The following is a 55,471-nucleotide window of genomic DNA, read 5'->3' as shown; positions in this document are numbered from 1 at the left end:
GCGCACCACCGGGCCGATCACCGCCACGAACGCCATCATCGCCATGGTGCCGACCCACGCGGCGAAGACCAGAGCCGGCAAGCCGGATACCACGGGAATTGAACGCATGCATCACCACGACCGATCAGGAATGGACACGCACCGCGCGAAGGCGGGCGTTCGATTGATTCGGCTTCGTCGATTCAAGGACCGGCGTGGCTATCGTTTCAAATGATAACAGCTCGCATTTAGGTTTGCGCGATCAATGATTCCGGTGTTCATGATGCGGATCAACGCCGTCTTCCGCCGGCCCGACTAAGCTGCTCGCAACGTTCCACGGACATTCCCCCATGGCGTCACCTCCCCTGCCCGCGCTGCTTGCCAACGCACAGGGCTTCTCGCTGCAGATCCTCAGCCTGGCCGGTGAACTGTGGAACGGCGAGGTGCGCGAGGTGAGCATGCCGGGGAGCAATGGCCGCTTCGGGGTGATGGCCCGGCACGCACCGCTGCTGGGCACGCTGCGCGAAGGCATGGTGTCGGTGTATCCGCTCACGGCCGAACCGCCGCTGCACGTGTACGTGTCCGGTGGCTACGTGGAAGTGCAACCCGGCAAGGTGATCGTGATGGCCGACCTCGCCCTGCGCAGCGATGATCTCGACGAAGCACGCGCGCGGGTGGCCGCAGAGGCCGCACGCTCACCGATGGCACAGGCCTTCACCGACGAGGACTACGTGCGCCTGCACGCCGAGCTGATGCACCAGCGCGCCCTGCAGCTGCGCGGGCTGCCCTGGAAATAGCAACTCCGCCTTCACGCGAGCCCCACATAGACGTGCTCATGCTGAACAGGCGGTAGTGATAGATGACGCATACAAGATGTTGCATGGATACAGCGGCCTTTGGACCGGAGGATTCGGTCCCTCGCTGATCCTGGTACGACGTTGTGGTGCTACGGGGGTCGTGCGGTCCACCCAGTTCCGTTTCGGAGTCCAGTCATGACAGCCATTACCCCATGCGGCCCGCGCCGCATGCTCGTTACGGCCATCGCCGTGACGCTCGCGACCCTGCCCCTTGCTGCAGCAGCAGGCACGCTCACCGGCCCCGGCAGCACGCACACCATCCAGCCCGGCGACCTTCGTGAGGACTGGACCGTGTCCGACGGCGCCGAACTCACCATTGCCGCCGGTGGCCTGGCAGGCCCTACCCAGGTCGACAACGCGAGCGTGATCGGCACCGACGTGGACATCAGCGGGGTGTTCGGGATCCGCGTTGCCAACGGCGGCAGCGCCGACATCAACGGCGGCACGATGACCTTCACCTCTCCCTTCGCCGACGCTGGCGGGGTCTCGTCCGGCAGCACCATGGGCATCAACGCGGTCACCGTCACTTCCGCCGGGCGCGGCTTCAGCGCCACCGGCGACGGCAGCGAACTCACGTTGACCAACACGACCATTGCCGCCGGCGGCGAAGCGCTGCAGGTGGACGATGGTGCACTGCTGGTGCTGGACAACGTACAGGCCAGCTCGGATGGCAGCGCCAGCGGCGCCCTCGGCTACGGGCTGGACATGGCCGGTGGCACCGCCCGCGTCAGCAACAGCACGCTGTCGGGCTCGCTGGCCGGGGTGGCCATGACCGGCGGCGAGCTGGTCATGGACGCCTCGACGATCACGTCCAGCGGCACCGCGCTGTCGATGGTCGGCACCGGCACGGCCGGGCCTGCCGCAACGCTGTCGGGCTCCGAGGTAGCCGGCACCACCGGCGCCACCGTCACGCGCGGCGCCAGCCTGACCCTGGCGGGCAGCCAGGTGCGTGGCACGGCGGGCAGCGGCAGCGGCGCCAATAACGGCGTGGGCGTGGCGCTCAACAATGCCACGCTGGTCGTGTCGCAGGGCAGCACCCTGGAGGGCAGCAACAGTGCCCTGTCGATCACCGGCAGCGCGGCCGGCACCAGCACCGTGGTGGTGGACCAGTCGCGCCTTGTCTCGACCAACGGCCCGGCGATTGTCATGCCGCAGTCCGGCAATGCCGATCTCCGCATCGCCAACGGCTCCACCGTCGAGGCCGGCAACGGCGTGATCCTGCAGGTGGGGTCAGGCGCTACGGCCAACCTGGAGGTAGTGGCCTCCGCGCTGGTCGGCGACATCATCGGGCAGACCCGCGGGACCAGCAGCGCCGAGGTCAACATTGCGCTGGCCGAAGGCGCATCGCTGACCGGCGCGATCGTCAACGGCAACACGGTGGCACTGGCCGACGCTCAATGGCGACTGACCGGCAACAGCACGGTGCAGGACCTGTCGTTGAGCGGGGCTTCGCTGCTGGCGCTGGGTGACGGCACCACCTTCAACACCCTGCAGGTCGCCGGCAATTACGTCGGCGACGGCGGCACGCTGCTGTTCAACACGGTGCTGGCCGGCGACGACGCGTCATCCGACCGGCTGCTGATCGAGGGTGATACCAGCGGCCAGACCAACGTACGGGTCAACAACGTGGGCGGCGCCGGGGCGCAGACCAGCCAGGGCATCAGCCTGATCGAGATCGGCGGGGCATCCAATGGCACCTTCGACCTTGCCGGGCGCGCGGTGGGCGGCCAGTACGAGTACTTCCTGTTCAAGAGCGCTGCCGATGGCAACTGGTACCTGCGCTCGGAACTGCCCGACCCGTGCGACGCCGACCCGACCCAGCCCGGCTGTGTCGATCCCGAACCCGACCCCTGCCTGATCGATCCGACAGCGCCGGGCTGCGTGGATCCGGAACCGGACCCGTGCGCGATCGATCCCACCCTGCCCGAGTGCGTGGACCCCGAGCCGGTGCCGGTGCTGCGGCCGGAACCGGGCGCGTACCTGGCCAACCTGCAGGCTGCCGAAGGCATGTTCCGGCTCGGCTATCACGAGCGCCACGCGGGCCAGAACAGCGGGCGTGCCTGGGTGCGCGTGGACGGCGCGCGTTCGCGCTTCGATGCCGACAGTTCCCAGCTTGATGTACATGGCAGCAGCCAGGCGCTGAGCGTGGGTACCGACCTGCTGCGCAATGCCCAGGGCAGCGCGTTCGGGGTGATGCTGTCGAGCGGCAATGCCTCCAGCACCTCGACCAGCACGCTGACCGGGTACTACGCGCGCGGCAAGGTACGTGGGGCCGCATTGGGCGTGTATGCCACATGGCGCGCCGCCGCCGATGCCGATCCCTACACCGGTTTCTACCTGGACGGCTCGCTGCAGCACGCGCGCTTCTCCAACCGGGTGGAAGGCGCCGCGCTGGCCACCGAACGCTACGACACCCGCGCCTGGCAGGGCGCGCTGGAAGCCGGCCACGCGTTCCGCCTCGGCCGCGGCGAACACGGCGGCGTGTTCATCGAGCCGCAACTGCAGGTGGGCTACACGCGCTGGAACGATGTGCGCCATCTTGAACAGAACGGCACCCTGGTCACCACCGAGGACGCCAACGGCACGTTCGGCCGCGTGGGTGTCCGCCTTTCCGGCGTGACCCGGTGGGACGGCCTGGCGGCCAGCGTGCAGCCGTACATCGCCGCACACTGGATCCGCACCGGCGCGGACGCGCGCGTGCGCATGGATGATGAGCGGGTGGATGCACGCATTCCGCGCAACCGCGGCGAATTCAGTGCTGGTGCCTCGCTGGTGTTCGCCAACGGGTTTGGCGCGTGGGGCGGGTTGTCGCTGCAGCAGGGCCAGGGCTATTTCCAGCGCAGCGCGCAGCTGGGACTCAGCTATCGGTGGTGAGCCGTGTGGACAACAGGCCACGCCGCTTGAACCACCCTTCCAGCGGCAGCGTCACCAGCGGCGGCACCGCTGCCAGCAGCGCCAGGCCGGCGGCCCACCACGGCCAGCGCAGCTTCACTGCCGCCAGCACGGTGACCACCACGTAGACCATGAAGGCCACGCCATGCACCGGCCCGAACAGCGCCACGCCGGCGGTGGTCGGCTCGGCGGCGTGGTACTTCAGGTACATGCCGACCAGCAGCCCGGCCCAGGTAAACGCCTCGAACAAGGCGACAACGGCAAACACACGGCCCATCGGGTGCATCGGTACGGAAGCGCGCAAGACAGTCTCTGCAGGGGCGACAAGGCCGCCCATCATACCGTCTTGCGCGAATGCGACGCTTTCGCACTCAGACGAACATGCCGCCCGACGCTTCCACGCGCTGCGCGTTGATCCACGCCGTACGCGGCGACAGCAGCGCGGCGACGACCGGCCCGATATCGTCCGGCTGCCCTGCGCGACCCAGCGCGGTGTTGCCGGCCACCATCGCATTGATGTCGGCGTTGTCACGCACGTGCCCGCCGCCGAAGTCGGTTTCGATCGCGCCCGGTGCCAGCGTGTTGGCGCTGATGCCGCGCGCGCCCAGTTCCTTGGCCAGGTACCGGCTGAAGACTTCGATGCCGCCCTTCATCATCGCGTAGGCCGAACTGCCCGGCAGCGAGAAGCGGGCCAGGCCACTGGACACGTTGAGGATGCGGCCACCATCGGCGATCAGCGGCAGCAACGCCTGGGTCAGGAAGTACGGCCCTTTCAGGTGCACGGCAACCAGCTCGTCGAACTGGGCCGGCGTGGTGTCGGCGAAACCGGCATACAGGCCTTCGCCGGCGTTGTTGAACAGCCCCTGCAGGCCAGTCTCGCCCCAGGCCTGCAATTGCGCCTGCACGGCCGCGGCGAAGCCGGCAAAACCGGCGCTGTCGGCCATGTCCAGCGGCAGCGCGGCGGCACGTCGGCCCAGCGCCTGGATCTGGGCGACCACGGCGTCGGCCGCATCGGCCCGGCTGCGGTAGGTCAGCAGGATGTCGGCACCGTCGGCCGCCAGCGCCAGGGCGGCATTGCGGCCGAGGCCGCGGCTGCCGCCGGTGATCAGGACAACGCGTGAGGGGGAGTGGGACATGGGGTGCTCCTGGGTGAGGTGTGACGCCAGACTATTGGCATTGCGCCATCACATAAACCGCGCGATCCTGATTTGACTGTCCAGCCAAAGCGAACAATCCATGGACCGCCTCGACCACCTGCGCAGTTTCCTGCGTGTTGCCGAACTGGGCTCGTTCACCGCCGCTGCCGAGCAGCTGGGCCTGCCCAAGGCCAGCGTTTCGCTGGCCGTGCAGCGGCTGGAAGCGGAAGTGGGCGTGCAGCTGCTGCACCGGACCACCCGCCGGGTGCGGCTGACGGCCGACGGCGCGCAGTTCCAGCAGCGCGCCCGCGACCTGCTGGACGACATGGAGGATCTGCAAGGCATGTTCCGCCGTGACACCCAGCTCAAGGGCCGGCTGCGGGTGGACATGTCCAGCGGGCTGGCCCGGCAGCTGGTGATTCCCCACCTGCCGGACTTCCTGGCCCGGCACCCGGGACTGGAGATCGAGCTGAGCGGCACCGACCGCCGCGTCGACCTGGTCCGCGAAGGCTTCGACTGCGTGGTCCGGGTCGGCCCATTGGACGACAACACGCTGGTGGCGCGCCCGCTGGGGGTGATGCACATCGTCAACTGCGCCAGCCCGGCCTATCTCGCCGAACGCGGCGTCCCGCGCGCGGTGACGGACCTGGCGGCGCATGCGCTGGTGCATTACGTGGGCACGCTCGGCCAGCGTTCGCCCGGCTTCGAGTACCACGACGGCCAGGACTACCGCAGCCTGCCGATGGGCGGCGCCATCACCGTCAACAGCGGCGAGGCCTACAGCGCGGCGGCACTGGCCGGGCTGGGCATCATCCAGGTCCCGCGGCTGGGCGCCCGCGCGGCACTGGCGGCCGGAACCTTGGTGGAAGTGCTGCCGGACTGTGTGGCCGAGCCGATGCCGGTGACCCTGCTGTATGCCCAGCGACGGCACCTGCCGCGCCGGGTTTCAGCATTCATGGACTGGTTGGCGGCCCTGCTCACGCCCGAGCTGCTGCGGACGTCGTGAACCGCAGAACTTGCAGGTAAGCTGGGCGCCCTCGTGTAATCGTTTCCAGCACCATGCAGGCATCGCCCGACGTTCTGACTGCCCCCCGCCAGCGCGCCGAACAGCACGCCACCCGCGCCGCGTTTTTCCTGCCCGGCTTCGCCACCGCCGCCTGGGCGCCCCTGGTGCCATTCGCCAAGAGCCGCACCGGACTGGATGAAGGATCGCTGGGCCTGGTGCTGTTGTGTCTGGGCGCCGGTTCGCTGCTGGCGATGCCATTGGCCGGCATCCTGGCCGCCCGCCATGGCTGCCGCGCGGTGATGATCGCCACCCTGCTGATGGTGATGGCCAGCCTGCCGCTGCTGGCCGTCGCGCCCTCGCCGTGGACACTGGGCTTGGCCCTGTTCGTGTTCGGCGCCGGTGTGGGCGCCTGCGATTGCACCATGAACATCCAGGCGGTGATGGTGGAGCGCGACAGCGGGCGGCCGATGATGTCCGGCTTCCACGCCTTCTACAGCATCGGCGGTGCGGTGGGGGCCGCGGCGATGACCGCGCTGCTCGCGCTGCGGCTGCCACCGCTGTGGGTGTGCGTGCTCGCCTCGATAGCGATGGTGGTGGTGCTGGCGGTTTCAGTGCCGTACTGGCGGCGTGACCGCGCGCCGAGCGGCGCGCCGGTGTTTGCGATCCCGCATGGCGTGGTGCTGGCGATCGGCGTGCTCTGTTTCGTCGCGTTCCTTGCCGAAGGCGCCATGCTCGACTGGAGCGCGGTGTTCCTGCATGAAGTGCAGCAGGTGCCGCCGGACCGCGCCGGCCTGGGCTTCATGACCTTCGCCATCGCCATGACCCTCACCCGCCTGGTCGGCGACGGCATCGTGGCGAAACTTGGTCGCCTGCGCGCGATCCTGCTGGGCAGCATCGTGGCCGCGGCAGGTTTCGTCATCGCCACCTTTGCCGGCGCCCTGCTGCCGGCCCTGCTCGGCTACGCACTGATCGGCCTGGGCTGCGCCAATATCGTGCCGGCGCTGTTCTCCATGGCCGGCAACCAGAACACCATGCCCGAAAGCCTGGCCATCCCCGCCATCACCACCCTGGGCTACGCCGGCGTGCTGGCCGGCCCGGCCCTGATCGGCTTCGTCGCCCAGGCCAGCAGCCTGGTAACGGCCTTCTGCCTGGTGGCCGCTGCCCTGCTGCTGGTCGGCATCACCGCACGCTGGGTGAAGGCGTAGGGACACGCCCCGCGTGCCTGCAACGCTCAATCAATGGGCTAGCGCGTAATCGATTGCCGCGCACACCGCCGCCACCTGTGCATCGTTGCACTGCTGCGGGGTCGCACGCGGACTGTCCGGATAGACCTCGGTGGTGGTGGTGAAGCGCGCCCCGGTGATGCTGGCGCACAGCCCCAGCTTCTTCAGCGGATATTCGATCACGCCCGGCGCCACCACCGGCGAACCGATGATTTCATTCTTGTCGTCGGCCGGGGCGATATGGGTCACCTTCTCCACCGCCGCGTTGACCGCCTGCTGGAACGCCGGCTGCGGGTTTTCGGTGTCGTCCACCAGGTAGAAGCCATCGGGAATCAGCCCCGGGGCGAACGGCTTGCCATCGCGCGCGGCCAGCGCCGGGCGGAACTCGCTTTCGTCGCTGTCGGTGGTTTCGTGCAGGTCGATGTGCAGCACCATGCCGTCACGCAGGGGTGCCACCAGCGCCATCAGCGCCGCCGATTCCTGCGCCGGGCTGTCGGCCACGAACGAGCGGTTCGGGTCGGTCGCATCGGCATTCCAGCGCTGGAAGCGCTCGTAGCCCCACGGGCTCACGCACGGCGCCACCAGCACATTGGCACGCCCGGCGTAGTCGGCGGCACGCGTGGCCAGGAACTGCAGCGCGCCTTCCACGCCGCTGGTTTCGTAGCCGTGCACGCCACCGGTGACCAGCACCGACGGCAGCGCCGGGTTCCAGTCGCGGCTGCGCACGGCAAACAGCGGGTAGCGGTCCGGTGCGTACTCCAGGGTGCCGTACTGGACCACCTCGAACCCGGCGCGCAGCCGTTCCAGCACCGGCAGCACATCGTCGGCATAGCGCCGCACCGGCAACTGCCGCGCCCGCCACTCCGCCTTCTCTGCAGCGCCCCAGGGCTGGCCGGGGGTACCGATGGGATAGAAGCGGGTGTCATTCATGGCGGGGCTCGCGGTTGTCACGGAAGAACCGTGATTTTAGCCTGCACCCCACGCCCCTACCAATCGCCGTGGCTCCCCGCCATCATGGGCTGGCATGACCGTCATGCGCCTCCGCTGCCCTCATGGCCCGCGAAAACTTCAACGATCTGCAGGTCTTCGTGACCGTGGCGCGCGAGCGCAGCTTCACCCGCGCTGCGGCGCAACTGGGTGTTTCGCAGTCCGCGCTGAGCCATACCGTGCGCGCACTGGAGGAACGACTCGGGGTGCGGCTGTTGACCCGCACCACCCGCAATGTGTCGATGACCGAGGCCGGCGAGCGTCTTTACCTGAGCGTGGCACCGCGGCTGGAGGAAATCGAAGCTGAAATTGCGGCGGTGGCGGAATACCGTGACCATCCCGCCGGCACCATCCGCATCACCGCGTCCGAACACGTGGCCAACACGGTGGTGTGGCCCCGCCTGGCCGATGTACTGCCCCGCTACCCTGACCTGAAGGTGGAACTGACCATCGACTACGGCCTGGCCGATATCGTCGAACAGCGCTACGACATCGGCATCCGGCTCGGTGAACGGGTCGCGCAGGGCATGATCGCCGTGCCGGTCACCGGCCCGCAGCGGATGGCGATCGTCGGCAGTCCCGCGTACTTCAGGACCCACGCCGCACCGCAACGGCCGGGCGACCTGGCCGCGCATGACTGCATCGGCCTGCGCCTGCCCACCCATGGCGGCTTGATGGTGTGGGACCTGCGCAAGGACGAGCAGAACGTCAACGTGCGCGTACAGGGCCAGTGGACCTTCAACAGCAGCATCGCCATGCACCGCGCCGCGCTGGCCGGCGCCGGGTTGGCCTACCTGCTGGAAGACATGGTGCTGGAGGACATCGCGGCCGGGCGCCTGCAACGGGTGATGCAGGACTGGTGCGATGTGTTCGACGGCTTCCATGCCTACTACCCCAGCCGCCGGCAGTCCTCCAGCGCACTGCGCGTGGTGATCGACGCGCTGCGCGTGTAACGCCACGCCGTCACGGGCGCAGCAGCACCTTGCCGTTGCGGCCCGGTTCGAGGCTGGCTTTCGCCGCTTCGGCTACCTGGTCCAGCCCAAACACGGCGTCTACAGGCAGGCTCAACCCGCCCGTGGCGGCCAGCTTCAGCAGCTCGCCCACCAGCGCACGTTTCTTTTCCGGGGCCATGTTCTGGCTCACCTTGCTGCCCCAGAAGCCCTTCACCACGGCCTGCTTGAAGATCACATCACCCGAGCCCAGCTGCATCGGCTCGCCGGTCATCGAGCCGAACGACACCAGCGTACCGCCCTCGCCCAGCAGCCCCAGCAACTCGCCGCTGGCACGCCCGCCGACCGAATCGACCGCCGCCGCCGCACCCTCGCCTACCCGCGCCTGCACCTGCGCCAGCCAGTCCGCCTGCGTGGTGGAGATCGTGTCGTCGATGCCCAGCGCCGCCATTTCGGCCACACCCGCATCACGCCGCACCAGGTTCACGCAGTGCACGCCGCGCGCCTTGGCCAGCATCGCCAACGCCTTGCCGACCGCACCGTTGGCCGCGTTCTGCACGATCCACTGGCCGGCGTCTACCTGCAGGAATTCCAGCAGCATCAACGCGCTGAGCGGCATCGCGATCAGCTGCGCGGCCGTTTCATCGTTGATGCTGTCCGGCATCGGAATCACCATCCGCGCCGGCGCAATGAACTGTTCGGCCCAGGTGCCATGCACCGACGCCGCACTGACCCGCTGCCCGACCTGCAGGCCGGTCACGCCCTCGCCCAGGGCGTCGATCACGCCGGTGCCTTCGCTGCCGCCGATGGCAGGCAGCTCGGGCTTGTAACCGTACTGGCCGCGCACGGTCCACAGGTCATGGTTGTGGATCGGCGCCAGCACGGTGCGGATGCGCACCTCGCCCGCACCGGGTTCAGGCGTGGCGGCCTCACCGCCATGCAGGACGACGGTCGGGTCACCAAACTGTTCATGCAATGCAGCGCGCATGCGGATCTCCTGTATCAACGACGATGGCGGTGTGCGGCGACCACGCCCACGCGCGGTGCGCGCCAGGCCCGGGTGCGCAGCAGCAGGGTCTGCAGCACCAGCAGCGCGGCCACGGCCAGCGCCAGCACCGCAACGGTATCGGCACCCGGCAGGCGCCAGTCGGATTGCTTGATGTACACGCCCACCAGCGCCCAGATCACCGCCGCCGGGTAGGCGAAGTGCCCACGCAGGCGGTAATTCATCACCCACGCGAGCAGCGTGGCCAGCGCCAGCAGCACTACGCTCCACGACAGCATGTCGCCGGTCGGCAGCCACTGGTAGGCCACGATCACCTGGGCGGTGTTGAGGAAGGCGGCCATGGTCAGCCAGCCCGCGTGCAGCGCCAGCGGATAGGCGGCGAAGGCGCGCTGGCCGGCACTGGCGGTGGCCGGCGCCGCGCGTACCGCGGCAACCAGCAGGCACACCAGCGCCAGCCAGATGATGGCCAGCGCCGGCAGGAACGCCTGGTTGGAGAACACCGGCATCCACGCCGCCGTCAGCGCGAACCCGGCGGCGGCCCAGCCGCGCGCGCCGGCGTTGTCATCGGGCCGGCGCTGGCGCAGCTGCCACAGCCCGAAGGCCACGTCCCACAGGAAGATCAGGCCCCAGATCGAAAACGCATAGCCGGCCGCGACCAGCAACGTGGGATAGCGGTCGGAGATCGCACCGTTGGTCGGGCCGAACTGACCGGTCTGGGACAACCACGCCACCAATGGCATGGCCAAGGCGGCCAACAACACGATCCAGCGCATGCATCCACTCCAGCTCAAAGAGCACCGACCATACGCGCATTGCGGTTAAGAAGATGCCATCAACTCAATGCCGGATGCTCGTGACCGTGCTGCAACGCCTTCAAGGCGCCGGTGCCGCCTACGAAATGGCGCACGATCGGCGCGTGCTCGTTGCGGTGCAGCGCCCTGACCTTCTCCTGCAGGGTCCGGTCTTCAGCCGTGACCCGCTCATGCTGGCGCAGGTGCTCGATCCAGGACGGGGTCACGAAATATTCCAGGTGGATGCCCGGCGTGGCCACGTCCTCGGCCACGCCCCAGATCACCGCGCCATCGCGGCGGCGGGTACGGCCGAGCTCACCCAGCAACGCATGGAACGCGGCGCGGTCGGCATCATCGATGTGGTACTCCACCGTCACCAGCACCGGGCCGCGGTCGTGGGTGACCGGGACGGCCAGCTCGGGCGCGGGCCAATGCCCGGCCGGACGCAGGTCCAGTTCCTCGCTGCCGGCGATGCGCACCCGCCACACCAGCAACCCGCCAATCACCGCGCCCACCGCCGCGAGGGTCAGCGCCAGCGGAATCGAGGTGCGCTGGGCGATGCTGCCCCAGCTCAGCCCACCGGCAGCCATGCCCAGCGAGAACACCATGATGTACAGCGACAGCGCGCGCGCCCGCACCCACGCCGGCACCGCGGTCTGCGCGGCGATCTGCAGCGAGGACAGCACCGTGATCCAGGCAAACCCGTTCACCAGCATCGCCAGCGGCAGCAACGCCATGTGCCGCAGCCAGGCCAGCCCGAACAGGCTCAGCGCGCAGGCCACCGTGGCCAGCAGCACCAGCAGGTCACGGTCCAGCCGCGCGCGCAGGCTCGGCAGCACCAGTGCGCCGCTTACCGCACCGATGCCGATGCAGCCCAGCAGCAGCCCGTACGTGCCTGCCCCACCGTGCAGTTCGCTGCGTACCACCAGCGGCAGCAGCGCGGTCACCGCGCTGGCGAAGAAGAAGAACCCGGCCGACTTGATCAATACCGCCTGCAGGCGGCCGGCGCGCAACGCGTAGCGCACGCCGGCGCGCAGCCCCGCTCCGAAGCCTTCCGGCGGCAGGTTGGATGCCGCCGCTTCCTGCTTCCAGTTGGAGAGCACCCACAGCATGGCCGCGAAACTCAGCGCGTTCAGGCCGAACGCCCAGCCCGCGCCCAGCTGCGCCACGATCAGGCCGCCGATGGCCGGGCCGAGCGAGCGCGCGATGTTGATGCCGATCGAATTCAAGGCCACCGCCGAGGCCAGCATCGGCCGCGGCACCAGCTCGGACACGATGGCGGCCTGTGCCGGCATCGCCATGGCCGCGCCACAGCCCATCGCGAAGGTCAGCAGGACCAGCAGCGGGGGCGTGAGCATGCCCAGTGCCGTCAGGGTCGCCAACGTGGCGGCCACCAGCAGCATCCAGCCCTGGGTGAACAGCAGGTAGCGCCGGCGGTCGACGATGTCGGCCAGCGTACCGGCGACCAGTGCCAGCAGCACCACCGGCACCGTGGTGGCCGACTGCACCAGCGCCACCATCAGCGGCGATCCGGTGCGCTCGGCCATCACCCAGGCGGCGGCAACGTCATTGACCCAGGTGCCGACGTTGCTGCCCAGGATGGCCAGCCACATCGCGCGGAACAGCCGGATCTTCAGCGGCGACCACGCGCCGGGGGCCGAGTCTTCGTGTGTGTTTACCATTGCCATGCTCCTACTACCGATGCAAACAGGGTGTCGCGGCCGCCGGCCGCGCGCAGGCCGGGACCGGCCTCGAACCAGGCCAGCTGGCCTTTCCAGGTCCAGTGGTGACTGGCCTCCCAGCTGGTTTCCCACTTGTACTGCTGGCCGATGCGACGCGGCGTGCCGGCCGTGCCCGGCACTGCGGCCAGCGGCGCCGGCGTGGTGTAGACCGCGTCGCTGCGGCGATGCTTCCACGCCAGCTGCCAGCCGATATCGGTGGTCAGGCCGGGGCGCAGGGTCAAGGTCAGCGTCGGCTGCACGTCCATCAGGTTGGCCGGCGCCAGCAGGCTGGCTTCGCTGAAGTACGCCGACTTGGGGTACATCGCATTGAAGGTGTTCAAGCGGCCATCGCCGGGGTCCTGGTCGCCGCTGGCGATGTCCAGCTTGACGCCCAGCCGCGGCTGCCAGCGCCGCGCGGGCCAGCGCAGCCCGCTGTCGGTGGCCAGCGTCCAGGCGCGGATCGCCAGGTTGCCCTGGGCACGCGACAGGGTGCCGCGCTGCGCGACCAGCTCGATGTTGGCGTCCCAGCGTGGCTGCAGCACGAACGCGCGCGTGCCGAGCGAGGTACGGCGTTCGTCGCCGACCGCGCTGGCGAAGCGTGCGCCATCGCGACCGTAGTCGAGCACGTACAGGTCGATGCCGGTGCCCGGCCGCCCAGGCTGCCAGGTGGCGTAGCTGCCAAGCAGGTACTGGCCACGGTCGCCGCGGTCATCGAAGGCGCCGCTGCGGTTGTCGACCGGGCGCAGCGCCATCATGTCGAGTTTCAGCGCGCCCTGTTGCCACCGCCCGCGCACGCCATCGAACGCCAGCCGGATGTTGGGCCCATCGCGCACCGAAAGCAGGCGCGAGCTGCCATAAGCGGCCTCCTGCCGGCCGAGTTGCCACGTTGCATGGTCGCCCTGCCAGCGCACGAAGCCCTGCTGCAGGTCGAGCGCGCCCTGGTCGGTGCCGCCGGGCCCGCCGGCGCGCCCCTGCTCTGCGTGCACGCCAAGCTGCACCAGCCCATCCCAGCGACCACGGTGTGCCGCCACCGACCCCAGCGCGCGCAGCAGGCCGTATCCGTCCTCTCTACCCTGTATGCCGAACCGGGTCGGGTCGTAATACATGCCACGCAGGCGCAGCGAGGCATCCACCTGCACCTCACCGCCGCCGTCCAGCGCGATGCAGCGACCGGTATCGCCAGGCGTGCAGGCAGATGCCAGCGACGGCAGTGCCGTCGCCAACGCCAGGCTCAGAACGCGAAGCACGAACATCCCAGTGCGCCCCAGAACGCAGTGGGCGCGTCGGTCGGCACCGGGTGCGCCGCTGCATGGCCGTGGCCATGGGTGCGGCAGGCGCCGCCGTGGGCGTGCGCATGCGCATGCGCGACCAGGCCGGTGGCGGCGCCGCCCACGTGGTACCCGCCGAAGCGGTTCACCGGCGACCAGTCCGGCATCGCCGGAGGAAGGGTCGGCGCAAGCGGGGCAAAGTCGCCATCGCCGTGCACCACGCGCCCGCCGACCACGGTCAGCACGCTGGTGATATCGGCGATGCCTGCATCGTCCACCGCGAAGAAGTCCGACGAGAGTACGCAGAAGTCGGCCAGCTGGCCGACCGCCAGCGTGCCCTTGCGGCCCTCGTCGCCGGAGAACCAGGCACTGCCCTGGGTCCACAGCCGCAGCGCCTCTTCGCGTTCGAGCAGGTTCTCTTCGCCATACAGCGCCAGTCCGCCGACGGTGCGACCGGTGACCAGCCAGGACAGCGCCACCCACGGGTTGTAGCTGGCCACGCGGGTGGCGTCGGTACCGGCACCGACCGGAACCCCGGCCTGCAGCATGCGCCGTACTGGAGGCGTATGGCGCGCGGCGTCGGCGCCGTAGCGCTGCACGAACGCCTCGCCCTGGTAGGCCATGCGGTGCTGGATCGCCAGGCCACCGCCGAGCGCGCGGATGCGGTCGATGTTGCGCGGGGTGATGGTTTCGGCGTGGTCGATGAACCAGTGCAGGCCATCGAACGGGATCTCGCGGTTGACCTGCTCGTACACATCCAGGATGCGGTCGATGCTCTCGTCATAGGTGGCATGGATGCGGAACGGCCAGCGCTTTTCCACCAGCAGCTTGACCACTTCCTCCAGTTCCGGCTCCATGCCCGGCGGCAGTTCCGGTCGCGGCTCGTTGAACAGTTCGAAATCGGCCGCGGAAAACACCAGCATCTCGCCCGCACCGTTGTGGCGCAGCAGGTCGTCCCCTTGGCGCGGGGCCAGGATCTCGCTCCAGTGCTGGAAGTCCTGCGCTTCCTTGCCCTTGTTCTGGGTGAACAGGTTGTAGGCGATGCGCACCGTCAGTTCACCGTCGCGATGCAGCTGCTCGATGACCTGGTAGTCCTCGGGGTAATTCTGGAAGCCGCCGCCGGCGTCGATCACCGAGGTGATCCCCAGCCGGTTCAGCTCGCGCATGAAGTGCCGGGTCGAATTGGCCTGGTATTCGATCGGCAGGCGCGGCCCCTTGGCCAGGGTCGCGTAGAGGATCAGTGCGTTGGGCTTGGCCAGCAGCAGCCCGGTCGGATTGCCCAGGCTGTCGCGCACGATCTGCCCGCCCGGCGGGTCCGGCGTGGTCTTGTCGTAGCCGCAGGCGCGCAGCGCGGCGCGGTTGAGCAGCGCGCGGTCGTACAGGTGCAGCAGGAACACCGGCGTATCCGGCGCGATGGCGTTGAGCTCGGCCAGGGTCGGCAGGCGTTTCTCCACGAACTGCTCGGCGGTGAATCCGCCCACCACCCGCACCCACTGCGGAGCCGGCGTGATGTCGACCTGCGCCTTGAGCATGGCCATGGCGTCGGCCAGCGAGCGCAGCCCGTCCCAGCGCAGTTCCAGGTTGTAGTTGAGCCCACCACGGATCAGGTGCGTGTGGCTGTCGTTGAGCCCGGGCACCAGGCGGCGGCCGCCCGCGTCGATCACGGTTGCCTCGGCCAGTCCGGCGCGCACCTCGGCTTCGGTGCCGATCGCGGCGATGCGCCCGTCCACCACCGCCAATGCGTCGGCCTGCGGCACGCGCGGGTCCAGCGTGGTGATGCGGGCATTGCGGATGAGCAGCGTGGTCATGGTTTTCTCCGGGTGCGTGGCGAAGGCGCGGCCGGCCAAGCCCAGCGCCATCGCGGCGCCGGCGCCGAGCAGCAGGTCGCGGCGTGCAGGAAGGGGCGGATCAGGGGACATGGGGACACTCCGCTCACGTCGAATGCAGCGCAAGGGCGCCGGGGCCAGCCAGGGCAATGGCCGATAGGGCCAGTGTCCAGAACAACGGATACTCGATCCCGCCACGCATCCAGAACCAGCCCTTGGGCAGGGCCAGCACGGCGGTGATGCCCAGGAACAGCGCACCCACCGTGGCGGCCGGGCGGGCCTGCCAGCCGATCAGCACGGCCAGGCCGGAAAGCACCTGTACCACCGCCAGAAGCAGTGGCACCGGTGCCGGCGCCGGCAGGTGGTACCCGCGCAGTTCCTCGGCAAAACCGGCCAGCCCGGGACCCCCGAACCAGCCGAACAGCTTGCCCAGCGCGTGCGGCAGCAGGAAACCTCCTGCCGCCAGCCGCAGCACCAGCAGCCCCACATCCAGGCCGGTGGCGCCGCCCATGCTCAGTGGCCGCCTTCCTGTGCGCCGAACATGCTCTTGGCGTACTGGATGCCCAGGCCATAGCCGCCGGCGTGTTCGCGGGCGATGCCGGTGGTGAGGTCGTAGGTGGCGCTGCGGCCCCAGTCGCGCTGCAGTTCCAGCAGGTACTGCACCGAGGTAAGCGGCACCGCGCCGGCCTGGACCATGCGGGTGACCGCACGCTCGTGCGCTTCGTCGCTGACATCGCCGCAGGCATCGGTGATCACATACACCTCGAAGCCCTGGTCGATCGCCGACAGCGCCGGCCCGACGATGCAGACGCTGGTCCACAGGCCGGCGATGACCACGCGCTGCTTGCCGATGCGGTTGATCTCATCGATCACCGCCTGGTCTTCCCAGCAGTTCATCGAGGTGCGGTCGAACACCTTCTGGCCGGGGAAAATCGGCGCGATCTCCGGAAACATCGGGCCGGAGAACGACTTCTCGGCCACGGTGGTCAGCACCACCGGCACCTTGAAACCTGCCGCGCCCTTGGCGATCAGCGCGACGTTGTTGCGCAGCGCGGCGACATCGATGGTGCGCGTGGCGAACGCCATCTGCGACTGGAAGTCGATCAGCACCAGGGCGTGATCGGCAGGCGACAGCAGCGAGGCGCCGGGAACGGCGGTGGCGGTGGTCATGGGAAATCCTTGGTGGGCGGGTAAGGCCATGGTGGCGGCCGCGGCCCGGTTGCCCTACCCCCCTTGGGTGGTGAACGCAGCTACTCTTTTGGGGGAGGCGCTCACCCGAAAGAGGGGGCGTGGCCGGCCCCGCGCCTGCGACAATCCTTCCCTGGCGCTGGCGGCGCACCCTGGAGATTCCGCATGACCCCTTCCTCCCCGTCGATCGGCATCCTGGTGGTCGACGACCATCCCCTGCTGCGCGATGGCCTGGCTGCCCTGCTGGACATGCAGCCGGACATGCGCCTGCTCGGGGAAGCCGCCGATGGCGAGGAGGCCGTGGCCCAGTACCTGGCCCTGCACCCGGACGTGGTGCTGATGGACTTGCAGCTGCCCGGCGTGGACGGCGTGGAAGCGATCACCCGCATCCGCCACCATGACCCGCGCGCGCGCATCATCGTGCTCACCACCTACCGCGGCGATGTGCGGGCGGTGCGTGCGCTGCAGGCCGGGGCCAGCGGCTACCTGCTCAAGGACATGCTGCGCCACGAACTGGTGGACACCATCCGCACCGTGCACAGCGGCCGCCGCGCCGGCATTCCGGCCACCCTGGCCGCCAGCATCGCCGCGCACGTGGTGGAGGACAGCCTGTCCCCCCGCGAAACCGAAGTGCTGGGCCACGTCGCCAGCGGTCGCTCGAACAAGGGCATCGGCGAACAGATGCGCATCTCCGAACAGACGGTGAAGGCGCACATGAAGAACATCATGGAAAAGCTCGGGGCCCGCGACCGCACCCACGCGGTCACCCTGGCCCTCAAGCGCGGCATCATCAGCCTGGACGACGCCACCCACGACCGCTAGGGCCGGCAACTGCGGCCTCAGCGCATGCGGACCAGCAGGGCGGCGCCTGCCGACACGGTTGCCAGCGTCGCCACGCCCGCCCACCCGAAGTGCGCCAGCACCACCGCGCCCAGCGCACCACCGGCCGCCATGCCCAGGAATACCCCGGTGAACAGCAGCGCATTGAGCCGGCTGCGCGCTTCCGGCGCCAGCCCATAGACCAGCGTCTGGTGCGAGACCAACGCGGCCTGGAAGCCGAAGTCGAACACCACCGCACTGATGGCCAGCAACGGCACGATGGCCACCCGCGGCAACCACGCGTCCAGCAGCAGCATCGCAAAGCCCAGCAGCGCAATCCCGATCGCGATGCGCGCCACGGCGTGGCTGCCCAGCCGGTCGGCCCAGCGCCCGGCCAGCGGCGCCGCCAGCGCACCGGCTGCACCGGCAATGCCGAAGGCACCGGCCACCGCACTGCCCAGCTGGTAGCGGTCGTGCAGCATGACCGCCAACGTCGACCAGAACGCACTGAAGCCCACCGCCAGCAGCCCCTGCGCGAACACCGCACGGCGCAGCTGCGGCTGTCCACGCCACAGGTGGGCCAGCGAACGCAGCAACGCCGGATACCGCAACGACGTGGTCGGTGCCAGGTGCGGCAGCTCGCGCGCCAGTACCAGCGCCATCACCACCACCGAGCCGGCGGCAATACCGAACATCGCCCGCCAGCCCAGTGCCTCGGCGACCAGCCCGCTGGCCACGCGTGACAGCAGGATGCCCAGCAGCAGCCCGGTCATCACCTTGCCCACCACCGCGCCGCGTTCCGCTTCCGGTGCCAGCATCGCCGCCGAGGGCACCACGTCCTGGGCAACGGTGGCCATCAACCCGATCAGCAGGCTGGCCAGCAGCAGCGTCGGCAGGCTGCCCGACAGCGCGGCGCCGGCCAGCGCGGCGGCCAGCACCAGCGACTTGAGCAGGATCAGCTGGCGGCGGTCGACGCGGTCGCCCAGCGGCGCCAGCAGCAGGATGCCCAACGCGTAACCCAGCTGGGTCAGGGTCGGGACCATGCCCGTGGACTGCGCATCGCTGCCCAGCCCGCTGGCGATGACGCCCAGCATGGGCTGGCTGTAGTAGATCGAGGCCACCGAAAACCCGGCCCCCGCCGCCATCGCGACGATCAGCCGCGACGGCACCGCAGGCCGGGGGACGGCGACCGCCGGAATATGCACGCTGGACATGAGCCACTCCACGCCTTAAGAAAGTGGCGCCAGCATCCTCCTTGAACGAGAAGGCGTGTAGTAGGCTTCGGTACATATCCATCATACGAAGGTTGTATGAGCACCCCCTCCGCGGCACCCGGTGCGGACCGTATCGACCTGCTGGCCACGTTTGTCCGCATCGTCGAAAGCGGCAGCCTGTCTGCCGCCGCCGTACAGCTGGGCACCACCCAGCCCACCGTCAGCCGCCGCCTGCAGACCCTGGAACGGCTGTTCGGCCTGCACCTGATAAAGCGTTCCACCCACCAGATGACGCTGACCGAAGACGGCGAGCGCTGCTATGCGCACGCCCGGGCCCTGGTGGACGACTGGGACGCGATCCAGGCCGACCTGCGTGGTGACGTGGACGTGCCACGCGGGCGCCTGCGGGTGGTGGTGCCACATGCCTTCGGCCAGGCCCAGCTGCTGGAACCGATGCTGCAGTTCATGGCACGCCATCCCCAGGTCACGCTGGAGTGGATGCTGGAAGACCAGCCGGTGGACTTCATTGCCGACGGGATCGACTGCGCCATCCGGGTGGGACGCGTGGAGGAACCACAACTGGTGGCGGTTCCGCTGGCCGAAGTGCCGCGCATCGTCATCGCCGCGCCCTCGCTGCTGGCGGCGGCCGACCCACGCGACCCGACCCTGCTGCCCGGCCTGCCGTGGATCGCCCTGACCACCTTCTACCGCGACCGTTTCACCCTGCTGCCGGCCGATGACGGTCCAGCGCTGCGGGTGGACATCCAGCCGCGCCTGCTCACCGACAACCTGTTCGTGGCGCGCCGCGCGGCGGTGTCCGGACTGGGCGCGGCGGTGGTGTCGGCGTGGCTGGTGGGCGATGACCTGCGCGACGGCCGGCTGGTGCAGCTGGTGCCCGGCTGGGAGGCGCCGCCGTTGCCGGTGCATCTGGTCTACCCGGCCGCGCGCCAGATGCCCTCGCGGCTGCGCGCCTTCATCGATGCCATGAAGGCCAGCCTGCCGCATACCCATGGCATGCGTTCGTGGCCGATGCCATCACCTTGATAACATAGCCTCTGCTATATTCGCTCGCATGAGCGCGGACTCCACCTCCCCGACCACCAGCGCATGGCCGCAGGCCACCGGCGATCGCCCCAGCCTGGGCGAGATGCACGCCAGCGTGGCCGTGCCCAGGGGCGGCCACTGGTGGTTCCGGCTGCTGGCCTTCCTGGGCCCCGGCTACATGGTGTCGGTGGGTTACATGGACCCGGGCAACTGGGCCACCGATATCGCCGGTGGCGCGCAGTTCGGCTACCTGCTGCTGTCGGTGATCCTGCTCTCCAATCTGATGGCCATCGTGCTGCAGGGGCTGTCGGCACGGCTGGGCATCGCCACCGGGCGCGATCTGGCGCAGGCCTGCCGCGACCATTTCTCCAGACCGGTGAACCTGTGCCTGTGGGTGCTGTGCGAGATCGCGATCATCGCCTGCGACCTGGCCGAGGTGATCGGTACCGCCATCGCGCTCAAGCTGCTGTTCGGGCTGCCGCTGATGATGGGGGCGATCATCACCGCCGTGGACGTGGTGCTGGTGCTGTGGCTGATGCACCGTGGCTTCCGCGCGCTGGAAGCGTTCGTGATTGCCCTGCTGCTGGTGATCTTCGCCTGCTTCGCGGTGCAGATCGCGCTGGCCGCGCCGCCGCTGCAGGCGGTGCTGGGCGGGTTCATCCCGCGCGCGGAGGTGGTCACCAACCCGCATGCGCTGTACCTGGCCATCGGCATCATCGGGGCCACGGTGATGCCGCACAACCTGTACCTGCATTCGTCCATCGTGCAGACCCGCGCCTACCCGCGCACCGACAGCGGCCGGCGCAGCGCGCTGCGCTGGGCGGTGACCGACAGCACCATCGCCTTGATGCTGGCATTGTTCATCAATGCCTCGATCCTGATCCTGGCCGCGGCGGTGTTCCATGCCAACGGGCGCACCGATGTGCAGGAGATCGAACAGGCCCATGAGCTGCTGGCGCCGATGCTGGGAGTCGGGCTGGCATCGACCTTGTTCGCGGTGGCGCTGCTCGCCTCGGGCATCAACTCCACGGTGACCGCCACCCTGGCCGGGCAGATCGTGATGGAGGGCTTCCTGCGCCTGCGCATCGCGCCCTGGGCGCGCCGCCTGCTGACCCGTGGCATCGCCATCGTGCCGGTGGTGATCGTCACCGCGATCTATGGCGAACAGGGAACGGCGCGGCTGCTGGTGCTGAGCCAGGTGGTGTTGTCGATGCAGCTGCCGTTCGCGGTGATTCCGCTGGTGATGTTCGTCGGTGACAAGGCACGGATGGGCACGCTGGTCGCGCCGCGCTGGTTGTTGACGCTGGCCTGGGTGATTGCCGCGGTGATCGTGGTGCTCAACGTGAAGCTGTTGGCCGGGACGTTGATGGGGTGATCCGGGGTGATGCGCAGGCCCTGCCCGGCGCTTGACCTCAATCACGGTTGAGGTGGCACAGTGTGCGGAATCCTCCCGGTGTCCCCAACATGCCCCACGCCGCATCCCCGCCTTCGCAGCACGACCTCTGGAACGGCCCGGCCGGCGATGCCTGGGTACAGGCGCAGTCCCTGCTCGACGGCATGTTCGCCGGCTTCGAGCCGGTTCTTGCCGATCCCATTGCCGCCGAGCCCGATGCGCGCGTGCTGGACGTCGGCTGCGGCACCGGGGCGATCTGCCTGGCCATTGCCGATCGGCTGGGTCCGCAGGGCCGCTGCAGCGGGGTGGATATTTCCGCGCCGATGATCGCCGTGGCGCGCGAGCGGGCACTGGCGGCGGGCAAAGCCATCGATTTCGCCGTGGGCGATGCCCAGCAGCATCCCTTTGCCCCCGCCAGCCTGGACCGCATCGTGTCGCGCTTCGGGGTGATGTTCTTCGATGATCCGGTGCGCGCGTTCGGCAACCTGCGGCAGGCGCTTCGGCGTGGTGGCCGCCTGCATGCCATTGCCTGGCGCAGTCCGGCCGATAATCCGTTCATGACCACCGCCGAGCGCGCGGCAGCGTCGCTGCTGACCCTGCCGGCGCGGGCCGAAGGTGGGCCGGGACAGTTTGCGTTTGCCGATGCAGGCGTCGTGCGGAAGATTCTGGATGACAGTAGTTGGGATCACATCGACATCGCCCCGCTCGACGTGGAATGCAGCATCGCCCGCGACGCCTTGCCGACCTACGTGTCGTTGCTGGGACCGGTCGGACAGGCACTGCGCGCCGAAGGGCTGGATCCGGACGTCCGGCAGGGGGTGCTGTCGACCGTGGTCGACGCGTTCGCACCGTTCGTGCGGGGTGATCGGGTGGTGTTCACCGCCGCGTGCTGGTCGATCCGGGCCGCGTGAACGCGAAGCGGCCAAGACCCACGTCACCCCCCGGCCGCCATTCGTCCCGGGTGACCGTCATTCGGCCCCACGCCAATGACAGCAAGGGTTGACGGGCACATGCTGGGTTCATCACCCCTTGCCTGTGACTGCCATGAAACGTCGTGACTGCCTGAAAGCCGGCCTTGCCCTGCCCTTGCTCCCGCTGGTTCAAAAAGCGGCCGCAGGCAATTCAACCGGGTCACGGAATGCACTCGCCCGTGTCCGTCCCGGTACCGCCGGGTGGCCGTCTAGCAGCGAATGGGACCAGCTCTCGAACGCCGTCGGTGGACGGCTGTCGATCCCGGTGTCGCCCTTCCTCGGCGATGCCGCCACCCGCGCCGAGGCACTGGCGCAGATCCAGAACCCGTTCTTCATCGGCGACCAGCCTGCGTTGACCCAGACCAGTGGCTACCACGGGGCCTGGCTGTCGCGGCCCAGCGCGCGGGTGGTAGCCGCCGCCAACAGCGCCGATGTGGCGGCGGCGGTCGATTTCGCGCGGCGGCACCGGCTGCGGCTGGTGGTCAAGGGCGGTGGGCACAGCTACCACGGCACCTCCTGCGCGCCGGATTCGCTGCTGGTCTGGACCCGCGCCATGAACGCGGTGGAACTGCACGATGCCTTCGTCGCGCAGGGCGCGCCCGCCGGTACCGCCGCGCAACCGGCGGTCAGCCTTGGCGCCGGGGCGATGTGGATCGATGCCTACGATGCGGTCACCACGCGCGGCGGCCGCTACGTCCAGGGCGGTGGCTGCACCTCGGTGGGCGTGACCGGGCTGGTCACCGGCGGCGGCTTCGGCAGCTTCTCCAAGGGCTTCGGCACCGCAGCGGCCAGCCTGCTCGAAGCCGAAGTGGTCACTGCCGACGGCCGTGTGCGGGTGGTCAACGCCAGTCAGGATGCGGAACTGTTCTGGGCGCTGAAGGGCGGCTGCGCCGGCAGCTTTGGCGTGGTGACCCGGATCACCCTGCGCACCCATGTACTGCCCGCCACGTTTGGCGGGGCGTCGATGAAGGTACGCGCCGACAGCGACGAAAGCTTCCAGGCGCTGGCCGCCGAAGTACTGCGCTTCTGCCGCGATGCCTTGTGCACGCCGCAGTGGGGCGAACAGCTGCGCTTCGACAGCCATCGCACCTTCGGGGCGTCGATGGTGTTCCAGGGGCTGAGCCAGGAACAGGCCGCCGCGGTGTGGGCGCCGTTTGAAGCGTGGGTGGCCGCGCGTCCGCAATACACCGTGATCGATCCCCTGCAGGCGCTGGCGTTGCCCGCCCAGCACATGTGGGACGCGGACTTCTTCCGCACGCATGCCCCGACGCTGATCGCCGAGGACACCCGCCCGGGCGCCGCGCCTGCCCACATGCTCTGGAAGGGCGACCAGGGCCAGGTGGGCTGGTATCTGCATGGCTATGCGTCGGCGTGGATGCCCTCGGCGCTGCTCGGCGATGCACAGCGCGATGCAGCGGCGGCAGCGATCTGCAGCGCGGCCGCGCACATGCCGGTCGAACTGCACTGCAACAAGGGGCTGTTTGGCGCCCCGGCCGACGCCCTTGCCGCCAGCCGCGACACCGCGACCCATCCGGCGGTGCTGGATGCCTTCGCGCTGGCGCTGATCGGGAATGCCGGTGGCCCGGTGTACGCGGGCAGTGGCGGAACGGTGGATGAGGCCGACGCGAACGAAGGTGCAGCGCGGGTCGGGCGTTCCTACGCCGCCCTGCACGCGGTGCTGCCGAGTGCACCGACCTATGTGTCCGAGTGCGACTTCTTCCAGCGCGACTGGCAGCGGTCGTTCTGGGGCCCGCATTACCCGCGCCTGCTGGCGGCCAAGCGGCGCTATGACCCGGACGGCCTGTTCGTGATCCATCACGGCGTGGGCAGCGAGGACTGGAGCGCCGATGGCTTCGAACGGCGCAGCTGACGCGGCGCCCGCACTGGCTTAGGCTGCGGAGCACCCGCCCGCTGCAGGAGTCCGCCCCGTGCCGTCATTCACGCTCGCCGTCCCCGCCCTGCTCTGCCTCTCCATCGCCACCGCGCTGTTGCCGGTCACCGCCGCCGCACAGGCTGCACCCGCTACTGCAGGTGTGCCGCACGCGCAGAGCTTCAATGCACTGCTCGATGCGCAGACCATGGCCGCGATCAATGCCGATCCCGAACTGAAAACCCTGCTTGGGATCAGCGGCGATGGCGCCGACGACACCTCCGACCGGCTCACCGACGTCTCGCTGGCCCAGCGTGAGGTCAACCGACGCCTGCTGGCCGACAACCTGGCGGCGATAAAAGCCTGGAAGGGCGCGCCGCTGGATCCGCAGCAACAGCTCAGCGATGGGCTGGCACGCTGGTTCTACCAGGCGCAGATCGACCTGATGGCGGTGCCGTGGTCGGCCGCCTGGCTGCCGGTCGGCGGCAGCACCTACGCGGTGGACCAGTTGTTCAGCCTGCCGGTGAACCTGCCGCAGTTCTTCGACAACCAGCATGCCGTGACCGACGTCCGCAGCGCACGCACCTACATCGCGCGCCTGAGCGCGATGGGCACCAAACTTGACCAGGTGCGCGCCAACCTGGACCTGCAGGCCGCGCAGGGCGTGGTGCCGCCGGAGGTGGCCTTGACCGGCGCCGCGAACCAGTTCCGCACCCTGCTGGCACCCGCGCCGAAGGACAGCCTTTGGGTGGCCTCGCTTCGGCGCAAGCTGGACGCGCTGCCCGCCGTTCCCGCTGCCGAGCGCGCGGCACTGATCGAGCAGGCCACGGTGGCGGTGCGCGATTCGGTCAATCCCGGCTACCAGCGCCTGCTCGACCGCGTGCAGGCACTGCAGGCCACGCACCCCGGCAACAAGGGCATGTGGGCCTTGCCGCACGGCGATGCGTACTACGACGCCGCGCTGCGCTGGTACACCAGCACCGACCTGGGCGCCGATGCCATCCACCAGATCGGGCTGGACGAAGTGGCCCGCCTGGAAAAGAGCATGGATGCGCGCCTGCGCGAACTCGGGCTGCGCGAGGGCAGCGTGGCCGAACGCATCACGCAGATGCGCACTGACCCACGCTACCGCTACGCCGACAGCGACGCCGGTCGCAAGGAGCTGCTTGGCGACATCGAACAGCGGCTGCGCGACCTGGATCCGCTGCTGCCCACCTACTTCGGCCACCTGCCGCCACAGAAGCTGGTGGTGCTGCCGGTACCCGCGCACATGCAGGCCACCTCCCCGGGCGGTTACTACTATCCCCCGGCGATGGACGGCTCGCGGCCCGGCACGTTCTACATCAACCTGGGCGACATCGAGTCCAACACGCGCTGGAGCATTCCCACCCTCACCTACCACGAGGGCGCGCCGGGGCATCACTTCCAGATCTCGATCGGCCAGACCCTGACCGACCTGCCGTTGCTGCGCCGCAGCCTCAACCCCAGCGCCTTCTCCGAAGGCTGGGCGTTGTACGCCGAGCAGCTGATGGCCGAGGCCGGCGTATACAAGGACGATCCGGCCGGCGACATCGGCCGCCTGCAGGCCGAGATGTTCCGCTCGGTGCGGCTGGTGCTTGATACCGGCATGCACCGCAAGCGCTGGACCCCCGAACAGGCCATCGCCTACATGCAGCAGAAGACCGGCATGAAGGCCTCGGACGTGCGCATCGAAGTGAACCGCTACCTGGTGCAGCCCGGCCAGGCCTCGTCCTACAAGATGGGCCAGCTGCGCCTGCTGGCGCTGCGCGCCAAGGCGCAGAAGCAGCTCGGCGATCGGTTCGACATCCGCGCCTTCCATGACCTGGTGCTGGGCAACGGCGCGCTGCCGATGACCGTGGTGGAGCAGGCGGTGGATGCATGGGTGGCCAGCGGCGGTGGCGATCCCCGGCGCGCTCCATGAGCGGGGCGCGGCTGCGTAGAAATACCTAGGCCGCCTCGGTGTAACTCCGCTTGTCCGCCCCGGTACGGGTGCGCAGAGTGAGGGCATGGCCACGTGGCCGGTTCCGCCCTACAGGAGAGCACCATGCGTCAGTCACTTGCGTGCCCGCTGCTTGCGCTGCTGTTCGCCGCGCCGCTGCCCTGGCAGTCGGCCAGCGGCGCCCCACCGGCGCCGCGCGCGGCCGCTGCCACGGCTGCTGCCGCCACCGTCGACCCCGAGGCGGTGGCCGCACTGACCCGCATGGGCAAGGCGTTGCGCGCCCTGCCCCACTTCACGCTGGCCGCCACCACGCGTACCGACTACGTGCTCGATGACGGGCAGAAGCTCGCGCTGGCCGGCACGGTGGACTACAAAGTGCTCGGTCCGGACCGTTTCTTCGTCGAAATCCGCAGCGACCACCAGCATCGCCAGCTGTTCTACGACGGTCACACGCTGACCATTCATTCGCCGCGCCAGAAGTACTACGCCACGGTGGAGAACCTGGACCGCAGCAGCCAGGCGCTGCTCAGCGATTCGGCAACGCGGCTGGGCGTTGAGTTCCCGCTGGCGGACCTGTTCCTGTGGGGAACGCCGGGCTTTCCGACCGACGTGATCGAGTCGGCGCTGTTCGTGGGCAGTGAACGCGTGGACGGCGAAGCGACCCGCCATTACGCGTTCCGCCAACCCGGGGTGGACTGGCAGGTCTGGATTTCCGATGCCACCCACCTGCCGCGGCAACTGTTGATCACCAGCCACGCCGATCCCGCCCTGCCCGACTACCAGGCCACGCTGAAGTGGGACACCCGCCGTGCCGTGTCCGCCAACGAGCTGGTGTTCCGCCCCGACGGCGCCACACGGATCGCGTTCGTCCCGGTGGAACAGGCCGGCGATGCCGACGACAAGGGAGGGCTCTGACATGGCTGCCACGACTTCGCTGCGCACCGCGCTGTTTGCTGCGCTGGTCTGCACCACCACTGCCGGCCTGCTGGCCAGCGCCGACGCACAGGCCCGCCCCGGGCTGCGCGGCTTCGCGCATCCGTCCATCGCCAGCCACGGCGGGTTCGGTGGCGGGTTTGCCGGCGGCGGCCACGGCGGTTTCGCGCCGCATCCTGGGCCCGGCCCGCATCCGGGTCCAGCGCCGGGACCGGGACCGGGCCCACACCCGGGACCGGGCCCCCACCCTGGCCCCGGTCCTGGCCCGGGTCCTGGACCGCATCCCGGCCCTGGGCCTGGGCCTGGACCCGGTCCCGGCCCGGGTCCCGGCCCCCATCCTGGACCCGGTCCACACCCCGGGCCCGGCCCGTATCCGCCTCCGCCTCCGCCGCCGCCGCCGCCGCCGCCGTACTGGGACCACCCGTTCTGGGATGCCGCCGCCGTCACCGCCGGGGTCGCGCTGACCGCCGCGGCGATCGGCTCGGTGGTGTACTCGCTGCCGGTCGACTGCAGCACCGTGGTCGTGGACGGCATCGGCTACCAGCAGTGCAGCAATGGCTGGTACCAGCCGCGCTACGTGGGCACCACCGTGCAGTACGTCGTGGTGGACGCGCCACGATGACGCTGCAGCACCCCTGGATCTGGTTCCTGGCCCTGTTCCTGGTGCCGCTGGTGGCCGCGTTGGTGGTGAGCCTGCTGGTGCGCAAGCGCGGCATCACCGCCAACGCAGTGCTGGCCTGGTTCGTGCTGGTGTGCTGGATCGGCGCATTGGCCGTAATCCTGTCGCAGGTGCTGTAACGCCTTCGGCGCTACCGGGATGCGCTACAGCGATTGCCCCAACTCGATGAACACCACCCGGTCGCCGCCTTCGCGCATGCCCAGGCCGAAGATCAGCGGCCCGATCCACGAATCGAAGCCCAGGAACAGGCTGCCGTTCCAGATGCCATCGCTGATCGACATGTCCGAACGGCGCTGCCAGGCATTGCCATACTCCACCGTGCCACCGACCTGCGCGGACCGGCCCAGCACCTTTCCCAGTTCATAGGTGTAGCCGGCAAATCCCAGCGCATAGTCCTGGCCGGTCAGCTGGTTGTGCTGGAACCCGGCCAGCCGCCAGCGCCCGCCCAACCGATAGAGGCTCTGTACCGGTGCGGTGCCCGAGGAGGTCACGTGGTAGCGCAGGCCCAGCTGCACCGCGCTGCGTCCGAACGGAAACGCGCCCACCGCATCCAGGTCGATCTGGCCGAAGCGGGTATCGGCACCCAGGGCCTCCCGCGACTGGTAGGTGCCCAGGTTGACCAGGAAGCCGTCGCGCGGGAAGTACAGGCTGTCGATGTTGTCGTAGGTGACGCTGGCGGTCAGCCCACCGTCGTCGAAATCGGTGCGTGGCACCCGGGGCGAGCCGATGTCCATGCGTGCACTGCCGGTGTATCGCTCGATGCCGGCGCGTACCGACAGCACGTTGGACACGTTGCGCACCAGGTCCACGCCCGCACCGGTGCGGCTGACCCGGTAGCGCGAGGTCTTGTTGCCCGCCGCATCAAACACGTTGAAGCTGCGTGTTTCGTAACCGCCCAGCGCTTCGAACGCGTAGCGGTTGCCCACGTCGAAGGGATGGTAGTAGCTCCCGCGTATCGCCGGTTCGCTGCCCACCTGCAGGGTCACCCTCGCCTCGGCGCCATACGGCGACAGCGGCGCGAACAGCAGGCCGGCGCGCAGGTTGCTTTCGTGGTTGCCATCCAGGTCGTTGCTCAGGGTCCAACCGGCCTCCAGGTAGATCGGGCCGTTGGGCTTCTCATACGCGGTGATCACCACCCCGACCTGGCCGTCGTCGCGGCGGTCCTGTTCATAGCTGATGCTGGCCAGGGTATCCATGCCGTACGCACGCAGCACGCCTTCCTGCATGGCCTTGCTGTCCAGCGGCTTGCCCAGTTCCACCGGCAGGTAGGACAACAGCAGCTCATCGGCATAGCCGGTGTGGTTGCGGACCTCGATGTAGGCGATGGGCGCCGGAGCCGACGGCGCGGCGCGCGTTTCGCGAGTGGCGTACCAGTGCTGGTAGACCGGCGCCGGTTGCGAGAAGGCACGCAGCGCCGGGGCCGCCTGGTCAGCGGCCTCTTGACCGATCGCCAGCGCTTCGGGCGCCTTGTCGAAATCGCCGGTGGCCACCTTGCCGGTAAGCTGGGGTGCAATCAGCAGATCCTGCGGGCCCAGCGTATCCAGTTGGCGCTGGGCATTGCGCGTGGTCAAAAAGCCACTGAGCTGCCCGATCACGTCCACCAGGCTGGCGTCACGGTCGAGCGCGCTGAGCGGCGTGCCCACGTCCACCGCGATCACCCGGTCGGCGCCCATCGCCCGCACCACGTCGATGGGCACCTGGTTGGACACGCCGCCATCAAGCAGCACGCGCCCGTCGATGGTGATGGGCCGGAAGATGCCAGGCAATGACATGCTCGCGCGCATCGCCATCGGCAGGCTGCCGTGGTCCAGGACCACCGCCTCGCCGGTGTTGAGGTCGGTAGCGATCGCACGGAAGGGAATGGACAGGTCGTCGAAATCACCGGTGACCCGGCTGCCGCCGGTGGCGGTCTCGAACAGCGCGATCAGACGCTCTCCCTGCGACACGCCGCCGGAGATCTGCACCCGTTTGCCCTGCCCGCCCAGGCCGATGCCGATCGGCGCCAGCTGCTGGTAGTCGTCGGCCTTGCGCTGCAGCGACCGCTCACGACGCGGCAGGGTGTCACTGAACATCGCCATCCACTGCGTATCCAGCACCACCTGCTCGATCTGCGCCGGCGTTTTGCCGGAGGCATACAGCGCACCGACCAGCGCGCCGGCGCTGGTGCCTGCAATGCAGTCCACTGGAATATGCAGCGCCTCGAGCTGGCGCAGGATGCGTACATGGGCGATGCCGCGTGCGCCGCCACCGCCCAGCGCCACGCCGATGCGGGGACGCGTGTCGCCACTGTCGCGGTGACCGCACTGCGTGCCGTCCAGCGTCGTGGCCGGCCCGGCGGCAAGCGATGCACCCGGCGCCAGCAGGCAGGCCAGCAGCAGGCGCATGCCCGCAGGCGTGGGAATCGCCAAGAGGCACCTCGATGGAAGTGCGCGGCGCCGGACCGGTGGGAGGGATGGGCCCCGGTGCGGCGCCGCGCGGTGAAACGTCGAAGGGTGTCAGCGCATCATTTGGTCGCCGCTGCACTGCCCGGCGGGAACCCGGCAAACAGCTTGTCCAGGCCGGCTTCCACCGCGGCGTTGGTGCGCTCCGGGGTGCTGGGCACCGTGCCGCTGGCCGTGCCGCGCCATACCGCCTGCTTGCTGCGCGCATCGAACATGTCCACCACCAGCGTGCCCACGTCGTAGGTGCGTACCGTGGTGGTGGCGCTGCCCATGCCCATGCCGCCGCCCCAGCCGCCGCCACGCCAGCCCCAACCGCCCATGTTGCTGCCGGTGTAGAACGTGTCCAGGGTCTGCCGCTGGCTGGTCACGATATGCGCGGCCAGGGCCACGTCGCCGTTGGCGGCCTGGGTCCAGCCGCGGGCCGCCAGGCGCGCGTCGATGCCGTCGACGATGCGCTGGCTGACCAGCGGCGATGCGCCCTGCGGCTTCATCGCCCAGCTGTAGGTCCGGAAGGAGGCGAAGTTCGCCCCCGGGTCGAAGTCGGTGTGCACGGTGGGCGTACTGGCGCAGGCCACCAGCGAGGTGGCGAGGACCGCGATCGCAAAGGCTTTCATCACACGACACTCCGGGGCTGTGAACTGGCTTCCAGCCTAGCCCCCTCCTGCCTGCGTGGTCATCCGCATAACTACGCAGGCCAGCCAGAAAAACTACCGGTTGCTGCAACCGGCAGGGTCAACGCGGTGGATTGATCACCACGTACTGCACGGTGGTGCCGCTGTAGCGCGGCTCGTACCAGGTGTTGCCGCACTGCTGGTAGGCCATGCCGTTGATGACGGTGGTCACGCAGCTTGGCGGCACCGAGTAGACGATCGAGCCGATCACCGCCGAGGTCAGCGCCACGCCGGCGGTCATGGCGGCGGCCGTGGCGACCGGATGGTCATCCCAGTGGTTCCAGTGGTCGTCGTGGTAATCCACGTCGACATGCACGTCGCGGTTGACGTTCCGGTTGACGTTCCGGTTCACGTCGCGGTTCACATTGCGATTGACGTCGCGATGCGCACCGCCGCCCTGCGGCCGCTGCACCGGCCGGTTGATGTTGGCGTGGGCGCCGGCTCGCGCAGCACCGCCGCCGCGATGGCCGTGCTGTGCATTGGCCGGGCCGATGCCGATGGCAAGCAGCACCATCAGGCTGGCCGCGCCGGTGAGCATGGTGCGCTGGGTCTTGGGGAAGGAAAGCATTTCAGTTCTCCTGGCCGGCATCGGGAACCACCGCGGCGACCTCGAGCGGCACCAGCTTGATCCGCGCGGCGTCGGCCGGCGGTGCGAACTGGAAGGCGGTCGCGGGTACCGGCGTGAGGGTATCCCACGCCAGCCGCGCGCGATACTGTGGCTGGGCCGGGTCATCCAGTGAATTGATGATCAGCTTCTTCGGCAGCGAGGTGGCCTTGGAGATCCACACCTGCCAGTCCACGGCGTCCTGCTTGAAGGCGTACTGCTCGATGGGTTCGCCATCCAGCGTGCCGCCCCCCACGTGCAGGGCGGCGCGGATCGCGGTCTTGGGCGCCTTGTCGGTACCCCACAGGAACATGTCGGCCAGTGGCATTTCGATGCCGTAGCGGTCGGCCGCCTGGTCCACCAGCTCACCGAGCGTGGCCCCCACGCCGTCCACCTGCGCGTAATAGTTCAAGCGCGGCGAATACACCGTCAGCGCGTTGCCGTCGTAGAACAGCTGGCGCAGCTGGCGGTCGCTGCGCAGCTCCAGGAACAACTGGTTCGGCGCCTTCACCTTGTAGGTCACAACGCCGTCCAGTTCGATCTTCTGGCCATCCTCCAGCACCACCTCGGTGCTGGCATCGGAGGTCAGCGAAAACTGCTTGAGCGCACGCAGTGCGGCGCCCATGCGGTCCAGCGCGGCGAGCGCTTCGGGGTCGCGCTCGTCGCCGTCGGTGCTGGCCGGCGGCGTGCGCGCCGGGGCGGCCGCGAGCGGCAACGCGCCCCCGGCCAGGCCGCCGAGCAGCAGGCAGGCGGTACGGGCGAAACATAGTGCGGCGGTGGCCATGGCATGTCTCCGGAGGTGAAAAGGACAGGCGCGCGGCTCAGAAGCCGGCGCTGATCGACACGCTCCAGGGATCGCCCTCGAAGCGGTTGCGCACGCTGAATTCACTGAGGTACCGGAACGACACATCCACGTGCTCGCCCCCGGGCCACTTCTTCCCATAGGTCAGCACCGGTCCGGCACCGAACGCGCGACCCTTGAAGCCGTTGAGCCGGTCGGCCAGGTCTCCGTCGTCGTCCTGGACCTGCTGCAGCCAGCCCGCCGCCGCGCCGAAGCCCCAGCCGCTGGGCGTGCGCTTGACCAGCAGTGCATCGGTGCGCAGTACCAGGCCGTTCTTGTAATCGGTGTCGTCGTTGCGGCTGTACCAGTCCATGCCGCCGAGCACGCTGAACTCCAGCGTGCCCTTCTGGAACAGATGGGTGTACCCCACCGCCGGCGACACGGTCCAGACATTGAGCCCGGGGTTGGCCAGCTTGCCCGGGGTGTACTTCGCCGTGGGTGCGTACACGTACAGGCCGAACGAGACGTGCTGTACCTGGTCGATATGGAAACCGGCAATCACTGGTGCGAAATACACGTCGAACAGGTTGGACGCACTGTCCTGCACGCGCACCTGGTTGCCGAGCGGGCCCTGCAGGCCGGCGGTCACATCGGCATCGATGTAGGGCACGGTCAGCATCGTGGCGAAGTTCCACCTGCCGGCCTTGGTCGGCCACACGTACACCCCGGTGGCCGCGGTCAGGCTGACATCGGCTTCCAGCCCCAGCGAAACCTGCCCGGCGATGGGTGCCGGTCGGCTGCCGCCGATCCTGCCGTCATAGTGCACGTAGCTCAATGACCACTGCATTCCCGGCTCGGGCGGAATGACGCCCACGTACGAGGTGATCTGCATACCGGTGATGGAGCGCCCCAGGCCGCCTTCGACAGCGTGCGCCGGCAGCGCGGCCACCAGTGCCAGCGTGCCCAGCAGCACGGCAGTGGCCACGCAGCTGCGACGATAATGCGAAGCGGATGGGCAGGTCATGGCAGTCACCTCATGCGGTTGTGGACGGTGGGCGCGGTGGCGGCGCATCAGCGTTCCACGCAGCGGAAGCCGACGTGGCAGGTCGAGGTGTCGATCGGCTGGGCCATCCGCGCGGCGGGCCGGTAGCGGCGGCAGTAGTTGGGCGCGCACAGGTGCGAGCCGCCCTTCATCACCCGCCGCGGGATGCCGCTGCGGTCGGCCGGGTCGTGGCTGCGCTGGCGCTCGCCGCCGCGCGGGTTGTCGATCGCGCAGCAGGCCCTGCTCTGCAGCTGGTCGTGCTGCTGATACCAGTCGCTGGTCCACTCCCACACGTTGCCGATCATGTCGTACAGCCCGTAACCGTTCGGCGGATAGCTGCCCACCGGCGAGGTCCAGCGGTGCCCGTCTTCCTCCACGTTCATCCACGGGAACTCGCCCTGCCAGGTATTGGCCTGGTGGCGCCCGCGCACGGTGAGGCTGTCGCCCCACGCGAACTCGCTGGGCTCCTGGCCGCCACGTGCGGCGTACTCCCACTCCGCCTCCGTGGGCAGGTCCTTGCCGATCCATTTCGCGTACGCCTGCGCATCGGCGAAGGTCACATGGACCACCGGGTGGTCATCCAGGCCGTCCAGTTGGGTGAAGGGTCCGCGCGGATGGCGCCAGTTGGCGCCTGAAACGTAGTGCCACCAGTTGTGGGTATTGGACATGTCCACCGGGCCGGAGGGCTGCACGAACACCACCGACGAGGGCACCAGCAGCGCCGGATCCGCACCCGGGTAATCGCGCGGATCGGCCGGCCGCTCGGCAGCGGTCACATAACCGGTGGCGCTGACGAAGCGCGAGAACTCGCGGTTGGTGACCGGATAGCGGTCGATCCGGAAAGGCGCCACCCGCACCTTGTGCGCGGGGCGCTCTTCCGGGTAATGGTCGTTGGAGCCCATCAGGAAGACCCCGCCGTCGATCTCGATCATGGTATCGGCCACGACACTCATCTCTTCCCCTCAGCCGAATGGCGCAACATTGAAGGTCATGCTCACGATCGCCAGCAGGCCAAGCAGCCAGAGCAGGCCTGCGGTGATCAGGGTCAGCGATATCGGGTAGTGGCTTTCGCCGTGGATCAGGCCTTCGCCCATCATCAGGGCACGCTCGCTGCGCAGCTCCTTCATGTAGCGCAGGTGGTAGACGATGCCCAGGGTCAGCATGACCATGCCCAGCGCGACCAGGGCCACGCCGAAGTTGCGTGGCGCATGCGGGCGAAGCATGGTGCCCGGCACGTCCAGCATGTGGCCGAAGAACTGGTAGATGGTGAAGCCGAATCCGATCAGCGACAGCGCGGTGCGGATGATCGACATCAGCGTGCGGTCGGCGCTCATCCGCGTCCGCTGGAACGACATGCCGGTGCGCCGCGAGGACAGCTCCAGCGAGGCGGCATCGGTGCCGCCCAGCGTCTGCCGCGCCTGCTCCAGGGAGATGGCGCGTTCCGACAACGCGCGTGCAGGGTCTTTTTCCGTCATGGCGTGGAGTCCTTGCGGTGGTTCGGGTGGCGACGGATCCAGAAGCGGGCCAGCCGGTCGAAGGGACCGCGCAGCACCAGGTACGGGAGGAAACCCAGTACCACCGCAAGCACGAACGCCTCATTGGGATAGCGGAACCCGCCGAACACGCGGACCTGGTAGATCACGTCCATCACCACGCCGAGCAGCAGGATGCGTGCCGTTGCGGTGACGCCTTCGCGCCATTTCGCGCGACGCTCAGGTTCGGCGCTATGTGCCATCAACCATGCGTACGGCGGTTTGCCCGAACGCGCATCGCGCACCCCATCGATGGCTGCCGTGATAAGCGCCATGGTCGGCTGCAGGAAGAACCGGAAGCTCATCGGACCATCGGTCCGGCCTACGAGGTCAGTCCAGAAACGCGTCAGGAAATCGATGACGAGGAGCATTGGCCGGTTCCCTTGCACAGGTCTCCAGCTTGGCCGGGGTGGCCCGGACACACATCGGGATACGTACTGCACCGCCGTCAGTATTTTTACTGCGATGGTGACGGCGCGACGCAGCGGTATGCTCGACGTGCATGAGCCAGGACAGCTACTCATTGATGCGCGGCGGACTGGTGCACCGCCTCCTGCGTGCCAGCGGGGCGCTGCATGGGACCCGCCGTCTGTCCTGGTGGCTCGCCGGCGCGCTGCTGGTGGTGGCCTTCGTGCCGTTGCTGCTGCTGGCCGGCAGGGGGGACATGGTGTGGCCGCGTTCCCAGGCCATGACGCTGCTGGGCGACTACGCCACCCTTTTCCGCCTGCTGCTCGCCCTGCCACTGCTGGTGCTTGCCGCGCCGCGCGCCGACGCGCTGCTGCATGGCGCCCTGCGCCAGCTTACTCATGCCAGCCTCGTCCATCCCCGCCGCCAGCCGCGGCTGCAGGCACTGTTGTCCAGCATCCGTCGCTGGCGCGACAGCCGTTGGCCGGAGCTGGCGTGCATCGTGCTGGCCCTACTGCCTGTGTTGCTGCACGCTGACGTGGTCGGCCCGCTGGGCGGTGTTCCGGACTGGCGCGACCACGCTGGAGTGATGACTCCTGCCGGGTACTGGTACGCGTGGGTCGCCATGCCGTTGTTCCGGCTGGTCGCACTGCTGTGGCTGTGGCGGTTTCTCCTGTGGGCGATGCTGCTGGCCCGACTGCCATCGGTAGGCTTGACCCTGCACGCCGAACACCCCGACCGAACCGGGGGGCTGGCATTCCTCGGCGTGGCGCAGGAACGTTTCAGCATGCTGGGCGCGGCAGGCGCGCTGGTGGTTTCGGGCGCCTGCCTCAACCACATGATCTATCTGGACATCCCGCTCCACGCATTGCGGCACCTGCTGGCAGGCTACGTCATTGGCGCGACCCTGCTGCTGGTTGCCCCGCTGCTGCTGCTCACGCCTACGCTCATCCGCGCGCGCCGCCACGCGTTGTACCGGTTCAGCGCGTTGGGCAACCGCGCGGCGGCGTCATTTGATGATCGCTGGAAGGCTGCCAGCGAGGACACGGCCAGCACCGAATCGCTGCTCGACCACAACGACGCGTCGGCCTTCGCCGACTTCAGTGCGGTGTATCAGGGCACGACGGCCATGTCGGTGGTACCGGTCACGCGCTGGACCCTGATGGGAATGGCACTTCCCACGCTCGTCCCGCTGCTTCCGCTGGCGCTGGTGGCCATGTCGGTGGACGATCTGGTCGCGAAACTCGCGGGCATGCTGATATGAACCCATCCACCGCCTACAGCGAGCGCGAAACGAAGCGTTCGCCACGCAGCGCGGCCTGCACGGCCAGCGCCAGGTCGTCGCCGGCATCGGACTTGAGCACATAGCTGCACGGGCCCAGGGCCATGGCCTGGTCCACCATCTGCGGCTCGGCATGCACGGTGATGAACACCACGCCCAGTACCGGCCGCTGCACGCGCAGCCGCCGCGCCGCTTCCAGGCCGTTGAGCTCGGGCATGGCGATGTCGGTCACCACCACGTCGGGCAGCATCGACTGCGCCGCCTTGACCAGCGAGGCGCCGTCCTGCACCAGGCCGATCACCTCGAACTGTTCGGCAAGCAGGCCACGCAGTTGCCGGCCCATGGCGGAGCCGTCTTCGGCAAGCAGCACACGGGCAGCATTCATGGTTCCCGCCAGGTCGACGCGTTCCCTGATGGTGTGCCGTGCCTGTCCACCGGACAAGGGAAAAACAACCGGACGCGGGCAAGTAAATCTACTTGCCCGCGTCCCGTATGCAGACGGTGCTCAGTGCCGGATCAGGCCTTCGTGTTCGGCCTTGCGCACCAGTTCCAGCGTGCCGTGCACGCCGAGCTCCTGCATGATCGCGTACTTGTGCGATTCGATCGTGCGCACCGACACCCCAAGTTCGTAGGCGATCTGCTTGGAGCGCAGGCCGCGCGCAACGTACTCCAGGATGCGCAGCTGCTTGTCGGTCAGCACGTACTGCTGCCGGCCCGCATTGGTGATGGCATCCACCGCCAGGGTCGGGGTCACATACGTGTGCCCGCCCATCACGCCCGCCAACGCCCGCACCAGTTCCTCACCCGCCGCACTCTTGAGCACATAGCCGCGGGCGCCGGCGCGGATCGCCTCGGCGGCGACGCTCGACTCGTCATGCATGGTGAGGAACACCACCGGCATCTCGTAGCCCTCTTCGCGCATCCGACGCAGTGCCTGGATGCCGGTGAGGCCAGGCATGCTGATGTCGGCCACCACCACGTCGGGAGGATCCCGACGCACGGCCTCGACAAGCTCCTCGCCCGAGGACACCAGCTCGATCGAATCGAACCGGCCTTCCAGCAGATGCTCGATGCCCTGCGCCACCACGCGGTGGTCGTCGGCCAGCACTACCCTGCGATACCGGCACTCCGCCGGCGAATACGAAACCTGCATGTTGTCGTCTCCCGTGGCATCAATCGTCCCCTGATTGAAGTGCTCTGCGGGCCAGCGGTAGCGCTAGCCCCGCACAACGATTCGACCTTGATGGTGCCGACGTGATGGCGCCGTGACGTTGTTTCACACTGTGACGGACGTTCAAAACAGTTCAGCCACGCAGGGTATCCCGGGGGCTTTCGCCGAACACGTCGCGGTACATCACCGAGAACCGCCCCAGATGCGCAAACCCGAAACGCGTCGCCACCTCGGTCACCCCGACCGAGCCCCGGGCATGCCGCAGGGCACTGCGGGCCAGGTTCAACCGCGCCAGCTGGTGCCAATGGCACGGGCCATGTCCGTAGGCATCACGAAACAGACGCTCCAGCTGGCGTTCGCCCACGCCCAGGTGCCGGGACAGTGCCCGGCTGTCATAGGGATTGTCCAGCTGCAACTTCAGGTAGGCCTCGGCCTGGCGCACGATGGCGTCGCGGCGGCGCTCGTTGCAGCTGCCCAACCCCCGCCGTTCGGGTCCGCCATCGGACGCCGCCACGGCATCGATGAACACCCCGAGCAGGGTGGATGCCTGCATCTCCAGCTGCTCGGGCGGAACGATCCCCTGCCAACCGGCGGCGTCCTGCAGTACCGTGAACACCCCTTCGCGCAGGTTGCGCGCGTCCGTGGGGGCCGCCGCGCGGCTGTACCAGCCGACCCGCGGCAGCCGCAGTTCGCGCCCGACCCGCTGCACCGCTTCACGCTGCAGCACGGTGCGCGGAATGAGCATCACGGCCCATTGCCAGCCCCCAGGACTGGGGCGCACGTTCAACTCGCTGTCCTCGGCAAACACCATGATCTGGCCCGCCTCGATCCAGCGTCCGTTGGCCCACATGGGTTGCGCGCACGTGACGGCCAGCGCCAGCGCGATCATGCCTTGGCTGAAGCTGCCACTGGCAAAGATCGGCAGCGTGTAGGCGCCGCTGTCCAGACTGAACTCGGGAAAGACCAGGCGCTGCACGCAGGCGCGGAAGTGGCCGGCAGCCAGCAGCCGCTGTTCGAAGCGGGTATCGCGCACCACCCCCAGCAGGGCGTCCGCATCAAAGCCGTCAACGACAAAACGGCTGTAGGGGGACATCGGTTCGTCCATCGCCAGCTCCCGGATGCGTCGGAATGTGGATAGCGCGCGTCGAGTCAACCTGTTCTCATCGGCGCGATTGTGGGGCTGTTACGACATGGCGACAAGTCGTGCCGCCGGCCCCCCAGCCGCGAGCGGTTGCAGTCCGTTGCTCACCCCGAAAGTCGTACCACGTTATGGCGCATGGATTGCAAGTGTGGCGATCCCGCGCATCTCCCCCGAGGTGCAGAGTGCAGGCCAGCAGCCAGGTGAACCAGGTCGGCGCGACACCGCCCGACACCGCCCGCAACCGCTTGTCCTCACGCCGGAGTGAGCGCTTCACATCGTCTCCACTGGATGTGCGCATTCTCATAACAAACGTGCTCCCGCTCCTCCTCGGCTGCATGCTCGGCCAGTGGCTGCCCACGCTTGCCCCCAACCCGCAGCTGCATGTGCTGTGGATACCCGGCCCGGTATTGCTGGGCTGGCTGCTGTTCACACCGCGCAGCCAATGGCGCGGGTGCATCCTCGCCGCCTGCGCCGGCACCGTGCTGTCGTTGCTGCTGGTGCCGCTGTCGGCACTGCCACGCCTGCTGGCCAGCTTGGGCGAGTTCGCCATGGTGGCAATGGTGGCGTGGCTGCTGTTGCGCTGGCGCGGCGAGCGCGCTGCGCTGGAGGACTACCGCGACCTGACCCTGTTCCTGCTGCTGGCCTGTGTGCTGCTGCCCCTGTGCGGGGCGTGGTGGTACGCGCTGGCGCTGGGTGGACGCGGTCCTGCGCTGGCGCCCGCCACGATGCGCGAGTTGGCCCTCACCAGCAGCGTCAGTTACCTGCTGATAGTGCCGGCCCTGGTCAACGTGGCCCGCATCCTTGAAGCGCCCGAGCGCCGCCACGGCTGGCATTGGCAGACGCTGGGCCTGGCCCTGCTGCTGCTGGGCCTGCTGGTGGTGCTGTGGACGGTGGATTGGCAGGACGGGGTCGTCACCCCGCTGCTCACCCTGGCGCCGATTCCGCTGCTGGTATGGGCACTGATCGTGTTTGGCATCGCGGGGGCATCCTTGACCATGGTGGTCGTGGCGGTGCTGGGGATGCAGCTGGGCCTGGAAGCGATGGGACCGTTCGGCTTCTGGACGCCCGAGCGCAACCTGCTCACCGGCCAGGCCTGGACCCTGTGCACGGGGTTCGCACTGCTGTTCCTGGGCGCACTTTCCGAGCAGAAGCTGTCCAACCGGATAAAACTGCAGCGTGCGTACGCGCGCCTGGGCGAGGTCACCGGGCGGATGCTGGTGGTGCAGGAAGAGGAACGCACCCGGATCGCGCGCGACCTGCATGACGACGTCAACCAGTCGCTGGCCGCGATCTCGATCCGGCTCAGTACCCTGCGCAACCACATCCCGCCTGCCGAGCGCCCCAGCGTGGTGGAACTGCAGGACCAGCTGCTGTCGGTGTCCAACGACATCCGCGCCATCTCGCACGAACTGCACCCCAGCATCCTGCGCTTCACCGGGCTGGCCAGTGCGCTGGATGCGTTCTGCATCAAGCGCAACGCACGCGGACGGCTGCGACTGCGCTGCAGCATCGAGGACGCGCCACGCCTGAACGACGAACAGGAGCTGAGCCTGTTCCGGATCGTCCAGGAAGCGGTCAACAACGTGGACAAGCACGCGCGCGCCAGCGTGGCCGACGTACTGGTGTGCGTACGTGGGCAGAACGTGGTGCTGCGGGTGGATGACGATGGCGTGGGCATCCTGGCCAGCCACCTGCGGCGCACGCCCGGGCTGGGCCTGATCAGCATGGAAGAACGCGCACGCCTGCTGGCCGGCACCCTGCACGTGGGCACCAGCCCGCTCGGCGGTGCGCGGATCGAGGTGCGCTTTCCCCTGCGCGATGCCGCGCCGCGTGGTGCGGCCGGCCAGTAGAAACAACCCTACGGATGGAGGTGTCCATGCCCGCTCATCGCAAGGCGTCCTGGCTTGCCGTCGCGCTGTTGGCCGGCTGCGCCACCGGCCCATTGACCAGCCCATCACCGGCGCTGCTCCCCTCCGCGCTGCCGCCACCGCCGGCGCCCGTTCCGGAGCTGCGCCCGGGCGTGCCCGCCGGCTATCTGGGACGTGCGCTGCCCGACAGCCTGGTCCTGCTGCCGCCGCCTCCCGCCAAGGGTTCGCCCGGGTTTGCCCGTGATCAGGCGACCAGCCGGGCATCGCAGAAGTTGAAATCCAGTCCGCGCTACGCACTAGCCAGCCGCGATGCCGACCTGCGCTTCCCGCAGGTGGCCAGCACGTTTTCCTGCGCGCTGGGGGTGCCGATCAGCCAGCAGGATACGCCGCGCCTCTACCTGCTGCTGCAACGCACCCTCGTCGATGCGGGCCTGGCCACGTACGCGGCCAAGGACCATTACAAGCGCACACGGCCGTTCGTGTTCTACAAAGAGAAAACCTGCTTCCCGGCCGACGAAGCCTCGCTGCGCACCGACGGCTCCTATCCTTCCGGGCATACCTCGATCGGCTGGGCCTGGGCACTTCTGCTGAGCGAGCTGAGCCCGGCCCAGGCCGATGCCGTGCTCGCGCGCGGTCGTGCATTCGGCGAAAACCGGCTGATCTGCAACGCGCATTGGCAGAGCGATGTGCTGCAGGGGCGTGCGGTCGGCGCTGGCGCCGTCGCGGTGCTGCACGCCAATGAAACCTTCAACGCGGATATGAGGGCGGCCCGTGCCGAGATCGACAGCCTGCGCGGCAGCGGCGTGGTGGCCCAGGACTGCGACGCCGAGGCGACCGCATTGAAGGTGAAGATCCCCGGCGTGGAGTAACCACCGCGAAGGCAACAAACCGTCCCGCTGCTGGCAGGCTGCGCGCAGCCAGCCGGCATGGCATGCTCGGCGCCCCACATTCCCGTTGCAGAGCGTACGCCATGGCACAGGTCAGGATTGTTTCCGACGGCCCCAACTACCGTCACCAGATCCAGGCCGGTGCACACCACGTGGTGGCCGATGAGCCTGCCACGCTCGGCGGACAGGGCGCGGGCATGGCGCCGTTCGAGCTGTACCTGGCGGCGCTGTCGGCCTGCACGGCCATCACCCTGCGCATGTATGCGGAGAAGAAGGGCTGGGACCTCGGCGAGTTCCGCGCCGAACTGTCCTCCTCCCGCGACGCCGACAACCGCCTGCTGGTCCACCGGGTGCTGCATGCCAGCGGTGCGCTTGATGACGCGCAGTGGCAACGGTTGCTGGACGTCGTGGAACGGACGCCGGTGACCCTGGTGATGCGCGAAGGTGCGGTGATCACCAGCGAGCGGGCTGCCGGCTGAGACGGATCGCAGGCGAGAAATGGCCTGGCTCGCTGCCCCCTGAGCGATGACGGGGGAGACATCCCGCGGTTGACAGCGAGCCAGGACAAAGCGTGCCGGTCACGTGCTCCTGGACCTCCAGGGCCCTGTCCACGCGTTGGCGCTTCGTGGTCATTAGAACGCTGGGGTGGACGCGCAGGCGCTTCGATCCGGCAGCACGAACGTGCGTTCCGGCAAGACGAGGGAGGAATACGGCATGTGGATGCGCAATTCCGGCACGTTGCCGGAAACGTGCCTTCAGGCCGGGATGCCCGCCGAGGCAGGCGCACGCATCAGGGTGTCCCGGGGCAGCTCACCGAACACGCGCCGATAGTTGTCGGCGAACCGCGACAGATCCCACAGGCCACAGCTGAGCGCCACCGCCTTGACCGACTTGCGGGTGGCATCGGCCATCGACAGGCCGCGGCATGCGGCGCACAGCCGCAGCATCGACAGGTACCGGTTGGGCGAGGTGCCGAACAGGTCCTCGAAGGCATAGCGCAGGGCACGCTCGCTCACGCCCGCTGCGGCGCAGATTTCGTGCATGTAGATGTTGCGCCGCAGATTCTGCCGCATGAAGGATTCGGCGCGCTGGGAGATCAGATAGTGCGCGCGGCGCGCACGGGAATTGGCCGCCCGGCTCTGGCCCTGGGCCGCGAGCAACGCCTGCACGTGTTCGTGCAGCAGCAGCGCAGCAGCGTCAGCAGGCAGGGCCGGATCCGCGCCGCCAAGCCATGCGGGAAGCTGCGCGTAGCGCCCGGCAAGCCCGCAACCGCTGGCGCCCGCATCGAACAGCGACAGTGCCTGCCCGAAAGGCAGGTTCGAACGCAGGCTGAGTTCGGTGAGTTTGCGCTGCACCCGCTGCATGGGCGTAAGCAGGAAGCTGAAACGGCTGCCGGCACTGAACGCGAATTCACTGGCGCCTTCGGGAAACACCGTCAATGCCGTACCCGCGCCCAGACTCACGCCGTGGCACCAGCTTCGCGATGGGTCGGTCTCGTGGATGAAACCGAGCAGGCACCATTCCGGCGGCAACACGAAGCGTCCGCGGAAGTGGAAACCGCAGGTGACCGTGCAGAACAGCGATTCATCATGCACCTGCGACTGGATCGATGCGCGCGGCCCGTTGTCGTCCAGCAGCACCATTTCCAGTTCGCAGACCCGGAGCACACCGCTTAATGACGCCAGGTCATGCTGGCGTAACGCGGTACCGTGAATCTCCTGCACTTCACCATCGGCCATGACAGCGGTTTCCCCGTTTGGCGTGGACTCCACGATGGTCGCCATCCACCGTGCAGACCCCTTCCTGGTTTGCTGGGCATTCCCCCCTTCGGAATGCGTCGCTGGTTCTACCGGACACATATCGGTGTGTTTTCGCGGAGTTTCTGCGTGAAGGTGTTTACACGGCGTCAATATCCTCCATTCACTTGATGTCCATGGGGCCATCACAGGGTGGCATGTAGCACCCTGCCGATTTTGTGCATCCGCCGGGGCCAGCAGTGGCGGAACATCGTCCGACGTGCCCCGCGCGCAAGGACGCTTCCCATGGCCGCTCCCCTCCAGCTGCTGCACCCCAGGCCGCCACCGATGACCCTCGTCCTCTACGCCCCGGCCAGCCACCTGGCCGCCCTGCTCGAAGCCCGGCTCCCGGTCGGTATGCGCGTGCACTGGCAGGACAGTGCCGCGCCGGCGGGTGCCCTCGACGTCCATCGTCGCAGCGGCCCCTGCGTGGTGCTGCTGGATTATCTGCGCGGGGCCGCCCAGGCCTCCAGCGAGCTGGCCAGGCGGCTCCAGCGGAGTCATCCCGACCTGCCGCTGGTCGCGGTCGGGTCGACCTCGTCGAAGGAGGAAGATGGCATTGTCGCGGCGGTGCGGGCGGGCCTGCGCGACATTCTCGACCTGGAAGCGAGCACCGCTGAGATCGACGCCGTGCTGCGCCGCGCCGCCGCCCTGCCTGCCGATGTTCCCGACCTGCCTGCGCCGGGCGCCGCGAAGGCCCGGCTGATCCTGCTGCTGGGCGTACGCGCCGGGGTCGGCACCAGCACGCTGGCCACCCATCTGGGGGTGATGGCGCAACAGCTCGCCGCGCCCCGCGCCGGAGAGGAGAACGCCACCGACACCCTGCTGGTCGACCTCGGCCATCCGGCCGGCGATACCGCGCTGTACCTCAACGTGGACAGCCAGTTCCACTACGAGGATGCGCTGCGCCATGCCAATCGCATCGACGCCAACCTGGTCCGCACGGTAGTGACCCGGCACGAAGGCGGACTTCACCTGCTGGGACAGCCGGCAAGCGGAGATGGCGGTACCCTTGCCGATCCGGCGGTCCTGATGCAGCGCCTGCGCGGCGTGTTCGGCACGGTGCTGTGCGACCTGGGTGGTGTTCCGGTCCGCCAGGTTCCCCGCTCCCTCCTCAATGGTGCCGACGAGATCTGGCTCGTCGCCGACCCGGCGATCGGCACGCTGGTCTCACTCGACCAGGTGTTGAAACACCTGGACGCCATCGGCAGCCGCGACGCGCGCCTGCAGTTGGTCATCAACCGCCACCACCAGGGCGGCGGACTGGGCCCGGCCCAGATCGCTGACCGGTTCGGCCTGCCGCTGCTGGCTACCCTGCCCTGCTGCGAACGCCTGCGCACCAGCGCCAACCATGGGCACCTGCTGTTGCACGATGCCCCCCGCGCGCCCTACCTGCGCGCGCTCGCGCCCTTGCTGGCGCGCCTGTGCCCTGCCGCGCCGCCTGCGCGGCCGCACACCCCGCTGGAAACTCTCATGCGCTTCCTGGACAGCCGTCAATGGAAAAGAAAGTAGCCCCGCTCGGCCCGGTCGCTGCGAATGCGGATTCCGTGCCGGCGGATCCGGCAGCGGACCCCCGGGTGCCGTTCGCGCAGTCCGAGGACTTCCTGCGGGTGCTGGCCGCTGCCCATGAGCACCTGCTCAACAGCATCGAGGATGGCCAGGTCGACATCGACGCCTGGTCGCCGGTCACGGTAGCCCGCTACGTAACCACCCAGACCGACCGGTTCGTGCAGGAATGGCGCATCCCGGTCAATGCCGCCGAAATGGAAATCGTGGCAGCCGCGCTGGTCAAGGAACTGACCGGCTTCGGCCCCTTGGAAGACCTGCTGCGCGACCCCGCCATCGATGCCATCCTCATCAACGGCTACCGGGATATCCAAGTCTCCCAGGCCGGACAGCTGGTGCCGATCAACCAGCGTTTCACCGATGATGACCACCTGCTGCGGATCCTGCGCCGTATCCTGGCCCCGCTGGGGCGCCGGCTTGACGAAGACTGCCCGATCGCGGACGTGCGCTTGCCCGCTGGTGGCCATCTCAACGCGATCATCCCGCCGCTGGCGCTGGATGGCCCGGTGGTCTCCATCCGCAAGTTCCGCAGGACCCCGTTCACCTGTGACGAGCTGCTGCGCATGGGCACGTTCGATCCCGCCGTGCATGCGCTGTTGAACGCGATGGTGCTGGGCCGCTGCAACGTCCTCGTCTGCGGCACCGCCGATTCGGGGAAAACCGCGCTGCTCAACGCCATGGCCGGATACATTCCGGCCGACGAACGCATCGCCACCGTCGAGGAGGTTGCCGAACTGACCCTCAAGCACCCGCATGTAGTGCGTCTGGAAAGCCGCGCAGCGGGCACGGACGGCCAGGGCGCGGTCGGCATCCGCGAGCTGATGCGCAGCAGCCTGGGCATGCGCCCCGACCGGATCCTGGTGGGTGAACTGCGCGGCGCCGAGGTCATCGAGATGCTGCAGGCGATGGCGACCGGGCACGATGGCTCCATGGCCACTGTGCGCGCCAGCTCCGCGCGCGACTGCCTGCAACGGCTGGAGATCCTGGCAGGACTCGCGGGCTTCCAGGGCAGCGAAGAGAACGTGCGTCGGCAGATCGCCAGTGCGGTTGATTTCGTGGTGCATGTCCAGCGGCTGGGCAGCGGTCGCCGCGTAGTGGCGTCGATCAGCGAGGTGACCGGCATCAACGACGGCGCCATCGGCACCCGCGAACTGTTCCATCACGAACTGCAGATCGATGCCGATGGCCGCGAGCAGGACCGCTGGGTCGGGATCGACCTCCAACCCCGCTCCAGCAAGCTTGAGGCATTCCGACGGCAGCTGCGCCAGGCACGGGGCAGCCGTTCCTGATGCCGGGACAGACAGAAACGGCGGCCCTGGGGCCGCCGTTTTCTGTCCTCACACGCCATTGCGTGATCAGGCCGCGGCAGCGACCTGCGCGCTCTGGCGCTGCACCAGCGCATTGAAGCGCGCCAGCGAGCTCAGGTGGTGGTGGATCGAGGCCAGCCAGCCGTTGCGATGCCAGGCGAGGACGATGGCGTCGGGCAGCTTGGCGAACTTCTCGACGTCCACCACGTGGAAGCCGTTCACCGACATCTTCTCACCGCTGGGCAGGGTCACGTCGATGCTGCGCTCGACCAGCAGGTCCTGTTCCTTCAGCGCGGCGCTGAACTGGCGGGTCTGTTCGTATTCGCGGGTGAAATCAGCGCAGAACTTCATGGCGTTGTCGACCAGTTCGGTCGCCTTGCCATCAATGAACAGCGGCTCGCCTTCGTCGCTGACGCCCTGGTTGACCTGTTCCGAATCGGCATCCAGCGCCAGCAGGAAATTATCATCCTCGGCCTGCACGAACACGAACGGATAGCGGCGCAGGTAGGCCGGGGCGTAGGTGTCATCGGCCCACTTGCCGTCGGTCACGAACAGGTTGCGGCGGGCCAGGCCCACGGCCACGATCGGCGAGGCATCCTGGCCGGTGAACAGGATGGGGAAATGCTGGGCGGCCATGCCGAATTCGCCGATCACCGCCGGAATGGCGTTGGTCTCGGCGGCGAACGCCAGCGAACCCGGACGCAGGCGCCAGTTGGCGTGCTTGTCCGATTGCAGCGGCAGCGGCTGGCGGTAGAACAGCGGACCGGAAGCCTGGGCCGGAGCGGCCGGCGGAGTAGTCGTTTCAGCAGTCATGAATTTGGTCAGGTACGACGCGCCATACAGCCCGGGCACGAAAGCGGGCACCGCATTGATCGACCACTATAGCGTGGCTGTTTTGCAGCCGGCTACCGCCCGGTGAATTCGCTGCACTGCAGCAACACGGGCCCGGGGGGTCAATCCCGGCCCTCGAAACGAGCCGGTCGCGACGCGGTGCGTGGTCATGCCGGCACGGGATGGGTAATGATCACGGCAGCTACGCGACGCCCCCCCCATGCACGATCCCGCCTGCCCGCCCCGCCTGTTCCGCCTGCTCAACCCTGTGCTGATGGGGGCCGCCTGCCTGGCACTGGCTGGCTGTGCCGAGCAGGGGCCGGCGGCGGCGGTGCACGAACTGACCCTGCTTGCCGAACCGGTGGCCACTGCGGCGCCGCTACCGGGGGGCGACCACGTGCTTCGGCGCGTGCATTTTCGCGACCGCCACGGGGAAGGCCTGCTGGTGCTGGAGCGAAGAGACGAAACCCATGAGGATGCCGACAGCGGCAACGTGCTCGAGGTCGCAGTGCTGACTGCGCAGCTGCATGCCCGGTCGGACCCGCGCGGGGCCTGGAGCAAGCAATGGCAGCGTCAGATCCGCCAGCCCTGCGCCGGACTGGACCTGGAAGCGGGCTGGTTCCTGGAGCACGTGGGCGTGACCGACCTGGATGGCGATGGCCAGGCAGAGATCACGTTGGCCAGCCACACGTTCTGTGGGGGCGGCATCGACCCGCACCAGCTGCACATCAGCCTGATAGACGGCGGCACCGGCTACGGAATCGAAGGTGAAACGCGGGTGTCGCTGCCCGGGGAGGAGCCCTTCGGCGGCGAACACCACGGCAGCGCGAACCTGGCGACCGCGCCGGCAGCGTTCGTGCAGCACCTGGAGGCGCTGTGGTCGACGCTGCGCGCTCAGCCGATCACGATGTAATCGCTGACCTGCTGGATGCCTGCATGCGCAGCGCGCACCAGCTGTACATGGCGGCCCCCCACCTGGTCGATGGCGATGCAGTCATCCACCTCCAGCAACGCGTCGGTATGCGGCTTGTCCCAGCGCGCATCCTGCAGCGCCTTGGCCTTGCGCCGGGCCGCCGCCAGGTCGGGCGCGACCAGCAGCAGGTAATCATGCGCCTCGCCCAGTGCGCCGGGCACATAGCCACCGAGATTGACGAAGAACAGCCGGGGCTCGTCCGCCGCCGGGGCGGCGTCGCCAAACGCTACCCGATAGTCCTCGACCCCATCGACGGCCAGCCAGCCATCGACATGCAGCCCCTTGGCCTCGCCAAACCAGTCCCGGCGCAGCTGCGGATACGCATCTTCGATGCGTTCAACGTTGGCGAACGCCACGTCATGGACTTCGATCCGCGCGCGGGCATGACGCCCACCCAGCATGAACACGTGCAGCACCACCGGCTCCTTGGTCGACTCCGGCCACCAGTGTAGCGGCGCCCACCCCGGAGCCACCACGGCGGTGGTATGGTCGGGGCTGGCAACCGCAGGAGCGACCCATGACGACCCGTTCGCGCAACGTGCTTCCGCTGGTGGCCCTGGCCACCCTGTCCCTGTCCGCCTGCGCCACCGCGCCCGGGCCGGAAATCACCGGCAGCGGCGAATGCCACGCCGAAGGCCTGACCTGGGCCATCGGCAAGAATGCCGACGAAGCGACCATGCGCACTGTCTTCAAGCAGAGCGGCGCCGGCCTGATCATCCCCATCGGCCCCGGCTCCACCGTCGCCACCCGCGACCACCGCCCCGACCGCCTGCGCGTCTACCTCGACAAGGACAACATCATCACTGCAGTCCGCTGCGAGTGATGTTGGTTCAAGCGCGTCCGGCGCAGAGCAAGAGCAAAAGCCCTGGTCTGCGAACGTCCTCGGCTTGGCCGGCGGGTGTGGGTTTGCGGGACACGCCGCAAGTACGTCCATGTAGGCTCGTTCGCGCCATCCATGGCGCTCTACGGTCCCGCAAACCCACCCCCGCCAGCCATTGACAGTTGGCCGGTGACCCACGGAAATCAAATACAACGGCAACGGCAACGGCAACGGCAGCGACAGCGGCTACGCTGTCGCTTCTCCCTAGGCCACCGGCTCACTGTCAATGGGTCGGCGGGCATGGGGGTACGGGGGCTTTGCGAAACATGGATGTTTCGCAAGAGCCCCCATGGATGGGTTTACGGCGCCCCCCGTACCCCCATGCCCGCCGGCCCAAGCCAGGCAAACTCGCAAACCAAGGCTTTACCGCCCTTACCGCTTTACCGCTTTCAGCGCGACAAACCCACAAGAGAATCCTCACTGATCTCGCGAATGTTCCGCGCACCGGTCAGCGTCATCGCCACGCGCATTTCCTTCGCGATCAGATCCAGCAGGTTGGCCACGCCGGCCTCGCCGTGAGCCGCCAGCGCATACACGAACGCGCGGCCAAGCAGGACGCCGTCTGCACCCAGCGCCAGCATGCGTACTACGTCCAGCCCGCTGCGGATGCCTGAATCGACCAGGATCTCCACCTCGCCCTTGACCGCACTGGCGATGGCCGGAAGCGCGCGCGCCGTCGACAGCACCCCGTCCAGCTGGCGGCCGCCATGGTTGGATACCACGATGCCATCGGCGCCGAAACGCACCGCATCGCGCGCGTCTTCGGGATCCAGGATGCCCTTGATCACCATCGGCCCCGTCCAGAACTCGCGGATCCATTCCAGGTCCTTCCACGAAATGGAAGGATCGAAATTGCTCCCCAGCCAGCCGATGTAATCGCCCAGCCCGGTGGGATTGCCGCGGTAGGTCGAGATGTTGCCCAGGTCATGCGGGCGCCCACGCAGCCCAACGTCCCACGCCCAGCGTGGGTGGGTCACGGCCTGCAGCATGCGCCGCAACGGCGCGTTGGGGCCGCTCATCCCCGAATGCGCATCGCGGTAGCGCGCGCCGGGCGTGGGCATGTCCACCGTGAACACCAGCGTGGTGACCCCTGCCGCCTTGGCGCGTTCCAGCGCATTGCGCATGAAACCGCGGTCCTTGAGCACATACAGCTGGAACCACATCGGGCGACCGATGGCCGGCGCCACCTCCTCGATCGCGCACACCGACACCGTCGACAGCGTGAACGGAATGCCGCGGCTCGCCGCCGCCCTCGCCGCCTGCACCTCGCCCCGTCGCGCAAACATCCCCGTCAGACCCACCGGCGCCAGCGCCACCGGCATCGCCATGCGCTCGCCCAGCAGCTCCGCATCCAGGTTGAGGTCGGCCACGTTGCGCAGGATCCGCTGGCGCAGCGCGATCCCGGCAAGGTCCTCGACATTGCGGCGCAGCGTGTGCTCGGCGTAGGCGCCGCCGTCGATGTAATGGAACAGGAACGGCGGCAGCCGGCGTTGCGCGGCGGCGCGGTAATCGGTGGAAGCGGAAATGATCATGGTCCAACCATGGAGAAGCGTTCACGATCCGCCCATTAGACCAAAGATCTACGCCCCCACAGCGGATTGGCTGCCTAACCGCAGCACGGACTGGCCGGCCCCTTGAGCTCCACCCCATTGCCATCGGGGTCGCGCAGGTAAAGCGACAGCCCATCGCCTTCCGCCCCCAGGTTGCTGCTGACCTGCCCATCCACCGCCACCCCGTGCATCGTCAGGTGCTCGCGCAGCGACGTCTCGTCGAACGGCTCGATGCGCAGGCACAGGTGCTCAAGATTGCGCCCCTGCACGCCGGCCGCCGGACCGCCACGGCTGCCCAGTGCACCCTCCACGCTCACCAGGTCGATCATCGAGGATCCTGCATGCAGGTGCACCATGCCCAGCGTTGGGCGCTCGCGCGCTACCGTGCAGCCCAGCACGTCACGATAGAAGGCCACCGCACGCTGAAGATCCTGTACCCGCAGCACCAGGTGATCAAGGCGTTTGATCTCGAACGGACGTTCGCTGCTCATGGTGACTCCAGCTTTTTTGCCAATCGACGGAACACCGTCAGCACGATCACGCACATCACGCTGACCCCGATCGCAATCACATATTCCCCGATCCCCACCGCGATGCCGATGGCCGCGGCCATGATCAGCGAACTGGCCGTGGTCAAACCGCTGACCTCATCATCGCGGTTGCCACGCAGGATGGTGCCTGCCGCCACGAAGCCAACGCACGCCACCACCGCCTCGATCAGGCGTACCGGATCCACCTGCAGCAGGTCACGGTAGCGCTCCTGCTGGAAATGCTCGGCGATGCTGTCGCCCAGGCCGACGATCAGCGCGGCCGCGCCGGCAATCAGCATGTGCGTGCGCAGCCCGGCCGCATGCTTGCCCAACTCCCGCTCCAGGCCGAGCACGCCACCAAACAACATTGCTGCGGCGATGCGCAGCAGAATCGACAGATCCTGTTCCAGTCCCATCCAGCTCTCCTCGGCAATGCCTCAAGCCTTGCGTGAGCGTCGTGGGAGTGCCGTGAAATCCGGCGTGAGCATGGCGTGCAGGAGCGGGCCAGGCCCGCCCCTGCCCCACGGTGTTTACTGGGCCAGGTAACCGCCATCGATGGCGTAATACGTACCGGTGGCGAACGACGCGTCGGCACTGGCCAGCCAGGCCACCAGCGCTGCCACTTCTTCCGCCTTTCCCAGCCGGTTCAGCGCGTGCTTGGCTTCCAGCGCCTTGCGTACGGTCGGATCCATCTTGTCGAGCAGCGGCGTGGCAATGAAGCCCGGGCCCACCGCGTTGACCCGGATGTTGTCGCCCGCGTGTTCCCAGGCTGCGGTCTGGGTCAGGCCCACCACGCCGTGCTTGGCGGCGACATAGGCGGCCGAATTGGCGAACCCGACCTGGCCCAGGATCGAGGCCATGTTGATGATGCTGCCGCCCTTGCCGCCCTTGCGCAGCGCCTGGATCTGCGCGCGCTGGCACAGGAACACGCTGTTGAGGTTCACGTCGATGACGCGCTTCCAGCCGTCCACCGGGTACTCGCCGCTGGTCGCCGACGGGCCACCGATGCCCGCGTTGTTGACCGCGATATCCAGCCCGCCCAGTTCCTGCACCGTGCGCTGTACGGCCGCGTCCACCGCCGCTTCATCGGTGACGTCCAGGGCGATGCCGATCGCATTGACGCCACGACCACGGATGGCCTCGGCGGTCTTCTGCACCGCGTCGTCCTTCAGGTCCCACACCGCGACCGCCGCGCCGGAATCGGCCAGCAGCTCGGCCACGGCCAGGCCGATACCGGAAACGCCACCGGTGACGATGGCAACCTTGCCCTTGAGTTGGTAATCGATCATTGCACTGCCTCTGCTTGGGTACCTCACTACCCTACGCCCCGGATGCGTTACACAACGTGCACGCAGCGCCCCGCAACAATGCTTCCCATCGCTGCAACGCACCCGGGCCTATGCTGGGTGTCGTATCCCCTGCACGACTTCCCTTCCCCAAGGCATCGCACATGACACAGTCCCCAGACGGTACGTTGTTCACCCCCACCCGGCTCGGCGCGATCGAGGTCGGCAACCGCATCGCGATGGCACCGTTGACGCGCAACCGCGCGATCGAAGGCCGCGTGCCCAACCCGCTGGCCATCCAGTACTACGAGCAGCGCGCCAGCGCCGGCCTGATCATCGCCGAAGCGACCCAGATCAGCCCGCTCGGCCAGGGCTACCTGGACACGCCCGGCATCTACAGCCAGGCCCAGATCGATGCGTGGCGCAAGGTGACCGATGCGGTGCATGCGCGCGGCGGCCGCATCGTGCTGCAGCTCTGGCACGTGGGCCGCATCTCGCACACCAGCCTGCTTCCGGACGGCGAAGTGCCGGTGGCACCCAGCGCGCTGCGCGCCAATGGCAAGACCTTCACCGCAAAGGGCTTCGAGGATGTCTCCGAGCCGCGCGCGCTGCGCCTGGACGAGATTCCCGCGCTGATCCAGGACTTCCGCCAGGCTGCACGCAACGCGATCACCGCCGGTTTCGACGGCGTGGAAGTGCATGCCGCCAACGGCTACCTGATCGATCAATTCCTGCGGGATGGCAGCAACCTGCGCACCGACGAATACGGTGGCAGCATCGAAAACCGCACCCGGCTGCTCGACGAAGTGGTGCGCGCGATCGCTTCGGAAATCGGCGCAGAGCGTACCGGCGTGCGCCTGTCGCCGGTGACCCCGGCCAACGATGCGCGGGATTCGCAGCCGCAGCCGTTGTTCGAACGTGCGGTCGAGCGCCTGGATGCCATTGGCGGCCTGGCCTTCGTGCATGTGATCGAAGGCGCCACCGGTGGCCCGCGCGACAACATCGCGTTCGATTACGCGGCGCTGCGCGCGAAGTTCAAGGGCCCGTGGATCGCCAACAATGGCTACGACAAGGACAGTGCCGAGCAGGCCATCGCGTCCGGCTATGCGGACATGATCGCGTTCGGGCGCGCCTTCATCGCCAACCCGGACCTGGTCGAACGCCTGCGCCTGGGCGTGGCACTGTCCGACCTCGATCCGGACACGCTGTATGGCGGCGGCGCCAAGGGCTACACCGATTACCCGAGCGTGTCCGGGTAATCGCCCTCGGCATCAGTACACCGGCAACGAAATGAACGACGCGTTGCCCGGTGCATGCCACACCTGCTGGGTCGCCTTCTGGTAATCGCCGGGCTTGGCCAGGTAGATGTTGGGCACGAAGGTCTGCGGATTGCGGTCGTACAGCGGGAACAGGCTGGACTGCACCTGCACCATCACCCGGTGGCCCGGCTGGAACACGTGGTTGGCGGTGGGCAGGCCGAATTTGTAATCGAGCACCTGGTTGGAGGCGATCGCCTTGGGTTCACTGAAGCTTTCGCGGTAGCGGCCCCGGAAGATCGCCATCGACACGCCCAGCTCGTAACCGCCCATCTCCGGCGTCGACGGCACCTGGTCCGGATACACGTCGATCAGCTTCACCACCCAGTCACTGTCGCTGCCGCTGGTGGCCGCCTGCAGGTTCACCTGCGGCGCGCCGCCGATCCGCAGCGGTTCGGTGAGCGGCTCGCTGACGAAGGTCAGCACGTCGGTGCGGCCATCGACGAAGCGCTGGTCCTTGACCAGCCAGCTGGTCCACATGTCGCGGTCGGCGAAGCGCACCGGACGCGGCGCGAACGGGACCGGCTTGGCCGGGTCGGAAACATAGGCTTCGTACGTGGCCTCCCCCGCCTGCGGCGCTTCGAACGAGAGCTTGCCGCCGGCGCGCAGGTACAGCGGTCTGGTCTGGGCAGCGGTTCGCGGCCACTGCTGCAGCTTGTCCCAGTGGTTTTCGCCGGTGTTGTAGATCAGCACCGGGGGCGTATCGGCCTTGGCCGCGCCATCGACCAGGTACTGGTCGAAGAACGGCTTGAGCACGTCACGGCGGAACTGCAGGGCGGTATCGCCGTTGAACTTCAGCGCGCCCAGGCTGCTGCCGTCATAGTTGACCTGGCTGTGCCGCCACGGGCCCATGACCAGATAGTTGAGCGTATTGCCGGTGTCACGCGGCTCCATCGCGGCATAGCTGTGCACCGCGCCCCACATGTCTTCCTGGTCCCACAGGCCCTGCAGCCACATGGTGGGGACTTTCAATTCGGTCTTGGCCATTCGCGCATCGAGCGCCTGTTCCTGCCAGAAGGCATCGTAGGCCGGGTGTTCCACCAGCTTGTGCCACCACGCCAGCTGTTCCAGGCCATTGGCCTTGGCATAGTCACCGGCCGAGCCGGCACGCAGGAAGGTGGTGTAATCGTCGTAGCCGGTGCTGGGAATGGACGGGCCTTTGCCGCGCTTGGCAAGCTGGCCGGTGAAGTAGCCGAAGTTGACCTGGCGGAAGGCGCCGTAGTTCAGCCAGTCATCGCCCATCCAGCCATCGATCATCGGGCTCTGCGGCGCGGCGACCTTCAGCGCGGGGTGCGGGTTGGTCAGCGCCATCACCACGGTGAAGCCTTCATACGAAGAGCCCAGCATGCCGACCTTGCCGTTGCTTTCGGGCACGTGCTTGACCAGCCAGTCGATGGTGTCCCAGGCGTCGGTGGCATGGTCGACCTTGGTGGCATTGAGCGGGCCACGCAGCGGCCGGGTCATCACGTAATCGCCTTCAGAGCCGTACTTGCCGCGGATATCCTGGAACACGCGGATATAGCCGGCATCGACGAACACTTCGTCGCCCTGCGGGAGGATGTCGCGCATGTGCGGCGAATCGATGCGCTTGGCGCGGTTGGCGGCGTCGTAGGGCGTACGGGTCAACAGCATCGGTGCATTGCGCGCGCCCTTGGGCACGACGATGACCGTATACAGCTTGGTCCCGTCGCGCATCGGAATCATCACTTCGCGCTTGTCGTAGTCATACCCGGCGGTAGGGGTGACGAATCCCTTGGCCGGAATATCCGGCGTCATCGGTGCGGTCTGCGCCGACACGCTGGCGGCAATCATCAGGCTCAACAGCATGACAGGCACGACACGAACACGCATGGCTCTCTCCGGGAAGGTGATGGCGACCGACCTCCGCAGCCTAGCGA

At 68.3% G+C, this 55,471-nt stretch carries 54 protein-coding genes (1 of these 54 cut by a window edge); 23 read left to right on the top strand and 31 right to left on the bottom strand.

The window, feature by feature from the left end; genetic code table 11:
- On the bottom strand, positions 1-108 hold the beginning of the coding sequence (locus ACQG3P_RS00270; RefSeq protein ID WP_426803814.1) for an MFS transporter. 1,089 nt of this gene lie to the left of the window's left edge; the window shows 108 of its 1,197 coding nt (coding positions 1-108); the start codon lies at positions 106-108; the stop codon falls past the left edge of the window.
- Between the two features lie 221 nt (positions 109-329).
- Between ACQG3P_RS00270 and atpC the strand changes: the two genes are divergently transcribed.
- Together atpC and ACQG3P_RS00260 are read left to right on the top strand one after the other, a co-directional pair.
- Positions 330-776, top strand: a complete 447-nt coding sequence (atpC, locus tag ACQG3P_RS00265) for an ATP synthase F1 subunit epsilon (RefSeq protein ID WP_426803813.1) — start codon at positions 330-332, stop codon at positions 774-776.
- Between the two features lie 195 nt (positions 777-971).
- Positions 972-3,710 (top strand): autotransporter outer membrane beta-barrel domain-containing protein, encoded by a 2,739-nt coding sequence (locus tag ACQG3P_RS00260; protein WP_426803812.1) that lies wholly within the window; start codon positions 972-974, stop codon positions 3,708-3,710.
- Here ACQG3P_RS00260 and ACQG3P_RS00255 read toward each other — a convergent pair.
- On the bottom strand, positions 3,694-4,014 hold the full coding sequence (locus ACQG3P_RS00255; RefSeq protein ID WP_068852380.1) for a DUF3817 domain-containing protein: 321 nt from the start codon (positions 4,012-4,014) through the stop codon (positions 3,694-3,696). The genes ACQG3P_RS00260 and ACQG3P_RS00255 overlap by 17 nt on opposite strands.
- An 85-nt stretch (positions 4,015-4,099) precedes the next feature.
- Positions 4,100-4,864, bottom strand: coding sequence for an SDR family NAD(P)-dependent oxidoreductase (locus tag ACQG3P_RS00250; protein WP_426803811.1), 765 nt, complete (start codon positions 4,862-4,864; stop codon positions 4,100-4,102).
- Between the two features lie 100 nt (positions 4,865-4,964).
- On the opposite strand from ACQG3P_RS00250, the gene ACQG3P_RS00245 reads away from it, so the two are divergent.
- Positions 4,965-5,870, top strand: a complete 906-nt coding sequence (locus tag ACQG3P_RS00245; RefSeq protein WP_426803810.1) for a LysR substrate-binding domain-containing protein — start codon at positions 4,965-4,967, stop codon at positions 5,868-5,870.
- A gap of 53 nt (positions 5,871-5,923) precedes the next feature.
- Positions 5,924-7,075 (top strand): MFS transporter, encoded by a 1,152-nt coding sequence (locus tag ACQG3P_RS00240; protein WP_426803809.1) that lies wholly within the window; start codon positions 5,924-5,926, stop codon positions 7,073-7,075.
- Positions 7,076-7,105: 30 nt separating this feature from the next.
- Here ACQG3P_RS00240 and ACQG3P_RS00235 read toward each other — a convergent pair whose 3' ends face one another.
- On the bottom strand, positions 7,106-8,023 hold the full coding sequence (locus ACQG3P_RS00235; protein ID WP_426803808.1) for a M14 family metallopeptidase: 918 nt from the start codon (positions 8,021-8,023) through the stop codon (positions 7,106-7,108).
- Between the two features lie 122 nt (positions 8,024-8,145).
- Here ACQG3P_RS00235 and ACQG3P_RS00230 point away from each other — a divergent pair, with 122 nt between their 5' ends.
- Positions 8,146-9,033, top strand: a complete 888-nt coding sequence (locus ACQG3P_RS00230) for a LysR family transcriptional regulator (RefSeq protein ID WP_095363918.1) — start codon at positions 8,146-8,148, stop codon at positions 9,031-9,033.
- A 10-nt stretch (positions 9,034-9,043) separates the two neighbouring features.
- Here the strand turns inward: ACQG3P_RS00230 and ACQG3P_RS00225 are convergent, their stop codons facing one another.
- From ACQG3P_RS00225 to ACQG3P_RS00195, 7 genes are all read right to left on the bottom strand, one after another.
- Complete coding sequence (locus tag ACQG3P_RS00225) at positions 9,044-10,018, bottom strand: zinc-binding dehydrogenase (protein WP_426803807.1); 975 nt, start codon at positions 10,016-10,018, stop codon at positions 9,044-9,046.
- A 14-nt stretch (positions 10,019-10,032) separates the two neighbouring features.
- A complete protein-coding gene (locus ACQG3P_RS00220) occupies positions 10,033-10,809 on the bottom strand; it encodes a hypothetical protein (RefSeq protein WP_426803806.1) in 777 nt (258 codons plus the stop codon).
- A gap of 59 nt (positions 10,810-10,868) precedes the next feature.
- Positions 10,869-12,509, bottom strand: coding sequence for an MFS transporter (locus ACQG3P_RS00215; RefSeq protein WP_426803805.1), 1,641 nt, complete (start codon positions 12,507-12,509; stop codon positions 10,869-10,871).
- Positions 12,503-13,801: an alginate export family protein gene (locus ACQG3P_RS00210; RefSeq protein ID WP_426803804.1), complete on the bottom strand. Its 1,299-nt coding sequence runs from the start codon at positions 13,799-13,801 to the stop codon at positions 12,503-12,505. Before ACQG3P_RS00210 ends, ACQG3P_RS00215 begins: the two co-directional genes overlap by 7 nt.
- Positions 13,780-15,624: an amidohydrolase gene (locus ACQG3P_RS00205; protein ID WP_426804025.1), complete on the bottom strand. Its 1,845-nt coding sequence runs from the start codon at positions 15,622-15,624 to the stop codon at positions 13,780-13,782. The genes ACQG3P_RS00210 and ACQG3P_RS00205 overlap by 22 nt, the downstream gene beginning before the upstream one ends.
- A 124-nt stretch (positions 15,625-15,748) precedes the next feature.
- On the bottom strand, positions 15,749-16,153 hold the full coding sequence (locus ACQG3P_RS00200; protein WP_426803803.1) for a DoxX family protein: 405 nt from the start codon (positions 16,151-16,153) through the stop codon (positions 15,749-15,751).
- A gap of 2 nt (positions 16,154-16,155) precedes the next feature.
- Entirely contained in the window at positions 16,156-16,812 is a 657-nt protein-coding gene (locus tag ACQG3P_RS00195; RefSeq protein ID WP_093535780.1) for a hydrolase, read from the bottom strand.
- Positions 16,813-16,995: 183 nt separating this feature from the next.
- On the opposite strand from ACQG3P_RS00195, the gene ACQG3P_RS00190 reads away from it, so the two are divergent.
- Positions 16,996-17,652: a response regulator gene (locus ACQG3P_RS00190; protein WP_068852421.1), complete on the top strand. Its 657-nt coding sequence runs from the start codon at positions 16,996-16,998 to the stop codon at positions 17,650-17,652.
- 17 nt (positions 17,653-17,669) lie between these two features.
- On the opposite strand, the gene ACQG3P_RS00185 is transcribed toward ACQG3P_RS00190, so the two are convergent.
- On the bottom strand, positions 17,670-18,794 hold the full coding sequence (locus ACQG3P_RS00185) for an MFS transporter (RefSeq protein ID WP_426804024.1): 1,125 nt from the start codon (positions 18,792-18,794) through the stop codon (positions 17,670-17,672).
- Between the two features lie 165 nt (positions 18,795-18,959).
- Here ACQG3P_RS00185 and ACQG3P_RS00180 point away from each other — a divergent pair, with 165 nt between their 5' ends.
- The 8 genes from ACQG3P_RS00180 to ACQG3P_RS00145 all read left to right on the top strand — a co-directional run bounded on the left by ACQG3P_RS00180 (position 18,960) and on the right by ACQG3P_RS00145 (position 27,832).
- The gene (locus ACQG3P_RS00180; RefSeq protein WP_426803802.1) at positions 18,960-19,907 is read left to right on the top strand and encodes a LysR substrate-binding domain-containing protein; all 948 of its coding nucleotides are present in this window, start codon (positions 18,960-18,962) and stop codon (positions 19,905-19,907) included.
- 28 nt (positions 19,908-19,935) lie between these two features.
- Positions 19,936-21,282, top strand: a complete 1,347-nt coding sequence (locus ACQG3P_RS00175; RefSeq protein WP_426803801.1) for an Nramp family divalent metal transporter — start codon at positions 19,936-19,938, stop codon at positions 21,280-21,282.
- An 89-nt stretch (positions 21,283-21,371) separates the two neighbouring features.
- Positions 21,372-22,211, top strand: a complete 840-nt coding sequence (locus ACQG3P_RS00170) for a class I SAM-dependent methyltransferase (protein ID WP_426803800.1) — start codon at positions 21,372-21,374, stop codon at positions 22,209-22,211.
- A gap of 133 nt (positions 22,212-22,344) precedes the next feature.
- On the top strand, positions 22,345-24,141 hold the full coding sequence (locus ACQG3P_RS00165; protein WP_426803799.1) for an FAD-binding protein: 1,797 nt from the start codon (positions 22,345-22,347) through the stop codon (positions 24,139-24,141).
- A 58-nt stretch (positions 24,142-24,199) separates the two neighbouring features.
- Positions 24,200-26,083 (top strand): DUF885 domain-containing protein, encoded by a 1,884-nt coding sequence (locus ACQG3P_RS00160; RefSeq protein ID WP_426803798.1) that lies wholly within the window; start codon positions 24,200-24,202, stop codon positions 26,081-26,083.
- 123 nt (positions 26,084-26,206) lie between these two features.
- Positions 26,207-27,016 carry a DUF2092 domain-containing protein gene (locus ACQG3P_RS00155; protein WP_426803797.1) on the top strand — a complete coding sequence of 270 codons (810 nt, stop codon included), beginning with the start codon at positions 26,207-26,209 and terminating at the stop codon, positions 27,014-27,016.
- Position 27,017: 1 nt separating this feature from the next.
- The gene (locus ACQG3P_RS00150; RefSeq protein ID WP_426803796.1) at positions 27,018-27,656 is read left to right on the top strand and encodes a hypothetical protein; all 639 of its coding nucleotides are present in this window, start codon (positions 27,018-27,020) and stop codon (positions 27,654-27,656) included.
- Entirely contained in the window at positions 27,653-27,832 is a 180-nt protein-coding gene (locus ACQG3P_RS00145) for a hypothetical protein (protein ID WP_184123379.1), read from the top strand. Before ACQG3P_RS00150 ends, ACQG3P_RS00145 begins: the two co-directional genes overlap by 4 nt.
- A 24-nt stretch (positions 27,833-27,856) precedes the next feature.
- Here the strand turns inward: ACQG3P_RS00145 and ACQG3P_RS00140 are convergent, their stop codons facing one another.
- The 8 genes from ACQG3P_RS00140 to ACQG3P_RS00105 form a co-directional block, all read right to left on the bottom strand.
- On the bottom strand, positions 27,857-30,121 hold the full coding sequence (locus tag ACQG3P_RS00140) for a patatin-like phospholipase family protein (RefSeq protein WP_426803795.1): 2,265 nt from the start codon (positions 30,119-30,121) through the stop codon (positions 27,857-27,859).
- A gap of 95 nt (positions 30,122-30,216) precedes the next feature.
- Positions 30,217-30,768, bottom strand: coding sequence for a DUF4136 domain-containing protein (locus ACQG3P_RS00135; RefSeq protein WP_426803794.1), 552 nt, complete (start codon positions 30,766-30,768; stop codon positions 30,217-30,219).
- Positions 30,769-30,886: 118 nt separating this feature from the next.
- A complete protein-coding gene (locus ACQG3P_RS00130) occupies positions 30,887-31,393 on the bottom strand; it encodes a hypothetical protein (RefSeq protein WP_426803793.1) in 507 nt (168 codons plus the stop codon).
- Position 31,394: 1 nt separating this feature from the next.
- Positions 31,395-32,213: a DUF2092 domain-containing protein gene (locus ACQG3P_RS00125; protein WP_426803792.1), complete on the bottom strand. Its 819-nt coding sequence runs from the start codon at positions 32,211-32,213 to the stop codon at positions 31,395-31,397.
- A gap of 37 nt (positions 32,214-32,250) precedes the next feature.
- Complete coding sequence (locus ACQG3P_RS00120) at positions 32,251-33,234, bottom strand: SphA family protein (protein WP_217538128.1); 984 nt, start codon at positions 33,232-33,234, stop codon at positions 32,251-32,253.
- 47 nt (positions 33,235-33,281) lie between these two features.
- Entirely contained in the window at positions 33,282-34,205 is a 924-nt protein-coding gene (locus ACQG3P_RS00115) for a formylglycine-generating enzyme family protein (RefSeq protein ID WP_426803791.1), read from the bottom strand.
- A gap of 9 nt (positions 34,206-34,214) precedes the next feature.
- A complete protein-coding gene (locus ACQG3P_RS00110) occupies positions 34,215-34,727 on the bottom strand; it encodes a YidH family protein (protein WP_426803790.1) in 513 nt (170 codons plus the stop codon).
- Positions 34,724-35,155 (bottom strand): hypothetical protein, encoded by a 432-nt coding sequence (locus ACQG3P_RS00105; protein WP_426803789.1) that lies wholly within the window; start codon positions 35,153-35,155, stop codon positions 34,724-34,726. Before ACQG3P_RS00105 ends, ACQG3P_RS00110 begins: the two co-directional genes overlap by 4 nt.
- 131 nt (positions 35,156-35,286) lie before the next feature.
- Here ACQG3P_RS00105 and ACQG3P_RS00100 point away from each other — a divergent pair, with 131 nt between their 5' ends.
- Positions 35,287-36,453, top strand: coding sequence for a hypothetical protein (locus ACQG3P_RS00100; RefSeq protein WP_426803788.1), 1,167 nt, complete (start codon positions 35,287-35,289; stop codon positions 36,451-36,453).
- 13 nt (positions 36,454-36,466) lie between these two features.
- Here the strand turns inward: ACQG3P_RS00100 and ACQG3P_RS00095 are convergent, their stop codons facing one another.
- The 3 genes from ACQG3P_RS00095 to ACQG3P_RS00085 all read right to left on the bottom strand — a co-directional run bounded on the left by ACQG3P_RS00095 (position 36,467) and on the right by ACQG3P_RS00085 (position 38,735).
- Complete coding sequence (locus tag ACQG3P_RS00095) at positions 36,467-36,856, bottom strand: response regulator (protein WP_217538539.1); 390 nt, start codon at positions 36,854-36,856, stop codon at positions 36,467-36,469.
- A gap of 120 nt (positions 36,857-36,976) precedes the next feature.
- A complete protein-coding gene (locus ACQG3P_RS00090) occupies positions 36,977-37,624 on the bottom strand; it encodes a response regulator (RefSeq protein ID WP_093535842.1) in 648 nt (215 codons plus the stop codon).
- Between the two features lie 151 nt (positions 37,625-37,775).
- Entirely contained in the window at positions 37,776-38,735 is a 960-nt protein-coding gene (locus ACQG3P_RS00085; RefSeq protein ID WP_426803787.1) for a helix-turn-helix domain-containing protein, read from the bottom strand.
- Positions 38,736-39,094: 359 nt separating this feature from the next.
- On the opposite strand from ACQG3P_RS00085, the gene ACQG3P_RS00080 reads away from it, so the two are divergent.
- The 3 genes from ACQG3P_RS00080 (at position 39,095) to ACQG3P_RS00070 (ending at position 42,017) form a co-directional block, all read left to right on the top strand.
- A complete protein-coding gene (locus ACQG3P_RS00080) occupies positions 39,095-40,633 on the top strand; it encodes a histidine kinase (protein WP_426803786.1) in 1,539 nt (512 codons plus the stop codon).
- 26 nt (positions 40,634-40,659) lie between these two features.
- Positions 40,660-41,520 carry an acid phosphatase gene (locus ACQG3P_RS00075; RefSeq protein WP_426803785.1) on the top strand — a complete coding sequence of 287 codons (861 nt, stop codon included), beginning with the start codon at positions 40,660-40,662 and terminating at the stop codon, positions 41,518-41,520.
- A 101-nt stretch (positions 41,521-41,621) separates the two neighbouring features.
- The gene (locus ACQG3P_RS00070) at positions 41,622-42,017 is read left to right on the top strand and encodes an OsmC family protein (RefSeq protein ID WP_068852528.1); all 396 of its coding nucleotides are present in this window, start codon (positions 41,622-41,624) and stop codon (positions 42,015-42,017) included.
- A gap of 276 nt (positions 42,018-42,293) precedes the next feature.
- Here the strand turns inward: ACQG3P_RS00070 and ACQG3P_RS00065 are convergent, their stop codons facing one another.
- Positions 42,294-43,277 carry a helix-turn-helix domain-containing protein gene (locus ACQG3P_RS00065; RefSeq protein WP_426803784.1) on the bottom strand — a complete coding sequence of 328 codons (984 nt, stop codon included), beginning with the start codon at positions 43,275-43,277 and terminating at the stop codon, positions 42,294-42,296.
- Positions 43,278-43,580: 303 nt separating this feature from the next.
- On the opposite strand from ACQG3P_RS00065, the gene ACQG3P_RS00060 reads away from it, so the two are divergent.
- Positions 43,581-44,846 carry an AAA family ATPase gene (locus ACQG3P_RS00060; protein ID WP_426803783.1) on the top strand — a complete coding sequence of 422 codons (1,266 nt, stop codon included), beginning with the start codon at positions 43,581-43,583 and terminating at the stop codon, positions 44,844-44,846.
- On the top strand, positions 44,831-46,189 hold the full coding sequence (locus ACQG3P_RS00055; RefSeq protein ID WP_426803782.1) for a CpaF family protein: 1,359 nt from the start codon (positions 44,831-44,833) through the stop codon (positions 46,187-46,189). The genes ACQG3P_RS00060 and ACQG3P_RS00055 overlap by 16 nt, the downstream gene beginning before the upstream one ends.
- A gap of 66 nt (positions 46,190-46,255) precedes the next feature.
- Here ACQG3P_RS00055 and ACQG3P_RS00050 read toward each other — a convergent pair whose 3' ends face one another.
- Complete coding sequence (locus ACQG3P_RS00050; protein ID WP_426803781.1) at positions 46,256-47,020, bottom strand: SapC family protein; 765 nt, start codon at positions 47,018-47,020, stop codon at positions 46,256-46,258.
- A 238-nt stretch (positions 47,021-47,258) separates the two neighbouring features.
- Here ACQG3P_RS00050 and ACQG3P_RS00045 point away from each other — a divergent pair, with 238 nt between their 5' ends.
- Positions 47,259-47,951 (top strand): M949_RS01915 family surface polysaccharide biosynthesis protein, encoded by a 693-nt coding sequence (locus tag ACQG3P_RS00045; protein ID WP_426803780.1) that lies wholly within the window; start codon positions 47,259-47,261, stop codon positions 47,949-47,951.
- Here ACQG3P_RS00045 and ACQG3P_RS00040 read toward each other — a convergent pair.
- The gene (locus ACQG3P_RS00040) at positions 47,933-48,427 is read right to left on the bottom strand and encodes a DUF1543 domain-containing protein (protein WP_426803779.1); all 495 of its coding nucleotides are present in this window, start codon (positions 48,425-48,427) and stop codon (positions 47,933-47,935) included. The two genes, ACQG3P_RS00045 and ACQG3P_RS00040, sit on opposite strands and share 19 nt — an antisense overlap.
- 101 nt (positions 48,428-48,528) lie before the next feature.
- Here ACQG3P_RS00040 and ACQG3P_RS00035 point away from each other — a divergent pair, with 101 nt between their 5' ends.
- On the top strand, positions 48,529-48,834 hold the full coding sequence (locus ACQG3P_RS00035; RefSeq protein ID WP_217538531.1) for a hypothetical protein: 306 nt from the start codon (positions 48,529-48,531) through the stop codon (positions 48,832-48,834).
- 446 nt (positions 48,835-49,280) lie between these two features.
- Here the strand turns inward: ACQG3P_RS00035 and lldD are convergent, their stop codons facing one another.
- The 4 genes from lldD to ACQG3P_RS00015 all read right to left on the bottom strand — a co-directional run bounded on the left by lldD (position 49,281) and on the right by ACQG3P_RS00015 (position 52,260).
- On the bottom strand, positions 49,281-50,423 hold the full coding sequence (gene lldD, locus ACQG3P_RS00030) for an FMN-dependent L-lactate dehydrogenase LldD (RefSeq protein ID WP_426803778.1): 1,143 nt from the start codon (positions 50,421-50,423) through the stop codon (positions 49,281-49,283).
- Positions 50,424-50,497: 74 nt separating this feature from the next.
- The gene (locus ACQG3P_RS00025; RefSeq protein WP_426803777.1) at positions 50,498-50,932 is read right to left on the bottom strand and encodes a VOC family protein; all 435 of its coding nucleotides are present in this window, start codon (positions 50,930-50,932) and stop codon (positions 50,498-50,500) included.
- Positions 50,929-51,387, bottom strand: a complete 459-nt coding sequence (locus tag ACQG3P_RS00020; protein WP_068852546.1) for an MgtC/SapB family protein — start codon at positions 51,385-51,387, stop codon at positions 50,929-50,931. The genes ACQG3P_RS00025 and ACQG3P_RS00020 overlap by 4 nt, the downstream gene beginning before the upstream one ends.
- A 114-nt stretch (positions 51,388-51,501) precedes the next feature.
- Complete coding sequence (locus tag ACQG3P_RS00015) at positions 51,502-52,260, bottom strand: SDR family NAD(P)-dependent oxidoreductase (protein ID WP_068852549.1); 759 nt, start codon at positions 52,258-52,260, stop codon at positions 51,502-51,504.
- A 161-nt stretch (positions 52,261-52,421) separates the two neighbouring features.
- On the opposite strand from ACQG3P_RS00015, the gene ACQG3P_RS00010 reads away from it, so the two are divergent.
- Positions 52,422-53,516, top strand: coding sequence for an alkene reductase (locus ACQG3P_RS00010; RefSeq protein ID WP_068852552.1), 1,095 nt, complete (start codon positions 52,422-52,424; stop codon positions 53,514-53,516).
- 12 nt (positions 53,517-53,528) lie between these two features.
- On the opposite strand, the gene ACQG3P_RS00005 is transcribed toward ACQG3P_RS00010, so the two are convergent.
- The gene (locus tag ACQG3P_RS00005; RefSeq protein ID WP_426803776.1) at positions 53,529-55,424 is read right to left on the bottom strand and encodes a CocE/NonD family hydrolase; all 1,896 of its coding nucleotides are present in this window, start codon (positions 55,422-55,424) and stop codon (positions 53,529-53,531) included.
- Positions 55,425-55,471: the final 47 nt, after the last annotated feature.

It is taken from the genome of Stenotrophomonas sp. SrG, assembly GCF_050031795.1.
Lineage (GTDB): Bacteria > Pseudomonadota > Gammaproteobacteria > Xanthomonadales > Xanthomonadaceae > Stenotrophomonas > Stenotrophomonas rhizophila_A.
The sequence above is the reverse complement of the archived record's forward strand: the minus strand, read 5'-3'. Positions and strand labels throughout refer to the sequence as shown.

What these genes read in the sequence shown, in the direction of transcription:
- ACQG3P_RS00075 (WP_426803785.1), top strand. Translation starts at nt 40,660, where the DNA reads ATGCCCGCTCATCGCAAGGCGTCCTGGCTTGCCGTCGCGCTGTTGGCC.
- ACQG3P_RS00235 (WP_426803808.1), bottom strand. Translation starts at nt 8,023, where the DNA reads ATGAATGACACCCGCTTCTATCCCATCGGTACCCCCGGCCAGCCCTGG.
- ACQG3P_RS00065 (WP_426803784.1), bottom strand. Translation starts at nt 43,277, where the DNA reads ATGGCCGATGGTGAAGTGCAGGAGATTCACGGTACCGCGTTACGCCAG.
- ACQG3P_RS00045 (WP_426803780.1), top strand. Translation starts at nt 47,259, where the DNA reads ATGCACGATCCCGCCTGCCCGCCCCGCCTGTTCCGCCTGCTCAACCCT.
- ACQG3P_RS00250 (WP_426803811.1), bottom strand. Translation starts at nt 4,864, where the DNA reads ATGTCCCACTCCCCCTCACGCGTTGTCCTGATCACCGGCGGCAGCCGC.
- ACQG3P_RS00240 (WP_426803809.1), top strand. Translation starts at nt 5,924, where the DNA reads ATGCAGGCATCGCCCGACGTTCTGACTGCCCCCCGCCAGCGCGCCGAA.
- ACQG3P_RS00095 (WP_217538539.1), bottom strand. Translation starts at nt 36,856, where the DNA reads ATGAATGCTGCCCGTGTGCTGCTTGCCGAAGACGGCTCCGCCATGGGC.
- ACQG3P_RS00180 (WP_426803802.1), top strand. Translation starts at nt 18,960, where the DNA reads ATGAGCACCCCCTCCGCGGCACCCGGTGCGGACCGTATCGACCTGCTG.
- ACQG3P_RS00220 (WP_426803806.1), bottom strand. Translation starts at nt 10,809, where the DNA reads ATGCGCTGGATCGTGTTGTTGGCCGCCTTGGCCATGCCATTGGTGGCG.
- lldD (WP_426803778.1), bottom strand. Translation starts at nt 50,423, where the DNA reads ATGATCATTTCCGCTTCCACCGATTACCGCGCCGCCGCGCAACGCCGG.
- ACQG3P_RS00035 (WP_217538531.1), top strand. Translation starts at nt 48,529, where the DNA reads ATGACGACCCGTTCGCGCAACGTGCTTCCGCTGGTGGCCCTGGCCACC.
- ACQG3P_RS00165 (WP_426803799.1), top strand. Translation starts at nt 22,345, where the DNA reads ATGAAACGTCGTGACTGCCTGAAAGCCGGCCTTGCCCTGCCCTTGCTC.
- ACQG3P_RS00120 (WP_217538128.1), bottom strand. Translation starts at nt 33,234, where the DNA reads ATGACCTGCCCATCCGCTTCGCATTATCGTCGCAGCTGCGTGGCCACT.
- ACQG3P_RS00210 (WP_426803804.1), bottom strand. Translation starts at nt 13,801, where the DNA reads ATGTTCGTGCTTCGCGTTCTGAGCCTGGCGTTGGCGACGGCACTGCCG.
- ACQG3P_RS00050 (WP_426803781.1), bottom strand. Translation starts at nt 47,020, where the DNA reads ATGACTGCTGAAACGACTACTCCGCCGGCCGCTCCGGCCCAGGCTTCC.
- ACQG3P_RS00090 (WP_093535842.1), bottom strand. Translation starts at nt 37,624, where the DNA reads ATGCAGGTTTCGTATTCGCCGGCGGAGTGCCGGTATCGCAGGGTAGTG.
- ACQG3P_RS00255 (WP_068852380.1), bottom strand. Translation starts at nt 4,014, where the DNA reads ATGCACCCGATGGGCCGTGTGTTTGCCGTTGTCGCCTTGTTCGAGGCG.
- ACQG3P_RS00170 (WP_426803800.1), top strand. Translation starts at nt 21,372, where the DNA reads ATGCCCCACGCCGCATCCCCGCCTTCGCAGCACGACCTCTGGAACGGC.
- ACQG3P_RS00145 (WP_184123379.1), top strand. Translation starts at nt 27,653, where the DNA reads ATGACGCTGCAGCACCCCTGGATCTGGTTCCTGGCCCTGTTCCTGGTG.
- ACQG3P_RS00245 (WP_426803810.1), top strand. Translation starts at nt 4,965, where the DNA reads ATGGACCGCCTCGACCACCTGCGCAGTTTCCTGCGTGTTGCCGAACTG.
- ACQG3P_RS00010 (WP_068852552.1), top strand. Translation starts at nt 52,422, where the DNA reads ATGACACAGTCCCCAGACGGTACGTTGTTCACCCCCACCCGGCTCGGC.
- ACQG3P_RS00100 (WP_426803788.1), top strand. Translation starts at nt 35,287, where the DNA reads ATGAGCCAGGACAGCTACTCATTGATGCGCGGCGGACTGGTGCACCGC.
- ACQG3P_RS00230 (WP_095363918.1), top strand. Translation starts at nt 8,146, where the DNA reads ATGGCCCGCGAAAACTTCAACGATCTGCAGGTCTTCGTGACCGTGGCG.
- ACQG3P_RS00185 (WP_426804024.1), bottom strand. Translation starts at nt 18,794, where the DNA reads ATGGCGGCGGGGGCCGGGTTTTCGGTGGCCTCGATCTACTACAGCCAG.
- ACQG3P_RS00225 (WP_426803807.1), bottom strand. Translation starts at nt 10,018, where the DNA reads ATGCGCGCTGCATTGCATGAACAGTTTGGTGACCCGACCGTCGTCCTG.
- ACQG3P_RS00135 (WP_426803794.1), bottom strand. Translation starts at nt 30,768, where the DNA reads ATGAAAGCCTTTGCGATCGCGGTCCTCGCCACCTCGCTGGTGGCCTGC.
- ACQG3P_RS00190 (WP_068852421.1), top strand. Translation starts at nt 16,996, where the DNA reads ATGACCCCTTCCTCCCCGTCGATCGGCATCCTGGTGGTCGACGACCAT.
- ACQG3P_RS00110 (WP_426803790.1), bottom strand. Translation starts at nt 34,727, where the DNA reads ATGACGGAAAAAGACCCTGCACGCGCGTTGTCGGAACGCGCCATCTCC.
- ACQG3P_RS00175 (WP_426803801.1), top strand. Translation starts at nt 19,936, where the DNA reads ATGAGCGCGGACTCCACCTCCCCGACCACCAGCGCATGGCCGCAGGCC.
- ACQG3P_RS00195 (WP_093535780.1), bottom strand. Translation starts at nt 16,812, where the DNA reads ATGACCACCGCCACCGCCGTTCCCGGCGCCTCGCTGCTGTCGCCTGCC.
- ACQG3P_RS00070 (WP_068852528.1), top strand. Translation starts at nt 41,622, where the DNA reads ATGGCACAGGTCAGGATTGTTTCCGACGGCCCCAACTACCGTCACCAG.
- ACQG3P_RS00105 (WP_426803789.1), bottom strand. Translation starts at nt 35,155, where the DNA reads ATGCTCCTCGTCATCGATTTCCTGACGCGTTTCTGGACTGACCTCGTA.
- ACQG3P_RS00055 (WP_426803782.1), top strand. Translation starts at nt 44,831, where the DNA reads ATGGAAAAGAAAGTAGCCCCGCTCGGCCCGGTCGCTGCGAATGCGGAT.
- ACQG3P_RS00215 (WP_426803805.1), bottom strand. Translation starts at nt 12,509, where the DNA reads ATGGTAAACACACACGAAGACTCGGCCCCCGGCGCGTGGTCGCCGCTG.
- ACQG3P_RS00125 (WP_426803792.1), bottom strand. Translation starts at nt 32,213, where the DNA reads ATGGCCACCGCCGCACTATGTTTCGCCCGTACCGCCTGCCTGCTGCTC.
- ACQG3P_RS00015 (WP_068852549.1), bottom strand. Translation starts at nt 52,260, where the DNA reads ATGATCGATTACCAACTCAAGGGCAAGGTTGCCATCGTCACCGGTGGC.
- ACQG3P_RS00130 (WP_426803793.1), bottom strand. Translation starts at nt 31,393, where the DNA reads ATGCTTTCCTTCCCCAAGACCCAGCGCACCATGCTCACCGGCGCGGCC.
- ACQG3P_RS00020 (WP_068852546.1), bottom strand. Translation starts at nt 51,387, where the DNA reads ATGGGACTGGAACAGGATCTGTCGATTCTGCTGCGCATCGCCGCAGCA.
- ACQG3P_RS00155 (WP_426803797.1), top strand. Translation starts at nt 26,207, where the DNA reads ATGCGTCAGTCACTTGCGTGCCCGCTGCTTGCGCTGCTGTTCGCCGCG.
- ACQG3P_RS00060 (WP_426803783.1), top strand. Translation starts at nt 43,581, where the DNA reads ATGGCCGCTCCCCTCCAGCTGCTGCACCCCAGGCCGCCACCGATGACC.
- ACQG3P_RS00205 (WP_426804025.1), bottom strand. Translation starts at nt 15,624, where the DNA reads ATGACCACGCTGCTCATCCGCAATGCCCGCATCACCACGCTGGACCCG.
- ACQG3P_RS00085 (WP_426803787.1), bottom strand. Translation starts at nt 38,735, where the DNA reads ATGTCCCCCTACAGCCGTTTTGTCGTTGACGGCTTTGATGCGGACGCC.
- ACQG3P_RS00260 (WP_426803812.1), top strand. Translation starts at nt 972, where the DNA reads ATGACAGCCATTACCCCATGCGGCCCGCGCCGCATGCTCGTTACGGCC.
- atpC (WP_426803813.1), top strand. Translation starts at nt 330, where the DNA reads ATGGCGTCACCTCCCCTGCCCGCGCTGCTTGCCAACGCACAGGGCTTC.
- ACQG3P_RS00005 (WP_426803776.1), bottom strand. Translation starts at nt 55,424, where the DNA reads ATGCGTGTTCGTGTCGTGCCTGTCATGCTGTTGAGCCTGATGATTGCC.
- ACQG3P_RS00200 (WP_426803803.1), bottom strand. Translation starts at nt 16,153, where the DNA reads ATGGGCGGCGCCACCGGCCTGGATGTGGGGCTGCTGGTGCTGCGGCTG.
- ACQG3P_RS00115 (WP_426803791.1), bottom strand. Translation starts at nt 34,205, where the DNA reads ATGAGTGTCGTGGCCGATACCATGATCGAGATCGACGGCGGGGTCTTC.
- ACQG3P_RS00150 (WP_426803796.1), top strand. Translation starts at nt 27,018, where the DNA reads ATGGCTGCCACGACTTCGCTGCGCACCGCGCTGTTTGCTGCGCTGGTC.
- ACQG3P_RS00025 (WP_426803777.1), bottom strand. Translation starts at nt 50,932, where the DNA reads ATGAGCAGCGAACGTCCGTTCGAGATCAAACGCCTTGATCACCTGGTG.